The sequence below is a fragment of the Halobacillus yeomjeoni genome (genome assembly GCF_020171525.1).
GTDB classification, from domain to species: domain Bacteria; phylum Bacillota; class Bacilli; order Bacillales; family Halobacillaceae; genus Halobacillus; species Halobacillus yeomjeoni.
In genome coordinates this window covers 1-57671 of sequence record NZ_JAIVAI010000007.1, presented here as the reverse complement: position 1 = coordinate 57671, position 57671 = coordinate 1, and the positions used below count along the sequence as shown (strand labels likewise).

General features: G+C 41.5%; 56 protein-coding genes (1 of these 56 running past the window's edge). 24 read left to right on the top strand and 32 right to left on the bottom strand.

The features are described from left to right. On the top strand, window positions 1-157 hold the end of the coding sequence (gene cysK / locus LCL89_RS14945; protein ID WP_224810757.1) for a cysteine synthase A. Its footprint begins 773 nt before the window's first position; only the last 157 of its 930 coding nucleotides appear in the window; the start codon falls outside the window, past its left edge; it ends in the stop codon at window positions 155-157. A gap of 38 nt (window positions 158-195) precedes the next feature. On the opposite strand, the gene LCL89_RS14940 is transcribed toward cysK, so the two are convergent. Beyond that, window positions 196-807 (bottom strand): trimeric intracellular cation channel family protein, encoded by a 612-nt coding sequence (locus LCL89_RS14940; RefSeq protein ID WP_224810756.1) that lies wholly within the window; start codon window positions 805-807, stop codon window positions 196-198. Between the two features lie 297 nt (window positions 808-1104). Here LCL89_RS14940 and LCL89_RS14935 point away from each other — a divergent pair, with 297 nt between their 5' ends. From LCL89_RS14935 to LCL89_RS14920, 4 genes are all read left to right on the top strand, one after another. Continuing rightward, complete coding sequence (locus LCL89_RS14935; protein WP_197317075.1) at window positions 1105-1632, top strand: helix-turn-helix domain-containing protein; 528 nt, start codon at window positions 1105-1107, stop codon at window positions 1630-1632. Between the two features lie 19 nt (window positions 1633-1651). After that, complete coding sequence (gene sda, locus LCL89_RS14930) at window positions 1652-1837, top strand: sporulation histidine kinase inhibitor Sda (protein WP_224810755.1); 186 nt, start codon at window positions 1652-1654, stop codon at window positions 1835-1837. Window positions 1838-1898: 61 nt separating this feature from the next. Next, window positions 1899-2579, top strand: a complete 681-nt coding sequence (locus tag LCL89_RS14925; RefSeq protein WP_224810754.1) for a YqjF family protein — start codon at window positions 1899-1901, stop codon at window positions 2577-2579. Between the two features lie 80 nt (window positions 2580-2659). Beyond that, on the top strand, window positions 2660-3610 hold the full coding sequence (locus tag LCL89_RS14920) for a ring-cleaving dioxygenase (RefSeq protein ID WP_224810753.1): 951 nt from the start codon (window positions 2660-2662) through the stop codon (window positions 3608-3610). A 39-nt stretch (window positions 3611-3649) separates the two neighbouring features. Here the strand turns inward: LCL89_RS14920 and LCL89_RS14915 are convergent, their stop codons facing one another. After that, window positions 3650-5599 carry an aconitate hydratase gene (locus LCL89_RS14915; RefSeq protein ID WP_224810752.1) on the bottom strand — a complete coding sequence of 650 codons (1950 nt, stop codon included), beginning with the start codon at window positions 5597-5599 and terminating at the stop codon, window positions 3650-3652. A gap of 145 nt (window positions 5600-5744) precedes the next feature. Beyond that, window positions 5745-7331 (bottom strand): M4 family metallopeptidase, encoded by a 1587-nt coding sequence (locus LCL89_RS14910; protein WP_197317071.1) that lies wholly within the window; start codon window positions 7329-7331, stop codon window positions 5745-5747. A gap of 227 nt (window positions 7332-7558) precedes the next feature. On the opposite strand from LCL89_RS14910, the gene LCL89_RS14905 reads away from it, so the two are divergent. Then, complete coding sequence (locus LCL89_RS14905; RefSeq protein ID WP_197317070.1) at window positions 7559-8842, top strand: helix-turn-helix transcriptional regulator; 1284 nt, start codon at window positions 7559-7561, stop codon at window positions 8840-8842. 227 nt (window positions 8843-9069) lie between these two features. Beyond that, window positions 9070-9726: a DUF429 domain-containing protein gene (locus tag LCL89_RS14900; RefSeq protein WP_224810751.1), complete on the top strand. Its 657-nt coding sequence runs from the start codon at window positions 9070-9072 to the stop codon at window positions 9724-9726. 43 nt (window positions 9727-9769) lie between these two features. On the opposite strand, the gene LCL89_RS14895 is transcribed toward LCL89_RS14900, so the two are convergent. The 5 genes from LCL89_RS14895 to treP all read right to left on the bottom strand — a co-directional run bounded on the left by LCL89_RS14895 (window position 9770) and on the right by treP (window position 16095). Next, entirely contained in the window at window positions 9770-11179 is a 1410-nt protein-coding gene (locus LCL89_RS14895) for an MBL fold metallo-hydrolase (RefSeq protein WP_224810750.1), read from the bottom strand. Window positions 11180-11575: 396 nt separating this feature from the next. Then, on the bottom strand, window positions 11576-12082 hold the full coding sequence (locus tag LCL89_RS14890) for a DUF6933 domain-containing protein (RefSeq protein WP_197317067.1): 507 nt from the start codon (window positions 12080-12082) through the stop codon (window positions 11576-11578). A gap of 153 nt (window positions 12083-12235) precedes the next feature. Then, entirely contained in the window at window positions 12236-12952 is a 717-nt protein-coding gene (gene treR, locus LCL89_RS14885; protein ID WP_224810815.1) for a trehalose operon repressor, read from the bottom strand. A 23-nt stretch (window positions 12953-12975) separates the two neighbouring features. Next, window positions 12976-14661: an alpha,alpha-phosphotrehalase gene (treC, locus tag LCL89_RS14880; protein ID WP_318245633.1), complete on the bottom strand. Its 1686-nt coding sequence runs from the start codon at window positions 14659-14661 to the stop codon at window positions 12976-12978. A gap of 24 nt (window positions 14662-14685) precedes the next feature. Beyond that, window positions 14686-16095 (bottom strand): PTS system trehalose-specific EIIBC component, encoded by a 1410-nt coding sequence (gene treP / locus LCL89_RS14875; protein WP_224810749.1) that lies wholly within the window; start codon window positions 16093-16095, stop codon window positions 14686-14688. A 323-nt stretch (window positions 16096-16418) separates the two neighbouring features. Between treP and LCL89_RS14870 the strand changes: the two genes are divergently transcribed. The 3 genes from LCL89_RS14870 (at window position 16419) to trhO (ending at window position 19490) form a co-directional block, all read left to right on the top strand. Next, window positions 16419-16970 (top strand): cysteine hydrolase family protein, encoded by a 552-nt coding sequence (locus LCL89_RS14870; protein ID WP_224810748.1) that lies wholly within the window; start codon window positions 16419-16421, stop codon window positions 16968-16970. A 119-nt stretch (window positions 16971-17089) separates the two neighbouring features. Next, a complete protein-coding gene (locus LCL89_RS14865; protein WP_224810747.1) occupies window positions 17090-18439 on the top strand; it encodes an MFS transporter in 1350 nt (449 codons plus the stop codon). Window positions 18440-18548: 109 nt separating this feature from the next. Continuing rightward, the gene (gene trhO / locus LCL89_RS14860; RefSeq protein ID WP_197317062.1) at window positions 18549-19490 is read left to right on the top strand and encodes an oxygen-dependent tRNA uridine(34) hydroxylase TrhO; all 942 of its coding nucleotides are present in this window, start codon (window positions 18549-18551) and stop codon (window positions 19488-19490) included. 20 nt (window positions 19491-19510) lie between these two features. On the opposite strand, the gene LCL89_RS14855 is transcribed toward trhO, so the two are convergent. Both LCL89_RS14855 and thiD read right to left on the bottom strand, forming a co-directional pair. Next, window positions 19511-19960 carry a regulatory YrvL family protein gene (locus LCL89_RS14855; RefSeq protein WP_224810746.1) on the bottom strand — a complete coding sequence of 150 codons (450 nt, stop codon included), beginning with the start codon at window positions 19958-19960 and terminating at the stop codon, window positions 19511-19513. 53 nt (window positions 19961-20013) lie between these two features. Continuing rightward, the gene (gene thiD, locus LCL89_RS14850; protein ID WP_224810745.1) at window positions 20014-20811 is read right to left on the bottom strand and encodes a bifunctional hydroxymethylpyrimidine kinase/phosphomethylpyrimidine kinase; all 798 of its coding nucleotides are present in this window, start codon (window positions 20809-20811) and stop codon (window positions 20014-20016) included. A 125-nt stretch (window positions 20812-20936) separates the two neighbouring features. Here thiD and LCL89_RS14845 point away from each other — a divergent pair, with 125 nt between their 5' ends. From LCL89_RS14845 to LCL89_RS14830, 4 genes are all read left to right on the top strand, one after another. Further along, the gene (locus LCL89_RS14845) at window positions 20937-21296 is read left to right on the top strand and encodes an MGMT family protein (protein ID WP_224810744.1); all 360 of its coding nucleotides are present in this window, start codon (window positions 20937-20939) and stop codon (window positions 21294-21296) included. Next, window positions 21289-22224 (top strand): PD-(D/E)XK nuclease family protein, encoded by a 936-nt coding sequence (locus LCL89_RS14840; protein WP_224810743.1) that lies wholly within the window; start codon window positions 21289-21291, stop codon window positions 22222-22224. Before LCL89_RS14845 ends, LCL89_RS14840 begins: the two co-directional genes overlap by 8 nt. 85 nt (window positions 22225-22309) lie before the next feature. Next, on the top strand, window positions 22310-22942 hold the full coding sequence (locus tag LCL89_RS14835; RefSeq protein ID WP_197317057.1) for an SDR family oxidoreductase: 633 nt from the start codon (window positions 22310-22312) through the stop codon (window positions 22940-22942). Between the two features lie 151 nt (window positions 22943-23093). After that, window positions 23094-24356, top strand: a complete 1263-nt coding sequence (locus tag LCL89_RS14830; RefSeq protein WP_197317056.1) for a helix-turn-helix domain-containing protein — start codon at window positions 23094-23096, stop codon at window positions 24354-24356. 29 nt (window positions 24357-24385) lie between these two features. Here LCL89_RS14830 and LCL89_RS14825 read toward each other — a convergent pair whose 3' ends face one another. Continuing rightward, window positions 24386-25261 (bottom strand): 5'-3' exonuclease, encoded by an 876-nt coding sequence (locus LCL89_RS14825; RefSeq protein WP_224810742.1) that lies wholly within the window; start codon window positions 25259-25261, stop codon window positions 24386-24388. 209 nt (window positions 25262-25470) lie between these two features. On the opposite strand from LCL89_RS14825, the gene adh reads away from it, so the two are divergent. Together adh and LCL89_RS14815 are read left to right on the top strand one after the other, a co-directional pair. Then, the gene (gene adh / locus LCL89_RS14820) at window positions 25471-27009 is read left to right on the top strand and encodes an aldehyde dehydrogenase (RefSeq protein WP_197317054.1); all 1539 of its coding nucleotides are present in this window, start codon (window positions 25471-25473) and stop codon (window positions 27007-27009) included. A gap of 45 nt (window positions 27010-27054) precedes the next feature. Then, entirely contained in the window at window positions 27055-27423 is a 369-nt protein-coding gene (locus tag LCL89_RS14815; RefSeq protein ID WP_197317053.1) for a DUF779 domain-containing protein, read from the top strand. Between the two features lie 87 nt (window positions 27424-27510). Here LCL89_RS14815 and LCL89_RS14810 read toward each other — a convergent pair whose 3' ends face one another. Together LCL89_RS14810 and LCL89_RS14805 are read right to left on the bottom strand one after the other, a co-directional pair. Continuing rightward, window positions 27511-28218 carry an alpha/beta fold hydrolase gene (locus tag LCL89_RS14810; protein ID WP_224810741.1) on the bottom strand — a complete coding sequence of 236 codons (708 nt, stop codon included), beginning with the start codon at window positions 28216-28218 and terminating at the stop codon, window positions 27511-27513. After that, window positions 28184-28951: a GNAT family N-acetyltransferase gene (locus LCL89_RS14805; RefSeq protein WP_224810740.1), complete on the bottom strand. Its 768-nt coding sequence runs from the start codon at window positions 28949-28951 to the stop codon at window positions 28184-28186. The genes LCL89_RS14810 and LCL89_RS14805 overlap by 35 nt, the downstream gene beginning before the upstream one ends. A gap of 111 nt (window positions 28952-29062) precedes the next feature. Here LCL89_RS14805 and LCL89_RS14800 point away from each other — a divergent pair, with 111 nt between their 5' ends. Both LCL89_RS14800 and LCL89_RS14795 read left to right on the top strand, forming a co-directional pair. Next, the gene (locus LCL89_RS14800) at window positions 29063-30076 is read left to right on the top strand and encodes an NADP-dependent oxidoreductase (RefSeq protein ID WP_404813436.1); all 1014 of its coding nucleotides are present in this window, start codon (window positions 29063-29065) and stop codon (window positions 30074-30076) included. 96 nt (window positions 30077-30172) lie between these two features. Beyond that, complete coding sequence (locus LCL89_RS14795) at window positions 30173-30334, top strand: hypothetical protein (RefSeq protein WP_224810738.1); 162 nt, start codon at window positions 30173-30175, stop codon at window positions 30332-30334. 26 nt (window positions 30335-30360) lie between these two features. Here LCL89_RS14795 and LCL89_RS14790 read toward each other — a convergent pair whose 3' ends face one another. The 3 genes from LCL89_RS14790 to LCL89_RS14780 are packed head-to-tail and all read right to left on the bottom strand — an operon-like array spanning window position 30361 to window position 33091. After that, the gene (locus LCL89_RS14790) at window positions 30361-30732 is read right to left on the bottom strand and encodes a thiol-disulfide oxidoreductase DCC family protein (RefSeq protein ID WP_224810737.1); all 372 of its coding nucleotides are present in this window, start codon (window positions 30730-30732) and stop codon (window positions 30361-30363) included. Between the two features lie 5 nt (window positions 30733-30737). After that, entirely contained in the window at window positions 30738-32489 is a 1752-nt protein-coding gene (gene pabB / locus LCL89_RS14785; protein ID WP_224810736.1) for an aminodeoxychorismate synthase component I, read from the bottom strand. Next, window positions 32486-33091, bottom strand: a complete 606-nt coding sequence (locus tag LCL89_RS14780; protein ID WP_224810735.1) for an anthranilate synthase component II — start codon at window positions 33089-33091, stop codon at window positions 32486-32488. Before LCL89_RS14780 ends, pabB begins: the two co-directional genes overlap by 4 nt. A 271-nt stretch (window positions 33092-33362) precedes the next feature. Here LCL89_RS14780 and LCL89_RS14775 point away from each other — a divergent pair, with 271 nt between their 5' ends. The 3 genes from LCL89_RS14775 to LCL89_RS14765 all read left to right on the top strand — a co-directional run bounded on the left by LCL89_RS14775 (window position 33363) and on the right by LCL89_RS14765 (window position 36119). Then, window positions 33363-34715, top strand: coding sequence for a sensor histidine kinase (locus tag LCL89_RS14775; RefSeq protein ID WP_224810734.1), 1353 nt, complete (start codon window positions 33363-33365; stop codon window positions 34713-34715). Further along, a complete protein-coding gene (locus LCL89_RS14770; protein ID WP_197317044.1) occupies window positions 34696-35316 on the top strand; it encodes a response regulator in 621 nt (206 codons plus the stop codon). Before LCL89_RS14775 ends, LCL89_RS14770 begins: the two co-directional genes overlap by 20 nt. 80 nt (window positions 35317-35396) lie before the next feature. Beyond that, complete coding sequence (locus tag LCL89_RS14765) at window positions 35397-36119, top strand: Bax inhibitor-1/YccA family protein (protein WP_224810733.1); 723 nt, start codon at window positions 35397-35399, stop codon at window positions 36117-36119. Window positions 36120-36360: 241 nt separating this feature from the next. Here the strand turns inward: LCL89_RS14765 and LCL89_RS14760 are convergent, their stop codons facing one another. From LCL89_RS14760 to LCL89_RS14750, 3 genes are all read right to left on the bottom strand, one after another. Continuing rightward, window positions 36361-37476 carry a DUF1648 domain-containing protein gene (locus LCL89_RS14760; protein WP_224810732.1) on the bottom strand — a complete coding sequence of 372 codons (1116 nt, stop codon included), beginning with the start codon at window positions 37474-37476 and terminating at the stop codon, window positions 36361-36363. A gap of 3 nt (window positions 37477-37479) precedes the next feature. Next, window positions 37480-37875, bottom strand: a complete 396-nt coding sequence (locus tag LCL89_RS14755; protein ID WP_224810731.1) for a GntR family transcriptional regulator — start codon at window positions 37873-37875, stop codon at window positions 37480-37482. A gap of 143 nt (window positions 37876-38018) precedes the next feature. Then, on the bottom strand, window positions 38019-39191 hold the full coding sequence (locus LCL89_RS14750) for an MFS transporter (protein ID WP_224810730.1): 1173 nt from the start codon (window positions 39189-39191) through the stop codon (window positions 38019-38021). 219 nt (window positions 39192-39410) lie between these two features. On the opposite strand from LCL89_RS14750, the gene LCL89_RS14745 reads away from it, so the two are divergent. After that, the gene (locus LCL89_RS14745) at window positions 39411-39530 is read left to right on the top strand and encodes a putative holin-like toxin (protein ID WP_318245632.1); all 120 of its coding nucleotides are present in this window, start codon (window positions 39411-39413) and stop codon (window positions 39528-39530) included. A gap of 163 nt (window positions 39531-39693) precedes the next feature. Here LCL89_RS14745 and LCL89_RS14740 read toward each other — a convergent pair whose 3' ends face one another. Then, complete coding sequence (locus LCL89_RS14740) at window positions 39694-40164, bottom strand: NUDIX hydrolase (protein ID WP_263620737.1); 471 nt, start codon at window positions 40162-40164, stop codon at window positions 39694-39696. Window positions 40165-40244: 80 nt separating this feature from the next. Continuing rightward, window positions 40245-41648 (bottom strand): amidase, encoded by a 1404-nt coding sequence (locus tag LCL89_RS14735; protein WP_224810728.1) that lies wholly within the window; start codon window positions 41646-41648, stop codon window positions 40245-40247. A 147-nt stretch (window positions 41649-41795) separates the two neighbouring features. Between LCL89_RS14735 and LCL89_RS14730 the strand changes: the two genes are divergently transcribed. Beyond that, window positions 41796-42428, top strand: a complete 633-nt coding sequence (locus tag LCL89_RS14730; RefSeq protein WP_224810727.1) for a hypothetical protein — start codon at window positions 41796-41798, stop codon at window positions 42426-42428. Window positions 42429-42479: 51 nt separating this feature from the next. On the opposite strand, the gene LCL89_RS14725 is transcribed toward LCL89_RS14730, so the two are convergent. From LCL89_RS14725 to LCL89_RS14715, 3 genes are all read right to left on the bottom strand, one after another. After that, on the bottom strand, window positions 42480-43196 hold the full coding sequence (locus tag LCL89_RS14725) for a CAP domain-containing protein (RefSeq protein ID WP_224810726.1): 717 nt from the start codon (window positions 43194-43196) through the stop codon (window positions 42480-42482). A gap of 80 nt (window positions 43197-43276) precedes the next feature. Beyond that, the gene (locus tag LCL89_RS14720; RefSeq protein ID WP_224810725.1) at window positions 43277-44416 is read right to left on the bottom strand and encodes a DEAD/DEAH box helicase; all 1140 of its coding nucleotides are present in this window, start codon (window positions 44414-44416) and stop codon (window positions 43277-43279) included. A 530-nt stretch (window positions 44417-44946) separates the two neighbouring features. Beyond that, the gene (locus LCL89_RS14715; RefSeq protein WP_224810724.1) at window positions 44947-45393 is read right to left on the bottom strand and encodes an SRPBCC family protein; all 447 of its coding nucleotides are present in this window, start codon (window positions 45391-45393) and stop codon (window positions 44947-44949) included. A 139-nt stretch (window positions 45394-45532) separates the two neighbouring features. Between LCL89_RS14715 and LCL89_RS14710 the strand changes: the two genes are divergently transcribed. Then, the gene (locus LCL89_RS14710; protein WP_224810723.1) at window positions 45533-46936 is read left to right on the top strand and encodes a Na+/H+ antiporter NhaC family protein; all 1404 of its coding nucleotides are present in this window, start codon (window positions 45533-45535) and stop codon (window positions 46934-46936) included. A gap of 218 nt (window positions 46937-47154) precedes the next feature. On the opposite strand, the gene LCL89_RS14705 is transcribed toward LCL89_RS14710, so the two are convergent. The 8 genes from LCL89_RS14705 to argC all read right to left on the bottom strand — a co-directional run bounded on the left by LCL89_RS14705 (window position 47155) and on the right by argC (window position 57308). Next, window positions 47155-47640: a GyrI-like domain-containing protein gene (locus LCL89_RS14705; protein ID WP_224810722.1), complete on the bottom strand. Its 486-nt coding sequence runs from the start codon at window positions 47638-47640 to the stop codon at window positions 47155-47157. Window positions 47641-47931: 291 nt separating this feature from the next. Further along, the gene (gene argF / locus LCL89_RS14700) at window positions 47932-48897 is read right to left on the bottom strand and encodes an ornithine carbamoyltransferase (protein ID WP_224810721.1); all 966 of its coding nucleotides are present in this window, start codon (window positions 48895-48897) and stop codon (window positions 47932-47934) included. Next, on the bottom strand, window positions 48894-51920 hold the full coding sequence (gene carB, locus LCL89_RS14695) for a carbamoyl-phosphate synthase (glutamine-hydrolyzing) large subunit (RefSeq protein WP_224810720.1): 3027 nt from the start codon (window positions 51918-51920) through the stop codon (window positions 48894-48896). Before carB ends, argF begins: the two co-directional genes overlap by 4 nt. Next, a complete protein-coding gene (locus tag LCL89_RS14690; protein ID WP_224810719.1) occupies window positions 51913-52977 on the bottom strand; it encodes a carbamoyl phosphate synthase small subunit in 1065 nt (354 codons plus the stop codon). The genes carB and LCL89_RS14690 overlap by 8 nt, the downstream gene beginning before the upstream one ends. A 108-nt stretch (window positions 52978-53085) precedes the next feature. Continuing rightward, entirely contained in the window at window positions 53086-54249 is a 1164-nt protein-coding gene (locus tag LCL89_RS14685; RefSeq protein WP_224810718.1) for an acetylornithine transaminase, read from the bottom strand. Then, window positions 54246-55061 carry an acetylglutamate kinase gene (argB, locus tag LCL89_RS14680; RefSeq protein ID WP_224810717.1) on the bottom strand — a complete coding sequence of 272 codons (816 nt, stop codon included), beginning with the start codon at window positions 55059-55061 and terminating at the stop codon, window positions 54246-54248. Before argB ends, LCL89_RS14685 begins: the two co-directional genes overlap by 4 nt. Next, entirely contained in the window at window positions 55024-56250 is a 1227-nt protein-coding gene (gene argJ, locus LCL89_RS14675; protein ID WP_224810716.1) for a bifunctional ornithine acetyltransferase/N-acetylglutamate synthase, read from the bottom strand. Before argJ ends, argB begins: the two co-directional genes overlap by 38 nt. Before the next feature lie 20 nt (window positions 56251-56270). Then, a complete protein-coding gene (gene argC, locus LCL89_RS14670) occupies window positions 56271-57308 on the bottom strand; it encodes an N-acetyl-gamma-glutamyl-phosphate reductase (RefSeq protein ID WP_224810715.1) in 1038 nt (345 codons plus the stop codon). Window positions 57309-57671 lie beyond the last annotated feature (363 nt).

Here is a 57671-nt window from a genome sequence, read left to right as displayed (position 1 = left end):
TGCCCGTGAAGAAGGACTATTGCTCGGCACTTCATGCGGAGCAGCTTGTTGGGCAGCTATACAAGTGGCTAAACAGCGAAAGCCAGGAGAAGTGATTGTTTGTATGGCCCCTGATACAGGTGAGCGGTACCTATCTGGTGATTTGTTCAGATTTTAATTACGACAAAGAGTCCGTTATTGAAACGGACTCTTTTTTTATAACCTATATAAATCACGGAACCTTAAGTGCCAGCCTAAGTGATAGGATAGAACACGCAGCGCGATGACAGCGATGAACAATGTATATGTCTGCCAGGCACTTTGAATATCGACGACACCGATTCCGATCAACAGTCCTGCCAGCAACGCCCAAACCGCATATATTTCCTGGTGAAGGACCATCGGCCTCCTTTGAGCGAGTACATCTCTGGTAACCCCTCCCCCGACACCGGTCAAGATAGCTGCAAAGATGACACCCCCAATAGGAAAGTCATTTTTTATCGCAAACGACGCCCCCTGGAGGGCAAAGGCTGACAAACCAATAGCATCCAAATATATATTCCATCGGTCCCAGGACATGACCCAGCTTTTCGGAAAGAAATAAACGATGGCGATCGTACCGAACGCCACATACAACAAATACCCTTGTTCCCATACGTGGACGACAGGCACATCCAGAGCGATGTTACGAATGATTCCTCCAGCAAATGGGGTAGCTATCCCTAAAATGAATGTACCAAAAATATCATACCGCTCATTTAATGCAACGATTGCGCCACTGAAAGCAAACGCTCCTACTGCCAATATATTTAAGATTTCCCATGTCACCACGGCTCACCTCTTTCCCATACAAAAATAACCTTTATGATAAAACAGATTTGACTGAATGATTATAACAGAAAACCAATTATTGTTTGTGGACAAATGCAAAATTTTTGATAGAATCCTTCTATCAGGCCCCCTTAAAAACACTGTAATGACAGTGTTTTTTCGTGCTTTTATCACAAGGAATTACATTTATTTTCATTTAAAGGAAATCATTACAAACGACGTAGCAAAATGCCACAAGGATATAAGAGCAATGTTACGAAAATAAAACAGTGCAGGAAAATAGGAAGTGTAAGTATGAGAGATTGGCTGATTCAACTAAGAAAAAAACTAAAACTCACACAACAACAAGTAGCGGATGGTGCACATATTGACCGCGCCTACTATGCCCAGATTGAAAATGGGACACGCAATCCAAGTATGGCTGTCGCATCTCAAATTGCTACGCATATGAACATCAATCCGATGTTGTTTTTTTCAGAACATTTCAATGGACCTTTTGAACAGGCTTTATTAAACTCCCCCGTGATTGTAGCTCATTGTGATACAAAGCTTAGATATACATGGATGTTCAACCCGCACCCGGACTTTAATATGGAAAATATCATTGGAAAAACGGATGAAGAACTGGATTCAAATGAAGGTACACAAGCACTGATGAAGTTAAAACAGAGAGTCATTGATACAGGCAAAACAGTAAAAGAAACCATTGCTTTTCCTCTTTCCAACGGTATGATTCAATACTTCGTTTTTGCTCAACCTATTTATAACGCTTCAGGTGAAATAATAGGAGCCGCTACCGCTTCAACTGAGATTCAGTCGTAATTAGAAAGGGGGCCTCCTGATGAATTTGAAAAAACTTACTGATTTACAACTGGAATTATCTATAGACACAGCCGAGAGACTACAACTTGATTCAGAGTTCATACATATGTTGAAAAAAGAATTAAAAAAAAGAAAAAGCAGAGCTCCATCCAAAAGCAGTTCTGAAACTAAAACTTTAATTCCCACTCTCCACAGGAATGATTGATTGAATAAAGGGTAAACCATTCATAAGTGAGGTGTAACTTATGAATGGAAACTCATGGATTATGCATCAAGAATGGGAGAACTTATTCTTTATGCATTGGGCCGTCCCTGCGAGTGAATTGAGGCCATATGTCCCAAATGTTTTTGAGATCGATGAATATGACGAAATGGCTTGGATTGCCATCGTGCCATTTACAATGAATAACATCCGTTTTAAAGGACTTCCTTCTCTACCCTTTGGTAACAAGCTGATTGAACTGAATGTCCGGACTTATGTCAAGTACAAAGGAGCCCCAGGAGTATACTTCATTACATTAGATGCCAATCATCGTTTAGGCGTCTTCTTAGCCAGACAGGTTTTCAGCCTCCCTTATGTAAATGCCCGAATGCGTGTCGACCAAAACGAATCCACCCTGCATTATACAAGCAGGAGGATCCATAAAGGATACCCTGAAGCTCAATTTCATGCCATGTTTGAAACATTATCTCCTACTATACCTGCCCGCCCAGGATCGTTAATGTATTGGCTGACAGAACGATATGCGTTGTGGACGACCAAAGGAAAGCATGTATACAAAGGTCCTATTCACCATCGGCATTGGAAATTGCAAAAAGCGAAAGCTGCGATCACCACAAATGATTTACTCGACTTCTTACCTCCCCATTGGTTTACAAAAGAACCCATAACTTATTATTCTGAAACATTGGAAACGAAGATTTTCCCTTTTGAAAAGAAAAGTTGAATTCACTTTTTTGACTTAAGCTCGAAATTATTGTATCATTTATCTCGAATTCGAGATTTATAGTTTTAGGGAGGTATCCTATGAATATCAAAGGCATTCACCATGTATCTGCATTAACAGCTGACGCTAAAAAAAACTATCAGTTCTATACGAATGTGATGGGAATGCGTTTAGTGAAAAAAACAGTAAATCAGGACTCCCCTTCCATGTATCATTTGTTTTATGCAGATGAGTATGGAAATCCCGGGACCGACCTGACGTTTTTTGAAATACCGAACGCCGGCCACACTTACCCGGGAACACACAGCATATCTACCACTTCCCTTCGTGTTCCCAATGACAAGAGTCTGTTGTACTGGAAGGAACGTTTGCTGCGTCATGGGATAACCAGCCAGCCAATTAAAGAAATTGACGGAATAAAGACACTTTCTTTTCAAGACCCGGAAGGGCAGAGGCTGATGTTCGTCTCTGATGAAAACAATCAAGGAGTTGAACCAGGTAAGGCTTGGCGAAAATCTACGGTCCCCGAAGAACATGGGATCATCGGTTTGGGACCTGTTCACTTAACTGTGGCAGAAGCGGACCTTACTGTAGAAGTCCTGGTCGATCTGTTAGGATTTCGTAAGGTTGGCGACTATGGGTCCACCCAAATCTTCGAATCTGGAAAAGGTGGCTTAGGAGCTCAAGTACATGTCGAAGAAAGGCCTGATTTGAACAGGGAAAAACCAGGAAGAGGCAGTGTCCATCACGTAGCTTTCCGAGTCCAGGATGAAGAGGAACTAGAAAAGTGGAGGCAGATGATCCAAAAAGCAGGATTTCTCAACTCAGGAATCGTAGACCGCTATTACTTCAAGTCACTCTATTTCAGAGAGAAAAATCATATTCTGTTTGAACTTGCCACTGACGGTCCAGGCTTTGCTACAGATGAGGAGCCCGAGCACTTAGGAGAAACGCTGGCGTTACCTCCCTTTTTAGAAGATAAACGTTCTGAAATTGAATCAGTTTTAGAACCGTTGGATACGAAAAGATAAAAAAAATGACTGTGTCTCTTATGACACAGTCATTTTTCATTATCCTTCCAGGCGATTCTTCACCCAATTGATCAAACCACCCATCTGCATGATTTCTATCTGCCGTTCAGATAATGCATGTTCCAGTTTCAAGGTTTTATCCTTCCCTTTCACCTCTACTTCTATTTGGTTGGACTGCTTAATTTTATCGCGTAGACCACTGAATACCAGGACGTCTCCCTGTTCCAAATCGTTTAAATCAGATTCATTAACAAAGGTAAGCGGAAGGACGCCGAAGTTTGCAAGATTCTGCCAGTGAATTCTGGCAAAGTCCGTTACGACTGCCACTTTCATCCCTAAGTATTTAGGTGCTAAAGCGGCGTGTTCACGACTTGATCCTTGCCCATAGTTGGCACCGGCTACGATGGCATGACCTCCTTGGTCGCGTATATCCATCGCACGGTCATAATACGTGTCATCAACAATCTCAAAAGTGAATTTGCTGATTTCAGGAAGGTTGCTTCGGTATGGAAGCACTCTTGCTCCACCTGCTAAAATTTCATCCGTGGATATATCGTCCCCCATTTTCAGCAGAATTGGCAGTTCCATATCATTCGGTAATTCGTCCATTTCCGGAATGGAAGCGACGTTCGGCCCCTTCACCAATTCAACTTCCTTCGCTTCTTCGAATGGTAATGGCGCATCCAGCAACCTGGTATCTATGGTAGGCTGATCCAGTTCCTGTACATCCGGATAATCAAAGCCCGCTTTTCTTGGATCAGTGATTTTTCCATTCAAAGCAGATATAGCTGCAGTTTCAGGACTACATAGAAACACACTATCTTCTTTCGTTCCTGATCGACCAGGGAAGTTTCTCGGCGTCGTCCGTAAGCTGTTCCTTCCTGTAGCAGGTGCTTGTCCCATTCCTATACAGCCATTACATCCAGCTTGGTGAAGGCGTGCACCCGCTTGAAGAAAGTTAGCGATATGTCCTTGTTGAGATAAGTCAATCAACATTTGTCTGGAGGTGGGGTTAAGATCCAGAGAAACCCCATCAGCTACTCTTTTTCCTTCGACTATTTTAGAGGCAATAGCAAAGTCCCTGTATCCAGGATTTGCGGAGGATCCAATATATGATTGGTAAATAGGCTCGCCGTCGACCTCTTCAATCGGCACCACATTTCCCGGACTGGAAGGCTTAGCGACCATCGGGGTGATTTCAGACAAGTCGATTTCATCATGTACGTCATACGTCGCTCCATCATCAGCTTTCAACTCGATCCAGTCTTCTTCCCGTCCTTGGAGTTTCAGGAAACGTTTCGTCTCATCATCCGACGGAAAGACAGTACCTGTGGCTCCTAATTCCGCCCCCATATTCGCTATGACATGGCGATCCATGGCTGTAAGGTTTTTCAACCCTGGCCCATAATATTCAAACACATGATTTACTCCGCCTTTGACACCGTGCCTTCTCAACATTTCTAATATGACATCTTTGGCACTTACCCAGTCAGGTAACTCTCCGGTAACTTTGACACCCCAGACTTTAGGCATCTTCACGTAGAACGGTTCACCCGCAATCGCCATGGCAACATCAATTCCTCCAGCCCCCATGGCAAGCATTCCCATACATCCATTGGCGCATGTATGACTGTCCGATCCTAAAAGTGTTTTTCCAGGCTTAGCCAGACGCTGCATATGGACAGGGTGGCTGACACCATTCCCGGGTCTTGAGAAATAAAGGCCGAACCTTTTCGCAGCACTCTCCAGGAACAAATGATCATCGGGGTTTTTACTGTCTTCCTGTATCAAGTTATGATCGACATATTGAGCAGAGGCTTCCGTTTTCGCCCTGTCAATTCCCATAGCTTCCAACTCTAACATAACCATTGTTCCCGTCGCATCCTGTGTCAACGTCTGGTCAATCTTCAACCCTATTTCAGAGCCCGGCTTCATTTCTCCTTCCAGCAAATGTTCTTTGATCAGTTTTTGTGTAACATTGTAACTCACGCACCATTCCTCCTCGCCTTATTTTTTCTCTATTCTAAAAATTCTCTATATCATTTATACCCTTTATTTGATACCCTTACTCCCAAAAAATTGAAAGAAAGAAAAAGAGACAGGACTTTTTGTCCTGTCTCTTGCTTATTTTCTATTAATAGACTCCTACGTCATCCCATGCCTGGGAAACGGCGTTTACTTCAGTTGTTCCATATAGATCTTGAGCAGATTGTTCCAGAGCTGCTCTTGCATCAGAGAAATCACTGTTTGGAGTCAAATATACCGTAAGTGCACGGTAGTAGATATTTTCAGCTTTTGTGATTCCAAGACTATTGATCGTATAATAAGCGGCTTTGTTAGGGATACCACTATTGGTGTGGACGCCTCCCCAATCTCCTTCTTCCGTGTTCGGAAGGTTTTCGTATTCACTCATATGATCCGGCTGGCCATAAGCGTTCGGATCAGATAAGGAACGTAAAGCATCCCCCGGTTGTCCTGGAGTGTATACATCTTCACCCATCAGCCAATCCTCAGAATCTACGAAATAACCGAATACATCAGAAAATGATTCGTTCAAAGCACCCGACTGATTTTCATAAACTAATTGAGCTGTACGATCTGTAACTGCGTGTGTAAGTTCGTGAGCTACGATATCATCAGCTCCGGAAAGATAAGTGAATGTGGAACCATCACCATCCCCGTAAATCATTTGATTCCCTGTCCATGCAGCATTGTTGTAATTGTTTCCGTAATGCACAGTGGATCGGATGGTAGCACCTTGATCATCAAAACTTACCCGGCCGAAAGTATCATAATAATAGTCGAACACTTCACCAGCATAATAGTGAGCATCCACGGCTGCCTTCTGCCACTCCGCATGGAATGTATTACCTGAATCTGTCACGTAATACCCCGGAAGACTGCTGTAACCACCGTTATAGTTATCAAATGTTTCAATAACCCCGCTCATCGGTTTAGTCGTATCGTACAAGTAATAGGTGTTATTTGAGTAATATGTGTTTACTGATTTTGTATCACCTAATACCCCTGTACCTGTTCCAGTCGCATGCTTGACAACGTTCTGAGCCTTAAGGACTTCACCATTTTCAGCATTGATGAACATCTGCCAGTTCGCTGGATATGGCTGTGCGAATTGAAGTTCAACATGATAAGCAAGTGTATAATTTCCATCTTCATGAAAAACAACAAGGTCAGAGTTCTCTGTCAGAGTATTGAAGTCTTCTCCAAGCTCACTCTTTTGAACTTTATCTGCATCTTCCCTGCTCACTTCGATGTGCTCCCACGCAAGGCTCAATGCATCCTTTTTGTTCAATTGTTTTTGCTGTTTGATATTTCTCGGAGCATCTTCATGGAACTCACCATTAATAGACGTTACATTGCCGTTTTTATCGGTATGTACGACCACTTTCGAATTTGCTACCGGTACATTAGAAACAACTCGGTTGAATGTATAGTGAGTCATGCCCAATTCATCTTTTTCTGTTTTTAATAAGGAAAGATCCTGATTTGCATCAAGATTGAACTTATTTTTATTCTTATTGATGAACTGCTTGACCCCTTTTTCTGACATCACTTTACTTACCTTCAACTCTTCTTTCACAAAGTGCGACACATCTCTCTTACCTTCTAAATCCGTTCCAACCTCTGCGTGAGTTACTGCCCCGCCAGACACTAAACTCGTTCCTAATACAAAGGTTGCCATTACAGATTTCCACTTCATCGAATCCCTCCTATGAATTTTGACGCTTTTCTAATATATCATAATATTCTGACTATAAATCTGTGAAAGTTAAGGGTGAAAAAAGCCTCTTAAGCGTCAAAATTAGGCAGACTTGGGAAACCTGTCACTCTAGTTGAAATTTACCAGTCGAACATGTATTCTAAATATAGATTTGAAAGAGACGTTACTCGGACAAGTCGACAGTTGATCAACTAGGTGTGTGGAAAATGGAATATGGTAAAATACTTCGGTTTCATCGCGTCAAGCAAGGTTTAACTCAAAATCAGCTGGCCGATGGGATTATCTCACCGGCGTATCTTTCTAAGATCGAAAATGATCAGACGGTTCCTGCTTTTGAAGTGTTAGAACTTCTTTACGAACGTCTTGGTCTAGATTTTAATGACTCTTCTTTTAGTCACCCTTCTAAAGAAAAACTTAAAGAGTGGTATGAGGCAATTGTACTTAAACGTACGGATGAGGCTGAACTTTTAAAAGAAAAGTTGATGGAACAGAAAGAGACGTTCGAGAATCATCATTTACATATCTTCTATGAATTGTATAGAATTCGAAGCTTTCTTTCGAAAAATGAAGTAGAGAAAGCTTATGAAGTATGGGAAAGTATACGCCAATATAGCGATACCTTTGATGAAGAGATGAAGTTTTACTATCACCTAGTGTATGGGCTTCTTCAATATTATAAGGGGAATTTTGAAGAATCCTTCCAAAAAATAATGGAAGCAAAAAATTATGTTTCTAAACTTCATATTGAAAATTGGGAATACAGTGATTTATATTATCACTTAGCATTAAGTGCTAGCCAAGCCCATCATGTATCAGCTTCGGTATATTATGCTGACAAAGCATTAGAACTTTATAAAAATCATTATGATCTAGCCAAAAGCGCTGATTGTCATATAATACTGGGGATTAGCTACAACAGATTGAAGGACTATGCAAAGTCTCTTGAAAACTATCATTTAGCACGTAAGATAGCTACCCAAACTAAGGATAATCAGCAGTTAAAGTTGGTTTATATTAATATTGCTGTACTAGAATCAAGAATAGGAAATCATCAATCTTCTATTATTAATTATAAGAAAAGTTTAGAGTATTCTCAGGAATCCGAAACTTCATTTGATTTGTATGAGTTGTTAAATATCATTCACGGATTAATCATAGAACATTTTAGAATTAAGGATAATGAAGGATGTAAAGAATGGATTGATAAAGGAAAAGCTAAACTTTCGTCCTTTCCTTCAGAATCGCACGAATATCATTTTGAAGTTTATAGCAAATTGATCGATAACTCTTTGGACACTATCAATTATTTAGAAAAAAAAGTAATCCCTTATTTCAAAGATAAAAACCAGCATGTCTATGTAATAAGATATTCTAAGTTTTTATCTGATTTATTGGAACAGCAGAGGATGTATAAAAAATCTTCTGAATATCTAAGGTTAGCAATTAATTTATTAAATAAACACTCTCATTTAGGAGGTATCATGTTATGAAAAAGTTTATAGCTTTTATAGCAGCTGCTGGAATTTTACTTTCAGTTGCAGCTCCATTAACACATGATGAGGCAGTGGAAACCCATCCACGTCCATCAGCTGTAGAACAAACTTAACCATTTGTTCTACATGTAATTAGCACCTCCCCTAATCCTATACCTATACAAACTTTTGCCTCTACCCCTTGTGTGGTAGAGGTCTTTTTTTATAGAAAAGAGGTGGACAGTATGAAAGTATTAGGAATTGACTTATCAGGACCATCAAACCACAAAGACACAGTCGTTACAGCCTTTGAAGCAGCGGATAATCATTTAAAACTGAAAAAGATCCTTCGTAATGCTTCTGATCATGATATCTTTTCTCTAGTGGGAGAGCTTTCCCCTCGAGGAAAAGTATATATTGGAATAGATGCCCCTCTTTCCTACCAAGATGGAGGTGGAGACCGGCCAGCGGATAAAGATTTGAGAGCTTTTTCAAAAGCTTTAGGGATGAAATCAGGCTCAATCATGCCCCCAACCCTGACCAGAATGGTTTATTTAACCATGCGGGGAATACACATCGCCCACTCTCTTCAAAGTTGCTTCGGAGATCAAGTGGCCATATCCGAAGTTCACCCTGGAGTAGCGTTAGCATCAAGACTTGATACTGATTTAAGATGGCATGCCATGCAGTATAAAAAAGAACTGGACAGCCGCCTATATGTGTTAAAATGGTTGACTGAAAAGGATGTGGATTTATCTTCTGAGATCGATGCTGCCACTTCTCATGAACTTGATGCCTGTTTAGCAGGGCTGGCTGCTTGGCACTGGGCGAGTGACAACCATTCACCCAAGTGGAGTTACCCGGCTTCTCCCCCTCATCATCCCTTCCCGTTTCACTGCTGAACCTAAAAAAAAGCTGCCCGAAATCACGGGCAGCTTTGAACATTTATGAAGTTACAGGTTCATTCTTTTCAGCCCAGGCCATGAAACCACCTTGTAAGTTCAATACGTTTTTATATCCATAAGCCTGTAAGATACTAGCTCCAATAGCAGATCGTGCCCCAGACTTACAGTGAACGATTGGCGTCTTCCCTTCAGGAATATCATCCAAGCTGTCTTTAAGTTTGCCTAACATGATATGGTGGACGCCCGGCATATGCCCTTCATCCCATTCAGACTGGTTACGAACATCAACAACCACATAGTCGTCATGATCGCGATAAGTTTCTTCCAGTTCATCGGCAGTGATGCTGGTGTAGGTTTCAAGGTCCTTCTGATTTTCGATTTCATCAGATTCAACAAAGCCGACAAGTCGGTCAAGACCGATGGATTCAAGAGCTTCTTTGACATGGATCAAATTATCTTCATCTGCAATTACGATGATATCCTGGTCATATTCAATGATCCAGCCAGCCCAGTTAGCAAATGATTTATTAAAAGGAATATTGATTGTTCCTTCCAAGTGTCCATCTGAGAAATCCGACGACGATCTTGTATCGATGATAATCGTTTGCTCATCATTCTCACTCTTGAGCTGCTCCACTGACAAACGCTTTACATCATCATTTGGAAGAAGAGCAGGTCCTTCTTTGTTCAACTTCTTCATCATTGCAAAGTATTTCGGAGGCTCTGGTTGTCCTTCCAGCAGCTCATCAACAAAGTTATTCTCTGCCTCAGTTTTCAATGCCCAGTTATTGATTTTCTCATAACCTACGGTTGAAGAAGGCACTGCTCCCAGTGACTTACCACACGCACTGCCAGCACCATGTCCAGGCCAAACTTGGACATAGTCAGGGAGCTCTTTGAATCGTTGGATCGATTCGTACATCTGCTTTGCACTACTTTCTGATGTCCCTTCAGCACCTGTAGATTTTTCAAGCAAGTCAGGACGCCCGACATCTCCTACGAAGACAAAATCCCCTGTGAAGACGCCCATCGGAACTTCTGAGCCTCCGCCTTCATCAGTCAATAGGAAAGAAACACTTTCCGGCGTATGCCCTGGCGTGTGCATTACATCTAAACGCACATTTCCTACATAAAAACGATCTTTATCTTTCACTAATTCATGATTCACTTCATCTAAATATTGATATTTCCAGTCTTCGTCACCTTCTGCAGACAAGTAAAGTTTAACATCGTCCGCTTGGTGAGCAAGCTCACGGGCACCAGATAAAAAGTCAGCATGAATGTGTGTTTCTGCTGCCTTTGTAATGGTGAAACCTTCTTTTTCAGCTGTCTCAAAATAAGGGGATAAGTCACGCGCAGGATCGATGACTAAAGCCTCTCCTGTTCGCTGACATCCTACCATATAAGACATTTGCGCCAGATTTTCATCAAAAAATGATTTGAAAAACATCGGAAACCCTCCAACATTTTATTTTCTCTAATTATATTATACCCTGTATGGTATATACAAAACATCTACTCAAACAAAATTCGCTTTTATAATGGTAATATCCTTTTTATAAGAAAAGAAACATTACAGGCTTTTTCTTATGCTCTGTTAATGTTTCTTTTCGATTCATTCCTTTCGAGACTGATGAGTGAAGAGTGGCTTTAGGATCAATTATGTATGTTAACCAGGGCAAAAACAGAAAGCTCTGATCTTGCCGGTTCCCCTCCAGGTGCGCAGAGCCTTCCATGACGACCTGCACTGAATTCATCTCTGTCAAACAAGTTCTATAAAACAGAGATTATCAACACCAGCCTTTAACTAGGGCCAAATAGAAAAAAAGAGCAGCTGATTGATCAACTACTCTTTCTCAAAATGCTTTATAAATGTCTTAATTGGTGTAGATTGTTTTAATGGGTTGAAAATATGATTATTATTGAATTCATTTAACTCTACAGCATCGATATCTTCATAAGCTTGGTCTTCTGTCTTAATTTCTATACTGTATTTAATTTCATTTAGCATACCAAGGATTTGTCGACTGCTTGTCTTAGTATACACAATAGGATCCGCTTCACTAAGCATTTGATTGATGATGGCTTCGTCCACTTTCAGCACTTGTAAAAGTTGTTTCAATGATCCTTTTATCACATCATCCAGATTTTCAAATTGTTGTTTTTTCAAACCTAATAACGTTAAGTTAAGACCTGTTTCATCATTCATAAGGATCAAACAATTTCTTTTGTTCACCTTGATCAAGTTGGCGTGCCAACGGTAGAGAGCTGGAATGTGCTCATAGTCGTCAGTCGATTCTATCGTTTTGTCCAGCTTATCCTGCAGCTTTTTCGTTGCTCCAATTACAAACATGACATCCACCTCACTTTTTATTTCTTTATTCTAGTGTACCAATAACTAAAAGCAAAAACATGCTTTTACTTTTTTATCCCTCTTATTCAAATGCCGATCATGACTTTACTCTCAAACAAAAAAGGGAACCATTTTCCAGGTCCCCCTTTTGCATCAAACTTTCGTTCTTCTCGCGAAATCTACAAATTGAAATTTGTCAGGTCTGTGCCTGGACTCTGTGAATTGAAATAAGGTAGCATCTGATAGATACACATAGCTTCGTATCACCACGACTTGCTGATGCCCTTGGAGATCCAGCAATTGCTGATCTTCTTCTGTAACGGTCTCAACAATAATTTCTTTTTTCGCAAAACTGATTTCCAGTTGTAATTGATTTTCAATATAGTCGTAGATGGAATTCTCACAAATGGATTTAGTCAGTCCAGGTACTATGTCCTGCCTGATATAATCTTTATCCAGGATGATCCCTTCTCCTGCAATCACTCTTGTTCGCGTAATTTTCCAAAGGTTGTCGGTCTTCTTACAATTCAATCGTTCCCGAACAGGTGAATCTGCTTGTTGAACGACCAATTCATGAACGTGTGTTTGAAAATCCTTCCCTAACTGATTGGCCAATTCTTTGAAGCTTGTCAATCCTGAAACAGGAAACTCAAATTTACTATGGTCTAAAACGACAGACCCTTTCCCTCTCACTTTTTGAATATATCCATTTTGAGCGAGCAAGTTCAATGATTTGCGTATCGTTTCCCTGGAAGTATCAAATTGTGCGCACAATTCATGTTCAGAAGGCAGAGTGTCTCCTGGTTCATATTTTCCTTCTTCAATCAAAAGAACAAGTTTTGAATAAATCGACGTATATTTATTTTTCACCATACATCACCTGCTTCAGTATATCAGTGAGTTGTCAGATGATAAACCACGGATTCATAAGGTCGCAATCTCATGGATCGATAATCTTCAGAAGGATCGTTGTAATTGCTTATCAATACTTCTGCCGCTCCGTTGAGTTTCTCTGATTCTGGAAGATGGAATTCTGTTTCCCTTCCATAGAAATTATTGATGACTAATAAATATTCCCCGTTCCATTCACGTACATAGGCGAAAATTTGATCATCTTCAGCAAGCAGCAGGCGGTAGTCCCCGTGGGTAATGATGTCATAATCCTTTCGAAGCTGAATCAAATGTTTGTAATAGTGGAAGATGGAATCCTCTTTCTTTTTCACCGTTTCAGCGTTGACTTCCTTAAAGTTGTCCGCAACATCAATCCAAGGGGTTCCAGATGTGAAGCCGGCATGCTCATCTGTATTCCATTGAACAGGTGTACGGGAGTTATCCCGGGATTTTTGTTTAAGAATCTCTAAAATGGCTTCTTCTGAAACTCCTTTTTCAAGCAGCTCCTTGTAAATGTTCAAAGATTCGACATCTCTATATTTCTCAATATCCTCAAACCCAGGGTTCGTCATCCCGAACTCTTCTCCTTGATACACATAGGGAGTCCCCTGCATCATATGAATGGTTGTAGCAAGCATCTTAGCTGATTCATCAGGATAGTTTTCGTCATCACCGAACCTTGAGAGGACTCTCGGTTGGTCATGGTTGCACCAAAATAGAGCATTCCACCCATTACCTTCATTCATCCCACGCTGCCATTTAGAAAGAATCTCCTTCAGTTCGTGAAAATCAAAATCAGCTACAGTCCACTTTTCCCCATTCGGATAATCGACTTTTAGATGATGGAAATTGAACGTCATACTCAGTTCTTCTCTGTTTGGAGCTGTATATTTAATGCAATGCTCGACAGTCGTTGAAGACATTTCGCCTACAGTCATCAAATCATAAGGTGCGAATACTTCACGGTTCATTTCGTTCATAAACTCATGTACCCTCGGACCGTCTGTGTAAAATTTCCGACCATCCCCCGGGGCCTTACTGCCATCATCGTCAGGGAAGTTTTGATCCTTGGAGATCAAATTGATGACGTCCAGTCGGAAACCGTCTACTCCTTTTTCCGCCCAGAATCTCATCATCTTATAAAGCTCTTCTCTTACCTCTTCATTTTCCCAATTCAAATCCGCCTGAGTTACATCAAAAAGGTGCAGGTAGTACTGGTCGGTTAGTTCATCATATTCCCAGGCGTTGCCGCCAAACTTCGACTTCCAGTTTGTTGGAGGTCCTCCGTCTACTGGGTCACGCCAAATATAGTAGTCCCGGTAAGGGTTATCTTTCGACTTTCTTGCCTCCTGAAACCACTGATGGTGAGTGGACGTATGATTGATTACGATATCCATGATCAGTTTCATTCCACGCTGGTGGACTTCTTCGAGCAAACGCTCCAAGTCTTCCATCGTCCCATATTCTTCATGGATATCATAATAATCACTGATATCGTATCCATTATCATTTTGTGGGGACTTGTAAGGAGGGGTCAGCCATAGGACATCGACCCCAAGATCCTTCAAGTAATCCAATTTTTCGATGATACCTTGTAAGTCGCCTACTCCATTTCCGGTCGTGTCATTGAAACTTTTCGGATAAATTTGATAGACGGCCGCTTTTTTCCACCAAGGTTGTTTCATCATTTTAACACCACATTTCTTAAGGTTTTATACGTCTTTTTTCCGTTTCGCATATAGGTATGTCCCTACCAGAGGCAGCACGATGACAATGGCCATACCTACTAAGAAGTGTCCCCAATATTCAGCTACAATAGAGAAAATTCCAGGTACTCCTCCAACACCGATAGAGTTTGCAAGGACTCCTTGGGCTGATATATACAGACCTGCTATGGCTGATGAGCTGATCGCAATGATAAACGGATACTTGAACCTTAAGTTGACTCCGAATAGGGCTGGTTCTGTAATTCCAAGCCATGCAGAGATTCCTGAAGAAAGTCCAAGACCTCTTAGTTTTTCATCTTTTGAAGCTGCCATGATCGCAAACGCCGCTGAACCTTGGGCAATATTAGACAAGGCGAGCATCGGCCATAAGAACGTTGTTCCTGTACTTCCGATCAATTGGATATCGACTGCAAGGAATGTGTGGTGCATTCCTGTGATGACTAATACGCCGTAAATTCCACCGTAAATCAAACCACCAAGAGCTGAGAAACTATCGAAGATTGCTACAAGTCCATCTGTAATCCAGTTACCGATTGCAAATGTGACAGGTCCGATAATAATGAATGTAAGGAAACCTGTAACGAGCAATGCGATCGGCCCTACAAACAGGAGCTGGACACTATCAGGAATTTTATTACGTAAGAACAACTCAATTTTCGTCAGTAAGTATGAAGCGACTAATACAGGTAATACCTGCCCTTGATACCCTATCTTTTCTACTTCAAGGCCAAATAAGTTCCACGTCGGTACAGTGCCTTCTTTGACAGCTTCACCGTAAGCCCACGCATTCAATAATTCCGGGTGGACTAAAATCAATCCGATGACAATACCGAGAATCGGACTACCACCAAATTTCTTAACTGCTGACCAACCAATCAAACCTGGTAAAAATACGAAGGCTGTATTGGCTATAATAATGATCATATTCGCAATGTCCGACCATTGTGGATAAACATCAATGATAGACTTCTCATCCCAGAAGATCCCTGGTGCAGTCAAAATGTTATTTATACCTAATAACAAACCAGCTGTTACAATCGCAGGAAGAATCGGAATGAAGATATCCGCTAACGTCTTGATTGCTCTCTGAATCGGATTCATTTTTTGTTTTGAAGCTTCCTTCACATCTTCTTTGGAAGATTCTCCAATTCCAGCAAGTGCTATGAACTCTTTATAAACTTTGTCTACCGTACCTTGTCCTACGACAACCTGGAACTGTCCGTTCGTAGAAAAAGAACCTTTGACAGCATCAATCTGATTTAATTTTTCCTGATCGACAATCCCTTCATCCACTAAAGCTAACCTTAATCGGGTGACACAATGGGTAGCTGCAGATAGGTTTTCTTTTCCGCCGATGGCTTCTAATATTTGTTCGGCTTGTTGTTTATGGTTCATCCCATAACCTCCTTGTTTTTTTCACTTACCAAAAGCCCGACAATCGTCTCCTTCTGTATATGACAGAAATATCCACCCTTGCTACTCTTCACTTCCCAGTAAACAAGGACTGCTAAACGGTAAGAATGTATCAATTGGAACAATGATTCTATCAATCAAACTGCTTTCACCATTCACTTGTATATACAAGATACCGGATTTATTATAATTTGTATATACAAGTTTTGCAACCGCTAACATTGTCGTTTTCAAATTTAAATTGCCCCCGCTCATGTGGATATTTGATAAAATGAAAGTAATAGATATTTTGAGGAGGTAACCAGTTGAAACGTGCACTGATTACGATCGATTACACGAATGACTTTGTGGCTGAGGATGGTGCCTTGACTTGCGGAGAACCTGCACAAAACTTAGATAAAAAAATAACTGAGTTGAACCAAGCTTTTTTGGATAGCGGAGATTTTGTCGTGTTAGCGGTTGACGTTCATGATGAAGGTGATCCCTTTCACCCTGAAACCAAACTCTTTCCACCTCATAACATAAGAAACACAGAAGGAAGAAATCTGTACGGATCTCTTCAACCGTGGTTTGAAAAGAACCAACGACATGAAAACCTACATTATATGGACAAAACAAGATACAGTGCTTTTGCAGGAACGGATTTGGATGTGAAGTTACGTGAACGAGGGATACATGAAGTTCATCTAACCGGTGTCTGTACCGACATATGCGTCCTCCACACTGCAGTTGACGCATATAACCTCGGTTATCGCATTGTCATCCACAAAGATGCGGTAGCTAGTTTCAACCACCCTGGGCATGAATGGGCTCTAGGTCATTTCGAATCCGTTTTAGGAGCTGACATACAAGAATAGTAAAAAGCCTCAGGTATGGTGCCCTGAGGCTTTTTCGTGTATAGTTTTTTTCTTTTTTCTCTGGTTATGGTATAGTATTTCGGGTATCTAATGAAATTATGGAAAAGGAGGGACAGTTCATGCAAGATTCACCCCGTCCTTCAAACGAGCATTTTAGAACCGTGTTTATACTCAGTGCTTCCATTTTGATCGTTGTCATGAATACGACAATGTTTAATGTCGCACTACCTAATATATTGAAAGACTTTGCATTACAACCATCGGAAGGAGCCTGGATTGTGTCAGGCTATTCAATCATTTTAGCCATTTTCACAATCACTTTCACCCGCCTATCCGATTATCTTCCTATTCGAACATTGTTAACGATCGGTATTATCATCTTCAGCTTATCTTCTGTCCTGGGATTTTTTGCTGATAATTATATTTGGCTTTTGATTTCCCGACTATTACAGGCAGCAGGTGCCGCTTCTATCCCAGGTTTATCAATGGTTTTCGCAGGCCGATATATACCCATGGAACGCCGTGGCAGCGCTTATGCCTTGATTGCTTCAGCTACTTCCCTGGGCTTCGGACTCGGACCTGTAGTAGGTGGCTTGATTACAGAACATCTCGACTGGAATTATTTATTCATCGTTACGGTTATGGTGTTCATCGTCATTCCGTTATTATTCAAATTCATGCCCACCCAATCTGCAGAGCGAGGTAAATTCGATGTCATCGGAGCCCTGTTATCAGGTGGGAGCGCCACTCTGTTTTTATTATATATCTCCACATTCAACAGTCTTTATTTGCTCAGCGGCTTAATATCCGCCGCTCTGTTATGGTGGAGAATTAATAAAACAGACGCCCCCTTCATTCAGCCCGAACTCATTTTGAACAGGCAGTATCGAAGGATCGTCTTTATGAGTTACATCGGGTTTACGCTGCATTTTGCGATTTTATTTTTGATGCCGATCATGCTCGAACAAGTTTATGATCGTGGTGCTGCGGCTATCGGATTCATCATTTTCCCTGGAGCGATGCTGTCAGCAGTGGCAGCGATTTATGTAGGTCGCCTTATTGACGCTTATGGAAATATCAAAGTGTTGTTCCTCGCCCACGGATTATTAATGATTTCAGCATTGGTGTTTTTCTTTTTCGCAGGAATTAACCAATATATGATCATGATCGCTTATATGTTTACAAGCTTTGGGTTTTCAAGCCTCTCCTCCAGCTCGACCAACGAGGTGTCCCGAATATTGTCTAATAAACAAATCGGTGCGGGGATTGGATTGAAACAGCAAACCCATTTTATAGGCAGTGCGACAGGGTCCGTGTTAGCGGGAATTCTACTAGAGTTGAATGAACAGCCTTATGAAGCTTCAGCTTTCGCCTTACCTTTTGGAGTTTTAGTAGCCTTGATGGCCGCTTCTTCGTTTACCTTGATTATTTACACACGGTATATCAAAAAGTTAGAAAATGCTGAATAAATTAACATTTGAATTTTGTCATCAAATTGAATATCATGGATTTTGGAGATTTCTGTTTAATAAATTCTAATTAAAATATAGATAGTTAAAAAATATAGGAGGAATCATCATGAGCTCAAAAGACTATCGAGTTCTGCTGTATTATAAGTATGTGGACCTTCCTGATTACGAAGAATATTGCAAAAACCACCTTGAGTTTTGTAAAAATCTTGGATTGAAAGGACGAATTATTGTATCCCCTGAAGGACTTAACGGTACGGTATCAGGTACAGTTGAGCAAGTTGAAGAATACATGGATTACGTCCGGTCGGATGAACGCTTCGCTGATATTCACTTCAAGATTGATGAACATGAAGGCCATGCTTTCAAAAAAATGCATTGCCGTGTAAAGCCTGAACTTGTTAACTGGAGCATCGAAGAAGATGACATCGATCCTAAAACTTTTGGCGGAAAGCATTTGAAGCCAAAAGAATTCAACGAAATGTTGAAAGATGAAGACACGATTGTCATTGATGGTCGAAACGAATACGAATACCGCATCGGACACTTCCGTAATGCCATTCAACCCGACGTTAACCATTCACGTGAATTCCCTGAGTGGGTTGCAGAAAATGCAGATAAGTGGAAAGGTAAAAAAGTTCTCACTTATTGCACAGGCGGAATTCGTTGTGAAAAACTGACCGGCATTTTGAAAAAACATGGTGTTGAAGATGTATACCAACTAGAAGGCGGTATTACGACATATGGAAAAGACCCGGAAGTCAAAGGGGAACTTTTTGATGGTAAAATGTATGTGTTCGACGAACGTATTTCTGTTCCAATCAATAAGGTAGAAGATAAAGTCATCGCTGAGTGTGAGCATTGTGGAAAAGCGGAAGATCGTATGATCAACTGCAGTAACCCCGTTTGCAACCGCCAGTATGTATGCTGTAAAGAGTGTGAAGAAGAACAGCATGCGGCATGCACTACAGAGTGTAAAGAACACCCTGAAAACCGATGGGACGCAGTACGCAAAAAACAAATCGATAAATACGATCGAATTTCAAATTAATAAAAAACTCGCCTGCTGCATCAGGCGAGTTTTTTTAATTGCGTTTTCTTTTCATCAAACACATAATCGATGATGACCAGCAAAAGAGCGAAAATCCACTCAGACCAAAGAAGCATGTGAACACTCGTTACGAGTTCATCAACGGTATATATGGTAAGCCAGGTCATACTTATATCAAGTACAGTCTTCCATATTTCCAGTAAATAAGGGGCAGGTTTCAACTTTTGGCTCATTGATTTAAGGAACTTCCCACCAAGTTCAAAAAAGAATCCAATAGCAAAGACCAGCAATGCAAAAAGAAAAACGCCGTAATTGGATTTATAGGTAACGCCCATGACTTTGAATAACCCCATCGTCCCCAAGAAGAAACCACTGAAAACTATGGTTAACGTCAATGTCAACAACAAGCTGATAAACAGAATGATTTTTTGTTTTTCTCCCCTGTTTTTTATGGGTGCTTGCCCTGCCACTTCCTCACGCTCCCCTATGCCTTTTCTTCAATTATATCCTTACGTACGTGTTTCTATATCTTCCTGTGAGCAGCATGATAAGTAGACCCGATCCCACGGTCAAAGGAAATGGAGTGGCGGATGGCACTAGTAACGAATGATTTTGATTTTTTAACTGCCTCCTCTACGGTACAGCCTTTGGCAAGCTCGGCCGCAATCGCCGCAGAATAGGTGCATCCCGCTCCACTAGTGTGTATGGTAGAAACTCTTTCAGATTCCAACTCTATGATTCCACTTCCATCATAGAGCATATCAACCGCTGGATACCCTTTTAACCCGCCTCCTTTGATTAGAATATAATCCGGGCCTAAGTGAAACAGATCCCGAGCCATCATTTTCATATCTTCAGGGGTTTCAGGAGGTGGGCATCCCAATATGTGACCAGCTTCGTGCAGATTCGGGGTAATGATCGAAGCCATTGGAATCAAGTGTTTGATCAAGGCATCAATCGCATCATCCTGGAGAAGTTTTGATCCCATCTTTCCGACCATGACCGGATCGACCACGACCTTTTTCACACCTGCATTTCGAATCATTTCTGCTGTCTTTATGATAATGTCTTCAGTAAACAACATCCCCGTTTTCAGCGCATCCACTCCAACGTGTTCCAATGAGGCGTGGATTTGTGCTTCTATAGACTCGAGAGTTTGAGTGAACATTCCTTGTTCTGTCGTACTGTTATTGGCAACGATTGCTGTAATGGCACTCATTCCATATACATCTAACTCTTGAAAAGTCTTCAAGTCTGCTTGAATACCTGCACTTCCTTGTGAAGCAGAACCTGCTATGGTCAATACCCTTGGCAATGTCATTCTCATTCTCCTTTCTTTACTTGTATAGGTTTTTATTTAATTAGTCTTTCAAAATAAGAGATCAATTAAAAGATATGCTGATCTGATCTTTTTACGTTAGAATAACAGAGATAAGGAGGTTTAACATGAAACCTTTCACACAAAAAACGATTCAAGTCATACAATCCATCCCAGAGGGAAAAGTCATGACCTATGGACAGATCGCTCGTGAAGCAGGGAGTCCCCGCGCTGCCCGTCAGGTTGTGAGAATACTTCATACAATGAGTCAAAAATACAATCTTCCCTGGCACAGGGTAGTGAACGCTCAAGGAGAAATTGCGATTAAAGACGAAGCCATAGCCGACATCCAGCGCATGGAACTACTCAATGAAGATGTTTTTGTATATGACTACAAAATAAACTTACAAGACTATCAATTCACTGATCAAGGCCTGGAAACGCAAGGGCCGAGTGATAGAGAAATCAAGGGAGGAAGCCATGTTTGAAGTCAAGCCTTACCCCGAATTATCATGGTCGCTTTCCCGACACAAGACCATGCTGACCTGTTTAAGAAAATACGCCTATGATTATTATGTTTCACATAATGGCTGGTTGAAAAACGCTGATTCGTTAGCAAGACAAACGTATAGATTGAAGAAAATGACCAACCTGGAAATGCATTTCGGCAGTGTCGTACACGATTTAATTTATCAAATCATTCAAAGAGTCATCCGTAATCAAAAGGTGCCCAGTCAAGAAGAAGTCATTGATGAAATCAGGCACCATTTAAATAGAGGCTTCGTAGAATCTATAAAAAAAGAACACTTATGGAACAATCGTCCTAAACATTATACGATGCTCCATGAGATCTACTACAGCCAAAGCAATCAACTCCCTGAGTCAAAAGTGGAGAAGATCAATGTACGCTTGAATGCTGCCGTAGAAAATTTCTTTAAAAGTAAGACGTATATTGAAGTATCGAAACAAGATGAAATGGAATTCATTGACTCGGAAAGTTTCCGGCATATGAAAGCCGATGATGTTAAGATTTTTGTAGTCATGGACTTGGTTTATAAAGATTTACAAAAGAACCGATGGGTGATCGTCGATTGGAAAACAGGTAAAAAGTCTGAAGAAGACAGGCATCAATTAGCTTTATATGCTCTCTATCTGAAACAAAAATATAACATTCAATCTATTGAAGACATCATCATCCGTAATGAATATTTAGTCGAAGGTACCCATGTGGAATATCAATTGACTGAACAAGATTTAATTAACGTCCAGCACTTGTACCAAATCAGTATGGAAGAAATGAAAAAGTACTTAGCTGATGAAAAGAAAAACGAACCTCTTCCCATTCATGAATTTCCGGTGCAGGAAAAGCCTCACATATGTGCCCGGTGCAATTATCAAGAACTGTGTTTTTCATGAATGACGAACCCATCCCAATGTTTGAAGCCCTTTATGAAAGGATAAATAAAGAATGGATCAAACAAATACTGGAAGGAGTTTTTTCATGAAAGTACTAGTAGCTGGTGCAAACGGTAGTACAGGACGTTTATTGATTCAATATTTAAATGAAGCCGGTCATGAACCTTATGGTTTAATCAGAAAAGAAGACCAGAAAGCTAAAATCGAACAGCTAGGAGGAACACCTGTCCTGGCTGATTTAACGAAGGATGTCGGGCACGCAGTGAAAGGGATGGATGCCGTCATATTTGCAGCAGGTTCCGGTTCAAGCACTGGGTCTGATATGACAGAAGCCGTCGATCGGGACGGAGCCATCAATTTGATAAAAGCTACAGAGAACCTCGGCATCAAAAAATTCATCATGCTCAGCAGTATGGCGGCAGATAATCCTGAACGCGGACCTGAAGAGCTTCAACACTATTTGAAGATGAAAGGTGAAGCGGATGAATACTTGAAGTCAACAGAGCTTGATTACACCATCGTCCGCCCTGGTGGTCTTACCGATGAAGAAAGCAAGAGCAAGATTGTAGTTGGAGAAACAGTGGAACAAGGGACAATTCCTCGAGCAGATGTTGCAAAAGCAATGATTGCAGCTCTTCAAGAACCAAATGCTTATCATAAGACATTCGAAATGATTTCAGGAGATACACAAATCGAAGATGCCTTGAAATCATTATAACAACAGTGAAAACCACCTGAGATATTGGGTGGTTTTCTTATTTCCAGTTTAACCATCCATTCTCCTTCAGAAATAAAAGAATAATACCCTTGAACCTATTTAGCGTTTGATATAATGTAGGCAATTGGGCGCATTAAAGGAGTTGTTTCGGTTGAAAGGTTCGTTAATAAAGCAGCATCGTAAATTTAAGAATATGACGTTAGAGGAGCTTGCTACAGGCATCTGTTCCGTCTCCTATTTAAGTAAAATCGAACACAATTCAATCAATGCGAGTGATGAAATTTACAGATTGATAGGAGAACGGTTGAACATAAAGCTTACAGATATCAACCAGGAATTCGATGAAAGAATTTACCAGAAATTATTAGACTGGCATGAAGCTATCCAGCTTAAGGACAACGAGTTAATTGAAGAGTTAAGTAAGGAATGTGAACAGGATCTTCAAGAAAACCACAATATAGAACTATCAAACCTATATACAGTGATTCAGGTCCGTCAAAAAATGACTACTACATATAAACCTATCTCAAAAAATGACCTGAATAAGCTGGAAAACATCTTACACGGCTCTTCTTCTGTATACCAATTCTTATACTTTAAAACTCTGGGTATTCATTACTTATTGACAGCCCAACCCAAAGATGCCCTGCATCAATTTTTAAAAGCAAAAAAAGTGATGGATAAAATTCCTTTTCAAGACTATGAAGTGTTTTTCCATTTAGCCCTTGCTTACTCGAAAACCCGCTCTTTTGTAGAATCTACCTACTACGCTCAAGAAGCATTAGAGGGGTATCAAAAATCATTTAATTATTCCAAAATGATTGATAATTACTTAATCATTGCTATTAATTACAACTCATTAAATGCTTATCACATAGCAGAAGAATATTTGCTGAAAATATTAAAGTTGGCTAAATACCATATTCCTGAGACAGAAAAACGGAGAATATATCATAATCTCGGGATCAACTATATTAACCAGGAAAAGTTTGAGAAAGCTTATCACTACCTATTTTTAGCGTATGAAATAGATACTAAAGAATCTTCATTCATGTCTAGTACGATCTACCTTCTGGCGTTGACCAGCTTTTACAGTGGGGATAGAACTAAATGTATGAAGTATATTGAAGAGGGAGAAAAAGAAGCAAAAAAACACGGATTTACAAAATATAAACACAAATTTTATATTTTGAGAAATATGCTGCAAGAGTCCACTCATACCGAAGAGTTTATTAACAAACTGGAAAATGAAATCATTCCAACCTTCCGTGAACTTAATGAATATAAAGATTACAAATACTTTGTAGAAATGCTGGCTTCCATTTTTTACGAGAAGCGATTGTATAAAAAATCAGCCATGTACTTTAAAGAGGCTAATAACTATCAACAAGTTCAAAAAAAAGATCTGTTATAAAAATAGGAGAGAGCATCGGCTCTCTCTTTTTACATTCCAACAATATTCTTCTTCCAGTTCCTGAATTCAAGTTCATCGAACTTTGCCCCCATCTTTTCATCATCAATATAGAAAAGAGCATCATCCAAGGAACAGTCCAAATCTGCCTCACAATGAATCCGCGCCAGCTTTCTAGACAGATGAAGCATATCTAAATCCTGCTCTATTTTTGAACGCTGGCCTTTAGTCAATTGATCAAGGTTTTCTAAGATTCCTTCTATATTCTCATACTTCAAAAGAAGTTTGAGAGCAGTTTTTTCTCCAATCCCCTTCACTCCGGGGTAATTGTCACTGCTGTCCCCCATCAAAGCTTTCAAATCCACCATTTGTTCAGGGGTGATCCCTTTTTCTTCTACAAAGGTACTTTCTCCATACTCTGCATAATTTCCATGCCCCTTCTTTAACAGGACGACATTGACGTTGGGCTGCAGAAGCTGAAGCATATCCTGATCACCAGTCAGGATGAAGACTTGGGAATGTTCACTATACGTTCGGCTTAACGTTCCAATACAGTCATCTGCCTCATATCCAGCCTGGCCGACATTAGGAATATTTAAAGATTCCACCACTTCTTTCGCCAAATCAAATTGAGGAATCAATTCTTCAGGCGGCGCTCCACGGTTGGCCTTATAATCCGGAAACAGATCATTCCGGAAAGTCTTACTGCCCATATCCCAGCAGCAAATCACGTGAGTAGGTTGATAGGTGTCAATTGCAGTAAAAAGGTGTTTCATCATTCCATATACACCATTGGTAGGCATTCCTTTACTGTTTATCATGAAATAATTGCTCATAGCAGTAGCATAAAATGCCCGGAACAACAGCGCCATTCCATCTACGAGCATAATTCTGTTTGTTGTTGTCATTTCCCGCTCCCCTTTTCAAATTAAATATAATCTTATTATAACAAACGGGTAAAACAGACATCATAACCCTATAAATGGTATATTATTCAAACAATTGACAATATTCAGTAGAGATGGTAGCTTTGATGTAAGCGCTTAACAGATACATAGAAACTTTTGTAAACGCTTACTATTAAAGGGGTAACACTTATTTAGGAGGAATTCAATTCATGACGAACGCAGTAATGACGACGTACGCTTTTCCGAACACAGAAGGATCTATAGTACAGTTTAAAGAACGTTATGACAACTACATCGGCGGGGAATGGACTAAGCCGGTGAACGGTGAATACTTTGATAACATTACACCGGTAACAGGTGAAGTATTCTGCCAGGTCGCACGTTCAACGGAAGAGGATATCGAACTTGCTATCGATGCCGCTCATAATGCAAAAGATGCCTGGGGTAAGACTTCTGTGGCTGAACGAGCACTTGTTCTAAACAAAATTGCAGACCGCATGGAAGAGAATTTAGAGAAGCTTGCTGTAGCGGAAACCTGGGAAAATGGTAAAGCGGTTCGTGAAACATTGAATGCTGACCTTCCTTTAGCTGTGGATCACTTCCGTTACTTCGCATCTGCGATTCGTTCTCAAGAAGGATCAGTAGGAGAAATTGATAACGATACGGTCGCTTATCACTTCCATGAGCCCATCGGAGTTGTAGGGCAGATCATTCCTTGGAATTTCCCATTGTTGATGGCAACATGGAAAATCGCTCCTGCTCTTGCAGCTGGAAATACAATTGTTCTTAAGCCGGCAGAACAAACACCAGCTTCTATTCTATTCTTACTTGAAATGATTGAAGATTTACTTCCTGCGGGTGTTTTGAATATCGTTAACGGCTACGGTGTAGAAGCTGGAAAGCCACTTGCGCAGAGTGAGCGTATCAGCAAAGTAGCCTTCACTGGTGAAACGACGACTGGTCGTATGATTATGCAATATGCATCTCAAAACCTGATTCCAGTCACTCTTGAACTGGGTGGTAAATCACCGAACATCTTCTTTAAAGATGTAATGGAGAAAGATGATGAATTCTTTGATAAAGCAATTGAAGGTTTTGTGATGTTCGCTCTTAACCAGGGTGAAGTTTGTACATGTCCTTCCCGCGCATTGATTCATGAGGATATCTATGATGAGTTTATGGAACGCGCTTTAGAGCGTGTGAAAGCAATCAAAACGGGCAATCCCCTGGACCCTGAAGTGATGATGGGAGCTCAAGCTTCTTCTGAACAGCTTGATAAGATCCTTTCCTATATCGATATCGGTAAAGACGAAGGTGCAGAATGTCTTGTCGGTGGAGAGCGGAATGAACTTGAAGAAGAATTCAAAGATGGTTATTATGTGAAGCCGACTGTCTTCAAAGGGAATAACAAAATGCGCATTTTCCAAGAAGAAATCTTCGGTCCTGTCCTTTCAGTGACGACGTTCAAAGATGAAGAAGAAGCTTTGGAAATTGCCAATGATACGTTGTATGGACTAGGGGCTGGTGTATGGACACGTGACATGAATACTGCTTACCGCTTCGGCCGTGGAATTGAAGCTGGACGTGTGTGGACAAATTGCTACCACGCTTACCCTGCTCATGCTGCTTTCGGCGGTTACAAGATGTCTGGTATCGGTCGTGAAAACCACAAGATGATGCTGAATCACTACCAGCAGACGAAAAATATGCTTGTCAGCTACAGCCCAGAAAAACTAGGATTCTTCTAAAATATAAGAATCGCATATTCTTCATTCGTTAGGAGTGACGATTACATGGTGGAACGTGTCACAGCTACTGATGATGCTTTAGAGTTGATTGAAACGTTGAAAGAGAAACACGGTCCTTTGATGTTTCACCAATCGGGTGGTTGTTGTGACGGAAGCTCCCCGATGTGTTATCAAGAGGGTGATCTGCTCGTCGGAAATCAGGATGTCCTATTAGGTGAAATTGGTGGGACACCGTTCTATATCAATAAGAAACAATATGAGTACTGGAAGCACACCCAGCTGATCATCGATGTGGTCGACGGTCGTGGTGGTATGTTTTCACTCGAAGGTGTAGAAGGAAAAAGATTCCTAAGCAGATCACGTGCTTTCTCACAAGACGAATATAAAGAATTACAAGCCTCTGGAAATCTATAAAAAACAAACCCTTGCTTCTTCAGCAAGGGTTTGTTTTTTTACTCCATTTAATCGTAAAGGGATACCGATAATCGCTTCATCTTTCTTTTATAACCGACTCAGAAATTTTTCAACTACCGTCGTATACAATTCAGGCTGATCATGATGTACTAAATGACCTGCAAAAGGAAGAATCGAAACATGGACATTTTCTCCCTGCGCGTATTTTGCTGCTCCCTCAACCTCGGCCACATTCCCTTCCCCGGCTATATACAGAACCGGTACCGACTTTATGGCGTCAAAGTTTTCTGTATGTATAAATGGATACCAACCAACGTCTCTTGCCAGGTAGATGAGCTCCCTCCAGTTGGAATCATGCAACTGATTAAAGTATTGGGTCATTTTTTCATCTCTCAGCATTTCCCTTTGTGCTGCTACCTCTTGGTGATGCAGTTCCTGCCAATTGTGAGGCTTTTCAGCTAAGATTCCTGAAACGGTCAAGCTCTTCACATACTCAGGGTAAGTCTTTGAAAATAAGATCCCGATCAACGCTCCAATTGATGCCCCTGCGATATGAACAGAAGTATATCCGAAATGGTCCAATGTTTCTTTAAGATCCTTTGCACATTCCTCAAAGTAATTGGTGAAATCACTACAATAAGATTTTCCATGTCCTCTCAAGTCAGGTCTGACAACCTTATACATATCTTTTAAATATTCAGCCTGATCAGTGAAGTCCTCATCCCCTGTTTGAAGACCGCTATGGAGAAAAATTATGATTTCACCTTCCCCCTTCGTATTCGTGTGAAGAATCATTCCGATCTCTCCTTAAATGTTTTTTATACACTTTTACTTTTTTGGTCAACGTACATTTATTCTTATCGAACACACGTATCATCGGTTTATTATGTACACTAGTCGCTCCTACACTATAGGAGGCTCCAAAGTCATTTTTCAAAAGTTGCAGCCCTTGATTATATAATCCGACACTTACTCCCTTTCCCCTCGCTTCCGGAACCAGCCCAAAATAAAAGAATCGTCCTTCTTCCTTCGTTCCAGGCTCGATGTGGGGCATCACTACACCAATCGCTTCGCCATCCTTAAATGTCGCGATACAGGTGTTTTTATACATTTCACCTAACTCTTTCTTCACACTTTCCATCTGATCCTCAATATTTAAAGAACCTGGAGCATTTAAAGAACCGTTTGCCGAACTTTTCCAAATCTGCTTAAACTCCTCTTCAGATAATTTATGGAGGGATTTAAGCTCAAAACTTCCTCCCTTATTCTGAACTTGGTTCAAGTCACAATGGTAAAAAACCGTTTCATCATGCTTTTCGAATTGATTGTCCGATAAAAAATCTTCTACTTCGCTAGGAAATTCCGGTCCTAACAAAATTGTTAAATGCTCTATATTAAGCGGTACCTCTTTTAGCAAAGATTTGATGAATATATAAAATTCTTCTGTTGATAAGCTCTCCGTATCTTCAATCGTTATGAATTTTTCTCCTTCGACCTTTTTCACTTTTTGATAGAGGTTTTCTTTCATCTCTTCCCCTCCTTTTCCTTATCGTAACGCATAACACAAAATTTGGGTAAGCAATATCTTTTCGTTTAACGGCTATTTCAAGCTACAATGACATTAGAAACAGAAAGGAGTATGATTTTTATGAATCGTGAAATCCATTTAAACGAACGACCGACAGGAACACCGACCCATGAACATTTTAAGACAGTAGAAAATGAACAACCTGTTCCACAGGAAGGTGAAGTCTTAGTCAAAACGTTGTACGTTTCTGTAGACCCTTACATGCGCGGCAGAATGAACAACGTAAAATCTTACATTGAGCCTTTCCAATTGAATGAACCGATAGAGGGTGGAGCTGTTGCAGAAGTTGTAGAGTCAAAATCCTCAGATTTAGAAGAAGGAGATATCATTACGGGTATGCTTCCTTGGAAGGAATTCGCTGCGGTTCAGGCGGATCGTGTCAGAAAAGTCGACCCCAGCCTAGGACCTGTGACCACTTCCTTAGGTATTCTCGGCATGCCAGGATTGACCGCTTACTTCGGTTTGACGGATATCGGCAACCCTAAAGAAGGAGAAACGATTGTAGTTTCAGGCGCTGCAGGAGCTGTAGGATCTACAGTCGTCCAAATCGGTAAAATCCTTGGATGCCGTGTTGTAGGAATTGCAGGATCTGATGAAAAAACAACCTACTTAAAAGAAACACTCGGCGTTGATGAAGCAATCAATTATAAGACCGAAAATGTATATCAAGCTCTTGAAGACGCTTGTCCAAACGGTATCGATGTATACTTTGACAATGTGGGCGGTGAAATTTCAGACGCCGTTTATCCACAGCTGAATAAGTTTGCTAGAATTGTTCAATGTGGAGCCATTTCTTCTTATAACGTACCTAACGATAAAGGTCCACGTATGCAGACGCACCTAATCAAATCCAGCGCGCTGATGAAAGGATTCACTATTGGTGACTACCAGGATCGCTTCCAGGAAGGATTCATGCAGCTGGCGAAATGGCTGAAAGAAGGAAAACTTACGTATGAAGAGACCGTTACAGAAGGATTTGAAAATATTCCAGATGCATTCTTCGGATTATTTGAAGGTGCCAATATGGGTAAACAAATCGTTAAAGTTTCTGAACCGTCTCACTAATATAAATCCCCCTCATAGAGGGGGATTTATTTCATAGCAGAACTATGCGAAAATACAGGTGAAGCTTATCAGATTGTCAGAAAGGAAAGGCCATATATGAATAAGATATCATTGATATTATTTCTACTCTTTTGTTTACTCTTCATAGCAAATGGATTGTTCCAAGGGATCCGTCATGACAGTTGGACTTCGCTCATCATTGCCATTGTCGTGATCATCCTGGGTGCATTTAGTATGCTTCGAAAAAAGAATAAATAAAAAAGATCTCCCTTGGAAGATCTTTTTCAGGCATATCTCGGCAAATCGTAACGGCCGAACCATTGGTGACGATGACTTGAAAACCACCGATAAAGCGGGGAGCCTAATTTTTCTACTCCAGGCAGATATAAAAGAATGCCGAAAGCGGCGAATACCGGTAAAGAAATCAACAATGTCCGGATCGTGTAAAATCCATGTTTGATTTCCCCTTGTTTGGTAAGCATATGGATTTCATCAAGGGTTTCACGCCCCTCCAAGTACGGGTACTTTCCAGACCGCTCCACCTCTTGGACAGATACCCACTTGATTTGGTCAAACCAGTCAAACTTACGGAATACTTTTTTTACATAAAAGCAGAAAGGACACTGGGCATCATAAAAAACGACATGTCTTTTCATAGTGTTTAATCCCCCTTTAATGGATTGCCTTCCAATACGACTTTCAACCAACCTCTTAAACCGTTGATGAACCAGATTTCATCAAACTGTTTCAATTCATGTTTATATAATACTTTTTCTACTATTACTCCATCTTCAAGCAGCTTCTCCCGGTAGGAGCCTGCGAGCAATCCTGAAGAAACAGGAGGAGTATAATACTTTCCGTTTTGCTTCACCACCAGATTTCCAATTGTAAACTCCGTCAATTCACCTTTCGTATTCCAAAGTAATGTGGAAAAGAAGCCTTTTTTTCTATGTTTGTTATAGACTTCCCGATGCGTGGTTTTATGATATAGGAATGGGTTTTGTTCGTTTACTGGTGAAGCAGCTAAAGTGCAGACCACCTCTCTGGAGATCTCCCCTAAAGGAGAAACCTCGATGGTCGTGTCATTGTTCCTGGCTATTAGAAGACGCATTTTGAACGTTCCTTCAGAATAGGTTAATGCGGTTTTCATCACTTCAGCCCGAACTTTTTCAATTTGTATTTTATAGTCGAAGTAAATAGCTGATTGCTCGACCCGCTTCATGTGGCGGTCTAATGATTGGACTTCTCCATTTATCAATTTCATTGTCTCCAGAAGCTGAAATTGAGGCCTTTTTTCAGTAAGCAGCCTTGCCTTCGTATGAATTTCTTCATACTCTCCTTCTGAAGTGGAATCCCAGGTGATTCCGCCGCCTGTGCCATACACGGCTTTTCCACTTGGAGAATGAACCATCACCGTTCGGATCGGTACATTGAAAACCGCTTCATGTTCCGGGGTCATGTACCCGATTGCTCCACAGTACACTTCCCTCGGCGATGGCTCAAGACGACTGATATACTCCATCGTTCGAACTTTGGGAGCACCTGTAATGGATCCACACGGAAACAAAGCCCGAAAAACTTCCAACATTGTTGTTCCTTCCGGGAGTTTCCCTTGTACGGTCGATGTCATCTGGTGGACCGTCGGGTAAGTTTCGACTTCAAAGAGACGAGGAACACGCACCGTCCCTGGAATTGAAATTTTCCCTAAGTCGTTTCTCAACAAATCTACAATCATCAGGTTTTCTGAACGCTCTTTATCTGAAGCCAGCAGTTTATCTTTCTGCTCTTTATCTTCATTTAAATAACGCCCGCGCCTGGCTGTACCTTTCATGGGTTTAGTAGTAATCGTATCTTGGTCGATACGGAAAAACAATTCAGGAGAAGCAGATAACAGCCGATGTTCTCCCATATTGAGATAGGCACTATAGGATGATTGCTGATTCTCTGCCAGCTGCCGATAAAAAGAATAATCGTCACCGGAAAAATCCGCCTGCAGCCTCGTAGTATAATTAACTTGATACGTATCCCCTTTTTCAATCGCTTCTTTAATGGTATAAATCCCCTGCTGATATTGATTATAATCTCCATCAGCTTTCCAACCCGAAACCTTATACGCTTTCTTCGGCTGGTCTTCTCGTTTTATTGATATCGGGGAATTGAATACCCCGAACCATACGAGCGGCCATTCTGCCCCAGGTGTAACGTGAAATGCCGAGTCAAACGCAGGGGCTGCCTCATAGGAGACATAACCTGCGACATAGTTTCCTTCCTTCAAAGCCTGTTCTGCTCGCTGAAAAACTTTCTCTACTTCATCCAATGTATGAGCAGTCAGAACTTCTAATGGACTTTCAAACATCTTAGGTTGTTTGTTTCCATCCTTGTCGCTGAACTCGAATAATAGAAAAGGGTTCATACCAACACCTCATGATGTTGTATGGCCTTATAAGTTAAGGCATTTTCATACGCATTCTTCAACATTTCAAAACCATAATCAGTCATGATGGATTCCGGATGATATTGAATTCCTTCTATCGGTAAATCTACATGACGGACAGCCATCACTACCCCGTCTTCTGTTCGGGCGCTTACCTCTAAGTCCTCAGGTAGAGTTTTCCAGGGTGTTTGAAGGGAATGGTACCGGGTCACACCCACCTTTTCGGGAAGCCCTTTAAAAATCGTCTTTCCATCATGGAGGATCGGGGTGACCTTGCCGTGCATCGGCCTCTCGCCTTTAGTCACCTCACCCCCGAAAAAATCGACGATCAATTGGTGGCCGAGGCATATCCCAAGAATGGGTATTGTCCCTTTGAAATGATTAATGACTTCGCGGCTGATGCCTGTTTCCTGTGGGTTCCCGGGCCCTGGAGAGAGTACGATCAGGTCAGGGCGATTGGTTTCTATTTCCTGGATAGTCGTCCTGTCGTTTTGACATACGACTACATCATCTTCAATTTGCTTAAAGTATTGAACTAAGTTATAAGTAAAAGAATCATAGTTGTCGATGATCCATATCATAATCCAGCACCTTCATCTAAAAAATATTTAACATATACATTATACAATCTACAGAGTGGAATTTCACATTTCTATAAGGTGGAAAGACCTGTCCTTTAGGAAAAGCAGAGCCAATTTTTCAACTTCATTGAATAGAAACTATCCTCTTTATCATTCAGAGCTTTGTAATAGTATCCATAATTATCAGAGTCTTTAAGAAAAAGCATCGAAAAAAACACTTTACTATATTAGAATGTAAGAAAGATTGATCGTCATAAGGGTGGAATTGTTTATGGGGAGTAACCTCCTGCGTTCTAGGAGCATATGGATCAAAGTTTCTCTAATAATAGTCGGAGCCACTATGCCGTTATGGCTCACTACTGAAATGGTAGGACTGACTTCATTAATGGAAGATTTGAAAGAAGAACCAACGGGAAGCACTTTGATGCTGGCTGCTTTCGCTTTAGTGATGTTGAACACAGTACGGGCGCTTCCTCATTATATCGGAGCACTACTATTAGGTGATGAAATCGGTATAAACACCGATAAAGCATGGCTTAAAATCGTAATTCCATTCGTTTTGATTCCTCTCGTATACCTCATCATAAACGGATATAATTCTATGGATTATCATTTCGGAGGGCCTGCTTTACTATTGCTGCTGTCCATTGCAATATTACACTTGTTAGGTAAAGGCCAGCTTCGTCCACTATTCAAGTCATTTATTCTTATACAACTGCTGTTCGGCTTCCAGTGGCTGGACACCGTTCTGTTTTTAAGTGCTTTCGGCTTCGGTGGTGGTCCGATTTCCACCGAAGTGAAAGAAACAGCGGCTCAACTTGGATTCGGAGGTACATTATCCTTTTATAGTCTCGTGTTTTGTGGCGTTTTCATAATCAATGCGCTCGTCCTCGCAACCTATTTGACTGTTTCAGAGCAGAAGAGACAAATGAGACAGGATCTGGCAATTGCCCGCCTCGATATGGTCGAGTCAAGATCAGGGAGAGAAGCTTTACACCTTGTCCATGATTTGAAGACCCCCCTGTCACTTATGGAAGGATTGAATTCCCTCATCCAAATGAAGACGCAAGATAAGGACATCCTTCAATATACAGAAAAAATCTCTTCTTCCATCCAATCTACCAGTGATATGGTTTCAGAGATCCTTTACCATGAAAAGAAAAATTGGTGTACACTTAAAACGTTTATCGAATACGTAAGAGCCAATAAATTATCAGATTCAGAGACTATCTATGAATTTGATTTGAAAGCAGACGATCGGATTGAAATCAATATCAATAAGATCCGAATGACCCGCGCTTTAGTAAACCTGATTGATAATGCCAGTGACGCCGTTGAAGGGAAAACAAACGCAAAAGTAACAATTTGTACAAAACTTGATCATGATGGGGTCCTCATCGGAGTCAAGGACAACGGACACGGTATCAGTGAAGAAAACATCGAAAAAATATGGAATGCAGGATACAGCACGAAGTCCCACCCTGGAGTGGGATTGACCTTCGTGAAAAATGTAGTCAAAGAGCATGACGCTCAACTATCGATTGACAGTGAGCCCGAAAAAGGGACAACGTTCTGGATTCACCTGCCAAAGGAGAGAGTTCGCGATGAAAATATTGATTATTGATAATGATGAGTCATTGAGGTTTATGCTGACTGAATTTTGCAAACATGCTCAATGGGAATCCGATACGGCTGAAAACGGACGTGAAGGGGTTGAAAAATTCCTGTCGGAAAACTATGATGTCGTATTAATTGATTATCACATGCCTGAGATGGACGGTTTGCAGACAGTCAGAGAAATCCGAAAACACAATCAACATATCCCCCTTCTTATCTTGACCGTTGATGAACGTCAGGAAATTGCAGACCGGTTTTTGGAGGAAGGTGCCACGGATTTTGCCCTGAAACCAGTAAAAGCACCGGATTTGATTTCCCGCATAAAATTACATGCACAAATCGCCAACATGAAGAACGTACAAGAAGAAGACGAAGATGTTTTCACCGCTAAAGGGATCAGTAAAGGAACACTTCAATCCGTGGCCCAATTTTTGAAAGGGTATCGAGAACCGACGTCCGTAGATGTGATTTCAAAAAAGGTGGGGCTTGCCTACCCGACTGTATATCGATATATCATGCATTTGCTTGAAGAAGGTAAAGTGAAGCAGGTGGTCAGTCACCAGAAAATCGGACGACCGAAGAAACTGTACAAGTGGTACACACATTAAGTCTCCTCCTCTTTTTATTTGTTTTAGCAAGTCCATATGTGGAATAAGATGAAAGAGAAAGATGAACAGGAGGGGATAAGATGAGAACGGGAAACCCCGTCTTGAAAGATAGTACATTCCAGGCCGCCCATAAAGGGGACACCATGACCCTGAGCGGAACAGTAGCCAAAATCGCTTTGCTGTTCGTTTTCTTGTTAGGGACTGCAATTTACACCTGGTATCAGTACTCCCAAGGTGTAAATGTAACCATGATGATTTTAATCGGTGCTGTTGGTGGACTTATTTTTGCTTTGATTACTGCATTTATTCCGAAGGCTGCTCCGATTACTGCTCCGATTTACGCAGCATTAGAAGGCTTTTTCATCGGAGGAATCTCTGCATTCGGTGAAATGAATTATCCAGGTGTAGTCATCCAGGCTGCTTCCTTGACGATGGCTGTCATGGGCGTCCTGCTTGTTTTGTATGCTACAAGGATTATAAAGGTAACAAAAAACTTCCGACTGATGGTTATTTCAGCTACATTCGGTATTTTGCTCGTTTATGTTATTAACCTTGTACTAAACTTGTTCTTCGGTATGCAGGTCCCCTACCTTCACTCCAGCGGCCCTGTTGGGATCGGTATCAGCTTATTCATTGTCGGGATCGCCGCATTGAATTTGGTGCTGGATTTTGATTTCATAGAAAGTGGTGTGAAACGAGGGGCGCCGAAGTACATGGAATGGTACGGGGCATTCGGTTTAATGGTGACTCTCGTATGGCTGTATATCGAAATTCTCCGTTTACTGCAAAAAATCAGAAGATGACCCCAAAAACTGCACATAAAGAAACAAACCCTCAGATCGTGTTATCTGAGGGTTTGTTATTAGATATTATTATTGGCAGCGGACTTTCTTATAGATAGCTCTGTAAAAGTCTGTTGTTGGTATATCAAACAAGAGTTTACAAGTCCACTCGTCTGGAATTTCAGTATCGGTCCGTTCTTCAATTAGAGTTTGGGTGGAAGGAAAATAGTCCTCATTGTATGAAAAAAATCATTCCTAATCTTTAAAATCCACCTAGAAGCCAAGGAATACCTACGGCTGCAAGCAGGATGCCGATGAGAATCAACCATGCGGCAGGTCTGGCAAAATTGAAAGTCCAGCCGATTCCGAACCTTTTTTCAATGACCAGTGTAGGATCGTTTTTATTAAAATAAAATTGACCAAGCTTCCAATACGTATCATCCTTCCGGTTCATAACCTCACCTTCCGTGCCTATCCCTGTCTTTACCCTGCTTCCCCCCTGTCCGGTATTGACGGAGAGAGCGATTGCGCCAAAGGTAACCGCAGCTGAAAAGATGAGTGGAACGGTTACTAACACCTGTGAAGATATTTCAACTAAGAAAGATATCTGAATGAATCCGAACAACAGCGTCAGACCTATCCCAGTAACAAGAAGAAACGCTGACCACCTTCTTCTGAACACCATATTTTTATAAACCGATGTTTCCGGATGATTATCGCTCACCTGCTGTTTCGCTTTTGAGATCATGATATTTATAAATAAAAACAGAAAAGTCATATACAATTGCATGATAGGCATAAGCAGAACTGTCCGGTATGACTTTTCAGCGTAGCGAGTCACTTCTCCTTCAAAGTTGTACTGCATAGGCATCTGCTCGGGAAATTTCTCATAAACGTACAAGGAGCAAATGATGGTCAAAAACGAAATCGTAAAAGGAACGATGTACCATAGATTCGAATAAGTCAGTTTTCCGTTTCTGAAATTCGTATCAATAATCACACGGGCCGTGGATTGTTCCTCCCACCTTTCTTCTCTTTTCATCTGCTTCATTTTTCTATGAAAGATGAGATAGACCCAAAACCAGAGCAGAAAAAACAATAGAACAATGCCACTGAACAAGATGCTGAAAACCTCTTCGCTTTCTCGAGAGATTAAGATTAGGGCTATAAATAAAGCTGTGATCCCTAAACTTAATATACTCATCCATTTTGTGTAGGTAAGCCTCATTTTCTTCACATCTGATCGATCATAAATTTGTTCCGGAACTGAAATTCCAAAACTCTCCGTTTTTCTTGTCCAGGATGGCATCATGATTGCGGACAAGAATACAGGACATAGAACTACCAAAAACATCAAAACCATGAATGTAGAACCCATTTTTTATTCTCCGCCCTCTCTATTCGCAAATTCACGGAACAATTCTCTTGATAGATTCACAAATTCTTCTTCACTCATACTCCTGCACACGCTGTCCGCTATCAGAGGATGCAGCTGCTTTTTTAAAAGGTTTTTGTATTCTTCATCTGCCGGAGCGACTCCTTCTGGATGAATGAACACTCCTTTTTGCCGCTGTATCAATATGAAACCTTCCTGCTCCAACTGCCGATAAGCTTTATTGACTGTATGCAGGTTTATACCCAAGTCTGCGCCCAAGGCTCTCACGGAAGGAAGTGATTCGCCAGGAGTCAAATCCCCACGGGCTATGCCGGCAACGATTTGATTTTTTAATTGAGCATATAAAGGGTCCTTTGATTCCAGGTCAATTTCTATAAACATAACCCACCCACTTCCACTTTTCTGTTATATATATAATATAACAGCTATAACTATATGACACGTTTTTTCTTTAGACCGGAAGAATTCATTAAAACTGATCATAAAAAACCCCACCTGGAAGACCAGGTGGGGTTTAAAATCATTTACGCTTCTGCCTGTTTTGATTTGTTTGAATTCATGAAGAACGAAGTAATCAGCATCAACAATAGAAACAGAATGACGATACTGAATCCTCCGGCTTGACCAAAGATTTCTGATGCCAGCCCTACAATGTAACCTGCAATACCTCCGCCGATTCCTGCGGCAATATAAATAAGGCCGAGAGCCGATCCACTATTTTTGGAAATTTGAGTTCCGAATGCTGTTGCCGTAGGGAATAAGGTTGAGAAGAACAGCCCCGCCCCTGAAAATAAGTAAGGAAATTCATTAGCGAACAGAAAGCTGATTCCGACCATTAAAAAAGATCCTGCTGAAAAAGCAATCAATATGATTCTTTCGTTGATCCAATTGGTCAGATAAGCAATCCCTAACCGTCCTGCCATGAAAAAGATGGAGAAGACAGAGAGGATTGTCGCTACCATATCCTCTTTTTCAGCTGTTGAAAGCCCGCCTAAATCCAACGATTTCAAGTAGGTTGGGAAAAAGTTTGTAAAGGAAACCTCTGCTGATACTTCAAAAACCAAGAATGCCATCAAGAACACGAATTGAGCATCTTTCAACATCGGAATGAAAGATTTCAGGTCAATTTTCTCCGCTTTACCTGATGGAAAAGCAACAGCAGTAATATAAATGATCACTACGATTAAACTAGCTGCGATTCCTATATAAAAATATCGCCAGGAGGCAAATTGGAACATATAGTTAAGGAACTGTGGAAAGAGGACCATTCCTAAGCCATAAACACCCATTGCCAGGTTGAACATTTGATTCTGCCTTTCTGGATATGCGGCAGGTACGATCGCATTGGATGCTACGCCTAACGAACCAAGACCGAACCCTACAATCATGTAAAATCCTAAGAAGAACGTGATATTCGGAGCTATCCCTGTTCCGAAAAATCCTATTCCCATAATAAGTGCGCCTATGATGGTCATGATCCGTAACCCTTTTTTATCGGTATAATATCCAATAACTACGCTTGCGAGAGTAAACCCTAACTGAAATATGAGTACGACAAGACCGAACTGACTCATATCAAGTCCTAAATCTTTTTCTACTTGATCGAGCACAATTCCTTTTGTATTCGTAACTCCGCCAGAGATGAATTGTGTAAACATGAGTATGACGAGAGCATGAATGCTTTTTCCTTTTGACATGATGATACCTCCTGGATGATAGTTAAAATCTATTGCATTTTCAGGAGATACCCTGCAGTCTTTTGAGTAAAACGAAGATTTATTATGTAAACGTTTTTTTATATCAAAAAAAATATTCATTGGAACATTTTTACTTTTATCTACATGTGAACTTTGATTCCTGTGATACAATATCAAATAGATAGCGGTTTCTTAGGAGGTCGGCTGCCCCCTTCATAAATGAGAAAGGGGGTGATGCCTATAATGAGCGTGTATGAGGTTTTTTCGATTCTTTTTTCATTCGGAACATTCCTGATCGCTCTACTTGCATTGGTTCTGAAAATGACCAATAAAAAATAGACCTCCTGTCTGCCAACGGGAGAGGTCTATTCTGTAGTGAGTAGCTGATCCCAGGAAGGACCGCTATCGAATGGCCGCAGTGAGTGCTGCGGCCTTTTTTAAGTTTATGAAACGTTTTCCAAATCTATTTATATTGTATCACAATTTTTGAAATAAAACAGAATTATCCGATTACAGGCGGTTGTTTATGAATCAGATCATCAATGAACCACTGATGTTTTTCGAATATATTTTTTGGAAGGTCATTCAGAGGGAAGAACTGCGCATCCAAGGTTTCCTCATCCTTATAAAGAAGATTCCCCGAGAAGTCGCGGCATGTAAATAGGATTTGCACAAGTGCGACTTGATCTCCATTAGGGAACGTCTTATGTAATCGGGGCCCTGAATAGATACCGAACAGGCTCATATTTCCCAATTCAATCCCTGTTTCTTCTTTTGTTTCTCTTCTAGCAGCTTCTTCTACTTTCTCATCCATTTCCATGAATCCACCGGGCAGTCCCCACGTGTTCGTATCCGAGCGAAGTTGAAGAAGTAAACGGTCTTTCTCTTCTAAGACGAATGCTCCACAAACCGTCATGATGACTTTTTCTTTACCCACCATTGACCGCAGATAATGAATATAATCCACTTTCATAACCTCCTTTTTCCTCTCTCTATCATGTAATTTCCAGCAGATTAAAAACCCACTCATCATTTAGAATCCTTGAGGAATGTTTACTGTATTTCTTTATAACGATGCCACCATGGTCGTGCTTCCTCAAGCTGAGCGGCTAATTTCAACAATGTAGATTCGTCCCCGAATTTTCCCATGAAGTGAGATCCAATCGGCAGGTTTTCTTTGTTCCAATACAGAGGTACACTCATTGCTGGCTGTCCTGTCACATTGGCGACTGGAGATAAATGAGCGTATTGCTCAGATACTGCCAAAATCTCATCGATTGTCTTTTCTTCACCGTTGTAACAGCCCAGTGGCAAGGAAGGCTTGGAAGTAACCGGGGTTAACAACACATCGTATTTTTCGAAAAATCGGTGTACTTTCACACTTTCTTCTCCTAAGAAAACTCTGGCTTTTTCATATTCCATCGCTGTATAAGCAGTCCCTTTTTGTACAAGTGTATACAGCATTTTTTCCAAGTTTTCAGAAGAAGGTTCTTTTCCATTCATCCGTGAAGCTTCTTTGACAGCTAACGCTCCACCTACCACCCATACGGTTACGAACGCCTCCATAAATCGATGTAGATCAAAATCAGGATAGGCGATTTCAACATGGTGTCCCAGCGATTCACAAAGCTCTGCCGTTGACTGAACGGCTTTTTGAACATCTTCATCTATCTCCATCAATTCTCCGAAGTCAGCCAAATAAGCAATTTTCAAAGGTTGCAGAGAATAGTGGTCAATGCCTGTATATGGCGTATCGCTTACAGGTGTGGCAAATAAATCCCCCACCTGTGGTCCTTGAAGTACGTCCAATAATACTGCACTGTCCCTCACAGACCTTGTTACTGCATGGCTCACAGCTAAACTGTTCAACTTGATGGAAAAAGGCGTCCGCCCCCGTGTCGGCTTCAATCCAAAAAGCCCGCAGCATGATGCTGGAATACGAATTGATCCTCCACCATCACTGGCGTGAGCAAAGGGAGCCATCCCTGCCGCTACAGCTGCAGCGGCACCTCCGCTGGAACCTCCCGGGGAGTAGTCTTTGTTCCATGGATTCTTGGTATAACCGAGGTACATGGATTCCGTTGCAGGGGTAAACCCAAACTCAGGAGTATTCGTCTTTCCTAAAATCGTCAAACCGGCACGTTTATAACGCTGCACGATGACATCATCAAAACCTGCTTTAAAACCTTCCATCACTTTAGAACCGAGACTCATCGGCTGATCTTTCATTGAATTCAGGTCCTTAACCAGAAAAGGCAGCCCTTTTAATGGACCCGTTCTTTCGTTCAAGTGATTCACTTCTTCGTATGTCTTATGTACAACCGCATTGAGTTCGGGGTTTTTCCTATCAATGACGGCTTGATAATGCTTCATCACTTCTTCTTCTTTTAATTCATTGCGATATAACATTTGTCTGACAGCTGTACCATCGTACTGGTGTAGTTCCTTGATTTCCATAATGCTGCCTCCCTTTTCACTACTTTATAAGTACTATAACAAATCAAGTTTTAAGCTGTAATAAAAATACAATTCTATATAATATAAAAGTGTTTATTTCCAGCTCCAACGGGAAAGTTAAAGCAAAGGTTTAAGGAGCTGATCTCAGTGCCCATTAAATTCACCCGATCTACAGCAAAAATAGTGTTCTCTTCCCTGCTGGCCATCGTTGCATTCATATTACTCCATTCCAACCTCCACCATCATTTCATTGACATTATACGATTATTTACCGCTTTCATCTTAGCTCCCCTATGGGTGTTATACGCCAACCAATCTCAACTCTGGTTCCATAAACGTTACCGATGGGCGGTCGGAAAAAACGCCCCTTTGACAATCCACACTCTTTCTTTCCTGTTTGGAGGTTTAATCAGCTATGATTTAGCACTTATGATTTCAAGAGACTTTGCCTATTTCATCCACTTCCCTTTACTTTTAATTTCATCATTCATCTATTGGATTCCTCTGCTGATCAAATGTCGTTTTTACAAAAACAGGCCTTATTTCCACCGCTTTATATACATTCTGATTACATGCATACTATTTTTTCTATATCATGAAGGTACCTCTTATTATTATCAGGTAAAACCCACCTTCGGTTTTATGACCATGGGTCTTACTGTTCTGCTCATTTCGTTGTATGTACTGATTAAACATTGGTCTCATGACGAATCTCACATTGATACAAGAACGGTCAAAGGGATGGTCGAACCCCTTTCAAAACAAAAGAGCTCCTATTAAGAGCCCCTGACCCAAAGTCTAAAAAACCTCTCAACTATAAGTTGAGAGGTTTTATCGTGGTGTCATGAACAATTGGGTCCAGTAAGTTCCATATGATCCTGAATCTTCAATATATCCGACACCAATATGAGTGAAGTTTTTATTTAATATATTCTCGCGATGACCTTCGCTGTTCATCCAGCCTTCCACGACTTCTTCAGGCGTACGTTGACCTGCTGCTATATTTTCACCTGCTGCGCGATATTCAAAATCATATTGATTCATCATTTCAAAAGGAGAGCCATAGTTAGGTGAGGTGTGGCTGAAGTAACCGTGCTCAGCCATATCTCTGGATTTCAACCTCGCTAATCCACTCAATCTCTCATGAGCTTCCAGTGGAGCCAATCCTTCTTGAGAACGCTCTTCGTTCACCAAAGACACAACCTCTTGCTCATAATCAGATAGTGAATCTTCTTCAATTGACATTTCCTTATCATTTTTACCCACTTTATCATTGGAGCCGGTCGATTTTGAGTCAGCAGGAACTTCCACGCCTCCCTTTTCCAGTTCTATTAAAGGGATTTCTCCTGTATTAAAATACTGCTTCAACCTCTCCAAAAGTGGACTCGTGTGATCGATATCGTTTTTGTCCATCCATGTTTGTATTTGCTGAGTGAATTGCTGGAACTGATCTGCGGGACTTTTCATCCACTTTTTGGCATCTGTTCCATTCCATAAATAAATTGCCGCGCCTATGGTTATGATGAGAATGATGAATTTCTTAATCATAGCAGCCACTCCTTACTCTAAGGTGTCTATCATCCATCTTTCCACACGAACCATCTCTTTAAGCATGCTCAGGAAAAGATTTAAGCGTCCTGGAGCTGCCCCTTATACATTTTCTTCTCTAATAAATTCAAGTCTAATTCACGAGCATATTTTTTCAAGCGTTTCTCCTCAACAGGATTCACTAAAGAAACAACCGTTCCTTCAGTAGCTCCCAACCTTCCAGTACGCCCTGCCCGGTGGATGTAAGCACTGATGCTCTTCGGCATATCCAAGTTGACAATATAGTTAATATCTTTCATATCTATTCCTCTTGCAGCTACATCGGTTGCCATCAACAATGGAAATTCTCCTTTTCGGAACTCTCGAATTGCCTTCGCCCGCTGCTGCTTATCTGCATCACTATGCAAAAGACCGATATCTAAATTTTGATACGCCAACTTTTCAGCAAATACATTCAATTTCGTAATATCTCCCATGAATGCCAGCCCTTTGAATCCTTCCATCCGCGCCAGTTTTCTTAACGTTTCTAATTTATCTCTATCTTCGCTGACAATATACGTATGGTCTACATCCGGCTTTTCGACTTCTTTCTCGATCCGGATCACTTCTGCCTCTTCATCCATGAAATCATGAGCAAGGTCTAAAACCTCTTCCGGCAAAGTCGCAGAGAACATAAGCTTTTGACACTCTTTCAACGTACTGCTTAAAATTCCGCGGACAACATCCAAATGTTCAGGGATGAGAAGCTGATCGGCTTCATCCATAACGACTGTCCGTAACTCATGGGCTTTGACTTTTTTCTTTTTCATCAGTTCATAAACGCGACCAGGAGTTCCGACGATGACTTGAGGTTTTTTCTTCAACTTTTCCATTTGGCGTTTGATATTCGCTCCGCCAATCAAAGCTGTACTCTTAATACCGCTTCCCTGAGTCCAGTCCAGGATTTCCTGATGCAGCTGCATGACTAACTCATGAGAGGATGCCAGAATCAGCACCTGTGTCCGCTTCGAATCAGGATCTACTTCTTTAAGCAGCGGAAGTAAATAAGCCAGCGTCTTCCCACTGCCCGTCGGTGCTTCAGCAAGTACATCCGCTCCTCGCGTGATGTGAGGGATCGCTTCATCTTGTACTGTGGTCAATGACGTGAATTCTGCATTCTTCCAAGCCTCACTTAGAAAAGAAGGTAAGTCTTCCAGCCATTGTTGTGTATCTTCATTCATTCGTTTCATTCCCTTTCCTTATACCCTTATATAAGCTTTTTTGCCTGTTACTGCGGATATTTATAATATAGGATCTGTTAAAATCTGTTGTTGATATTCTCTGTTTTATAAAATTTGTTTGACAGAAATAAATTCAGTGCAGGGTCGTCGGGGAAGGGTCCGCTTTCCTGCGGGGGAACCGGCAAGCTTCCTCGGGCTAAAGCCCTGTGGGATCTCGCCTGTCTCCTTCTCCCGCGGGAGTCTCCCCCTTCCCCGACGCCCCTTTCAATGATTGTCTCTTGAAATTTCCTTTTTCGTTAAAAGAGTGAAGGTCAAAAAATACGACATCCTATTTAAGAGTTTCTAATTTGTAAATTAAACTTTTTAAATGGAAGTAAAGTATGGTTATAGTATCTATTCACTCACAAAAGGAGCAAAACGAATAAATCAACACTAAACTTTAACAGAGCCATAATATAAAAAACAGGTTCTCTCCCATTTAGATGGGTGTGAGAACCTTTCAATAGTATCCATAGCTTACCCTTATTATATCATTCTGATGGAACGGTTTCGATATGCTTTTTCAGGTGATCCAGATGATTCTCATCTTCTTTTTTAATAATCATTTGAATCAACGGTTTCGTCAGTGTATTTCTCAACCCTTTTGTGATCAATTCCCCTTCAAAGTCCACACGTGTCCCTTCAGTTGTCTCTGTAAAAGAATAATGGTAGCGGAGATCGATCCCGTTCTGCTCACTTCTTGCCGTATAGCTTTTATTATGTTTGTAATCGGTTATTTCAATAACCGCCGAGGCTTTCCGCCCTCTTATTTCTCTTGTCTCTTTAAACTGAAAACCTTCTCGGACCGGTCCTTCAGTCAAAATTTCTACATCAATGACGTTATCCATGACTTCAGGACCATTTTTAAAGTTTGTCGCCTCATCAAACACATCTTCTATAGGCTTTCTGATGATTACGGTCTTATTTATAAAAGACATCGGACCCCTCCTCTATTCTTGTTTCAATCTTTTACACATATTCGTTTTCTTTCCTGCAATTCCTGCCGGGACCATAGCATATCTTTATTTATTTCCACACATGCTACTAAGAGTCTTGAATGAAAGAGAGGTACAACCAATGGAATGGACTCCTGTGATCCCTTTCGTTATCGTCATTCTAGCAGCAATTTGGACGAAGCAAGTAATTCCCAGCTTACTATTTGCAGTCATCGTTTCCGGATATTTAGTCGATTCTCACTGGCTTAGAGGGATGCTGGAAGCTTTATCGTTCATTGTCCAGGGGCTTTCTGATGAAAACAATTTAAAGATCATCATTTTTTTATATGCCTTCTCTGCATTGATTGGAGTAGTAAAAATGTCCGGTGGAATCAAAGGGTTCGTACAAGAAGCCACCGAAAGAATCGAAAAGAAGCGCGGTGCATTTATTTTAACGTGGCTCTCATCCATCGGGACATTTGCTGCGCCTAGTTTTCGAATCGTAACGATAGCACCTGTGATGAAGTCTCTTCGAAAAACCATCCCGATGAGTAAGCAGGAGCTTGGTTTCGTGATCGAAACTACTGCCAGTCCTCTCGTTGTAATCATCCCTGTCGCTACCGCTTTTGTAGGGTATATGACCTCAGTCATTGAGCTTTCCTTACAACAATCGGGGGCACAAGGAGATGCCTATTCACTTTATATACAGAGCATCCCCTTCAATTTCTTTGCATTCTCCATGTTGGTGCTGGGTTTTTATTTAAGTTTCTTCCACCATAGTAAAAAGCCGGCGACAGATGCGGAAACTGGAGATGTCCAACAGAAAGACGATCAATGGGAGGACTGTCATCCTGCAGTAACGAAAGAGCTTCCTTCAAAACCTTGGAATTTGATTGTTCCCTTGGCAGGCGTCATTTTACTGACTTTCTTCTTTATGTATCAATTAGGTAGAGAAGAGGGTGAAACTGGCTTTCGTGCCTTCATTAATGCCAGTGTTTTAGATGCAATGGTGTTCGGAGTCGTCCTTACTCTGATCGCATTCGTCGTTTATTTGAAGTTCAGAGATGAGCCTCTCCGGAAAATGATGAACCACTTGATTGATGGTGGTAATGAAATGATGGGCGTAATCTTACTGCTGGCTACCGTTTGGGGACTGAGTAAAGGTTCGGAGGCTCTGAATTTTTCAGAAACCGTTTCTTCTTATTTTCAATGGATACCTCCTGATTTTGTCGCTGTCATCCTATTTATTGCAGGATGCGGACTCTCTTACTTTATCGGTTCGTCTTGGGGGACGTGGGGAATACTCATGCCTGTCGGCGTTTCATTAGCAGTAACAGCTGGGAGCCCGCTGCCAATTGTTATTGGGGCGGTGTTTGCCAGCGGTACCTTCGGTGCATTTGCATCCCCCCTTAGTGATGACACGAACACTACAGCAGGAATTCTCGGTTTGAATGCAATACGTTATGCAAAATTCAAGTTGAAACCGGCTTTAATAGCTGCCGGAGCAGCCTCCTTACTGTATTTCTGTTTTTCTTTTTTACAATAATTCATTTAATGTGTGATCCGGTTCATGCATGGTATTAATCTTTCGCGCGCGGGCTTGTATCAGCTCTTTCCGTTAAAGAGTTCGATGGAAGTCAGCCCGGAGAAGGAAAGAGAAAACAGATAGATTCCTGCAGAAAAAAAGACTTGGGCGGGACCTCAGAGCTTATATAAACGGAGACCAAATAAAAAAAGGGTGGTTTATTCAACCACCCTTGATACTTATTCGACCGGAAGATGTAATGTGAATTTCGTTTCTGACCCAGTATACGGGTGATAAACCTCAAACCCGAAACCTTCGACTAATTCATAGCCTTCTTCTTTGATCCATTTGAATAGATAAGGATAAGGGTTGAAGTCGTGCATAGAAGGATCATACTCCAGAACAGCATATGTGTGAGCAGGTATCGTTTTTGTGATCATGTCTTGAGGAACTTTTTCATAGCGATCGACTTCGACAGCAGCAATCCAATAAAACGCCTCTGTATCTTCGTTCCAATTCGGAGGGTCGACAAACATTCCGATTGAACACGGGGAATTGATTCGATTTCTCACTTTATGAAGTTTGGATGTATGAAAATGTTCCATCAGCCTCGGGATTTTTACTTCCCGTTCATCCATCATCGTCTGGCAATAGCTCCCGACCACTTTGAAGCTGGATTTCTTTACGACTTTCGGTTCGACTGCCGTCGAGACTTGCTCACTCATTATTGGGCCACTCCTTTTTTATTTGATCACTCTCCATTTACTACTTCAACACGAATCGATATTTCCCTTGTAAAAATTCCCCATTCGATGATATTCGTAGCTTTTCGATAAAAATTTCGCCTTTAAAAGAGTAAAATGATTCACTAAAAATATAGCTATTCCCATCATTATATTTCTTCCCTTTACCCTGCATGCATTTTTATTACACTTCATACATTAAGAAAAATTCAAATGGGGGAAGCGACCTTATTAACCGGTTATCTTCGGTGATATACGTTAAGTTAAGGTGACTTATAGGGTATCTTTAGATGCTAACAAAGCATGAAGGATCGCTTTTTGTGCATGAAGACGGTTCTCTGCCTGCTGAAACACTGCAGACTGAGGCCCATCAATAACACCAGTCGTGACCTCTTCCTCTCGATGAGCAGGTAAACAATGCAGGAAATGTGCATCAGGTTCAGCTTTACTCATCAAACGTTCGTTGACCTGGAACCCTTCAAACGCCTGCAATCGTTTTTCCGCCTCTTCTTCCTGCCCCATGCTTGTCCATACGTCTGTATAAATGATATCCGCATTTTGCACAGCTTCTTCAGGATCATGAGTGATCTGAACAGCCCCCGCCGCATCTTTGGAAAGCTGCATCGATTTCTCTACCAGCTCAGGATCAGGCTCATACCCTTTTGGTGTTGCAACTTTGACGTTGACACCCATCATAGAAGCTAAAATCATGAAGGAGTGAGCTACATTGTTTCCATCACCGATAAACGCTGCGTTCATACCTTTAAGACTTCCTTTTAATTCCACGATCGTAAATAGATCCGCCAATGCCTGACAAGGGTGATATAGATCACAAAGTCCATTGATGACGGGTACAGTGGCGTGTTCAGATAACTCTTTTAATTTTTCATGAGAGGTCGTCCGATACATAATGCCATCCACGTAGCCCGAGAGCACTTTTGCCGTGTCATGGATCGATTCCCCCCGTCCGAGTTGAATGTCATTGGAATTCAAATAAAGAGCATGCCCGCCCATCTGTGTCATTCCGACCTCAAAAGATACTCGTGTTCTTGTAGAGGATTTCTCAAAAAGAAGAGCCAATACTTTTCCACTAAGCGCTTTGGAGTATGGATTCTCTTTCAAGTACTGGGTCATACTTAACAGCTTCGAAACGTCCGATTGAGAGAAATCCGTCCAACTCAAAAGGTGTCTGCCTTGTATAGATAGGGACGTATCCATGGTTGTTTTCATCAAATTCATGGGGTAAGCACTCCTTTTGTTTTTCCTCCGGGAAGAGGGATTGGTTCGATATTTTCACTATTCAAAGACTCTAACAAAGCTTGAAAAGTTGTTGATTCACTAAATACGGAAAGTCCATTTTTTAATGCTTGTATTCTTCTTGCTTTGGCTTCTTTTGTATCTTGATCATTGAAGTAAACAGCTGCCTTGTCCGACTTCACCCATGTATCAAAAGAATCAGAACTATTGGGGATTCCTGACTCAACTCCATCGATGAAATAAGCTTCGAAATTCTCATAAGGACTCGGTAAATGGGAAAATACTTTGCCAAGAGCTTCTTCACGAGTACTGCCGATACACATGCCCTCGCCCGTAGACTTCATATTCGCCCCCAGCTTATGGTCAAGCTCCGGTAAAGCATGATATGAAAACAATGGGTACTTCACCGCTACATGCGACAGGGTTGGTGGAGTGAGATGACTTAATATACTTTGTTCTTCATGTGTCATGACTTGAACAGCCAAATCAATCAAGGAAGTACCGGAAACTTTACTGATCACTGGCACTGTACGACTTGATCGCGGATTCACTTCCAAAACATAGAGTTGTTCCTCAGTCCATAAAAACTGAATGTTCATAGGTCCGACATAACGGAAGAATTCAACAATTTTCTTAGCGTATTGATGAACCAGTCCAGTCACTTCTTCAGAGACTTCAGAAGGAAAAACTGCCATACTATCTCCTGAATGAACCCCTGCCGGTTCTATATGTTCCATGATCCCAGGGATAAAGACATGGGCTCCATCTGCCACCAAGTCGACTTCTATTTCCTTCCCTGTGACAAATTGATCGATGATGATTGGATAGTGACGGTTTTCGGTTTGGTTCAGCGCCTCATTAAGAGAACTTTCACTTTCGACCTTCACCATCCCCTGTCCACCTATCACGTAGGAGGGTCTGCATAGGAGCGGGAATGACAGGTCATCGGAAATTTTCCACGCTTCGTTTTTTGAATAACAGGTCCCTCCCTTAATTCTAGGGACTTGCATAGAATCAAGGGCTGCATAAAAACGGTCACGATCTTCAAGATCACTGATCGTATCCATACTTACACCAGCAAGAGGAAGATTCGTATCTTTCAGTTCATTCCCTACATTAAGAGCGGTTTGACCACCGAAGGACGTAAATATCAAATCCACATCTTCATGTTCGGCAATGGCTTGGACAGATTCTTTATGAATCGGTTCGAAATAGAGTCGGTCAGCTGTTTCATAATCTGTGCTCACTGTTTCAGGATTATTGTTGACCATTATGGTCGTCCACCCTGATTTCCGTAAACTTTGAATGGCCTGGACAGCACTGTAATCAAACTCGACACCCTGCCCGATCCTTATTGGACCTGCCCCTATAATCAATGCTTTCTTATCCGCTTCCAAAGGTTTTATTTCATTTTCACCTGCGAAGGTACTGTAGACATAATTAGTAGATGCCTCAAATTCTGCAGCACATGTGTCTACCATTTTGTAGTTTCTTTGTAGTTTATAGGTGTTCCTCAACTGTTTCACTTTTTCTTCAGTTGACTCCATCAACTCGGCAATCGATGCATCAGTAAACCCATATCTTTTCGCTTTTCTAAGTAAGGGTTCAGAGAGATTTTCTAAGGTTGAACGTTTTATTTCTTTTTGTACATCGACTATATTTAGCATGGCATCCAAGAAAAACGGATCCACTTTTGTATGGAGGTGAATTTCTTGTACGGACACTCCTTGACGAAGCAAGTCGAGAATTGCGAAATATCGAAGGTCGGTAGCTTTGACTAAATGGGCCCAAGGCTCTTCAATAGAAGGGACACTAATATCCAAAGACTGGACCGCCTTTTGAAAAGCAGCCTCTAATGTCCGGTCGATCGCCATCGCTTCGCCGGTAGCCCTCATCGTTGTACCTAGATTCCGGTCCGCCTCTGTAAACTTATCGAATGGCCAGCGTGGAAATTTCACCACTACATAATCCAGAGCCGGTTCAAAGCTTGCATATGTGTGACCGGTCAATGGATTGAGAAGCTCATCCAGCGTACAACCTACAGCAAGTTTTGCAGATAATTTCGCTATGGGGTAGCCAGTAGCCTTTGAAGCCAAGGCGGATGAACGACTGACACGTGGGTTGACTTCAATGACATAATATTGGTCGCTACTTGGATCCAAAGCCAATTGAACATTGCACCCACCTACGACATCCAGTGCAGAAACGACGTTGAATGACGCTGACCTCAACATCTGATATTCTTGATCGGTCAAGGTTTGAGAAGGAGCGACAACGATGGAATCACCTGTATGAACGCCTACAGGGTCGAAATTCTCCATGTTACAAACGGATATACAAGTCCCCTTATGGTCTCTCATAATTTCATACTCAATTTCTTTGAAACCGGCAATGCTTTTTTCAAGGATCACTTGACCAATCGGACTTGCTTTCAATCCATTTTGTATTTTTTCTTTCAATTCACCTTCGTCGTGGACAAATCCTCCCCCACGACCACCTAAAGTATACGCAGGTCTGCTGATAACCGGGTACCCCACACGGTTCACAAAATTCAGCCCTTCAGATAAGGAGGTGATCACTTCACTCTGAGGAACCGGCTCCCCGAGATCCCTCATCAATTCACGGAATAGTTCACGATCCTCCCCTTTTTGAATGGAAGATACACTAGTCCCCAACAATTGAACACCGTACTTATCCAAAACGCCTTTTTCTTCTAATTGTACGGCTAAATTCAACGCTGTCTGTCCACCTAAACCTGCTAATAGTGAAGAAGGTTTCTCTTTTTGTATAACAGCTGTAATACTCTCCACAGTAAGGGGTTCACAATAAACGATATCTGCTACCGTGTAGTCGGTCATGATGGATGCCGGGTTATCATTGACGAGAACCACTTCATACCCCATCTCCCGGAGGGCAAGACACCCTTGTGTGCCGGAGTAATCGAATTCAGCAGCTTGACCGATGATGATAGGCCCTGAACCTATTACAAGTACTTTTTCACCCATAAACTGTCTCTCCTTTCTTCATGACCAACTCTTCAAAAAAGGTATCGAAAAGCCACTCTGCGTCTTCGGGGCCAGGATGCGCTTCTGGATGAAACTGAGCAGACATGATCGGTTTGTCTGCATGGACCAGCCCTTCCACTGATCCGTCATTCACATTCGTAAACCTCACCTTTAATGGTGTGGAAGACAAGCTTCTTTCATCGACAACATAGCTGTGGTTTTGAGATGAGAGAAAGACTTTCCCTGTCCATTCATCTTTGACGGGATGGTTGGCTCCACGGTGACCAAATGGAAGTTTCATAGTATCTGCACCATAAGCAAGGGCAATGATCTGATGTCCCATACAAATCCCGAACGAAGGATATTGTTCCAGTACTTTCTTAATTCCAGGCAATTCTCCCATTAAGTCTTTAGGATCTCCGGGGCCATTGGATAATACCACTGCGTTTAATTGAAGGTTCCATATATGGTCGATGTTCGTAAATGGAATGATAGTGACTCGGACATTCCTGCTTATTAAGGATGATAATATCGACTTTTTCCATCCGAAATCGATTAATCCGATATGAATCATGCCATCTCCATGACTCTCAATCTCACTTTGAATGGCCTGATAAGCCTGACCTCTTCCAGTAGGGACAAAGGATGGGGCCGTATGATTGGATAAACACGCTTGACGGGTCCCTCCTGTTCTTATGGTTTTCGCAATCTCCCTCGTATCTATTTCCGTTAAGTAAGGGATGTTATGGTCATTCAAGTAGTCTTTAAGGGAGGTGGTAGCTTTATAATGAGAGGTTGAATCTGAACAGCTGGCCATTACGACTCCCTTCACTTGAATCTCCCCACTCTCTGCATCATCTTCATTTATGCCGTAATTACCAATCAAAGGATAGGTGAAGACGACAATTTGACCTTTGTATGAAGGGTCGGTGAGAACTTCCTGGTACCCTGTCATACCTGTAAAAAATACAATTTCCCCTTGTATATCGGACTCCCACTGATTCGAAGCTGCCCCTTCAAAAGTGAGGCCATCCGTAAAACATAAGTAACCCTTCATTATTTACCACCTCGAAAATGCATAATTATTATACTTGTTGGATTTTTATACATTTGGTTTTTATATAAAAGCGAGTTTCCCTCCGTAAGAGATCCTCGCTTTTTTCATTTAACCAAACTGTTTCAATTCTTTATACTCACTTTGAAGCACATCACCCAAAATGCGGGCCGCCTGCTTTAATTCTTCTTCTTTCACATTTAAAGGAGGGAGCAGACGAATGACTGAAGGGCCGGCTACTACAGCAAGAAACCCCTTTTCTCTCAAGCGGTGGACGATATCCAAAGCTTTGTCGTCTACTTCTATACCAATCATCATTCCAATTCCTCGAACACTTTTGACTCCACTCACATCAGATGTGCACTCCTTAAGGAGCTCTTTGAAGAAATGACCCTTCTCCTGTACTTCCGTAAGAAATGAAGGTTTAAAGATGGTGTTTAGGGTCGCTTTTACGGCAGTTGCTGCTAAAGGATTCCCTCCAAATGTCGATCCATGAGAACCAGCGGAAAAACTTGTTGATAGCTCTTCCTTCCCGAGCATCGCCCCCACAGGAAAACCGCTGCCAAGCCCCTTCGCTACAGTGATAATATCTGGATCGAGGCCATACCTTTGATAAGCAAATGGAGTGCCGGTCCGCCCGATGCCGGTTTGAACCTCATCTATGATCAGTAATGCACCTATGGCTTTGCATTTGTTTTGAACAGACGTTAGAAATTCCTGAGTTGCAGGGACAACCCCGCCTTCCCCCTGAATCACTTCCACCATGATTGCTGCAACTTCTTCTCCCTCTAAATCGGTGATTGCATCCACATCATTAAAGGGTAAATATTCAAATGTCGGCAGCAATGAACCAAAACCTTGATGGATTTTTTCCTGTCCCGTCGCACTCATCGTTGCAAACGTTCGACCGTGAAACGATTTTTCAAATGTGACAATCTTTTCTTTCCCCGTATGTTTACGTGCTAATTTGATTGCAGCTTCGTTAGCTTCAGCGCCACTGTTACAAAAGAAAACACGATCCAAATCCGTATGCTCCGTAAGAAGATCCGCCGCTTCTTCCTGGACAGGGATGTGATATAGATTTGATACATGCCAAAGTCGACTCAATTGTTCCTCAATTGCTTGATGGACTTCTGGAGGCCTGTGGCCTAAATTACAAACAGCGATGCCCGATACGAAATCCAAGTACGTCTTCCCTTGATCATCCGTCACCGTCGTCCCTTCCCCGGAAACAAGGGTTAATGGAAAACGGTTATAGGTTGGAAATAAACTCATTCTACCCCTTCTTTCGACTTGTGTTGAATTGTCGTTCCGTTCATTATTTGATTTGAAATTAATGCATGTTCTCCACTAACAATCATGACTTCTTTCAATTGATCAGACAAAGCTTCCATCGCTGATTGAACTTTTGGAATCATCCCCCCATAAATCCAACCTTCATCAATGGATGTGTTGATTTCTTCAGGAGTGATCCGCTCAATTACCTCTTCTCCACGTAAAATCCCTGGAACATCAGTGACATAAATCAACTTCTCAGCGTTGACAGCTTTTGCTACCGCAGCTGCTGACAAATCAGCGTTTATATTGACGGTTTGTCCTGTTATTGTTTTTCCAAGCGGGGCCAGAACTGGGAGGTACCCGGCTTGTAATAATCGATAAAGGATATCTGCATTGACCTCTTCTACTTCACCGACAAACCCTAAATTCTCCTGATCTATGAAGCGAGCCGTCAATATGGAAGCATCCGATCCTTTCATACCCAGCGCATTGATCTTTTCAGCTGCTAAGCGTGAAGTGATTTCTCCATTGACCTTTCCACATAACGCCATTTCTACAATTTCCAAGGTTTCTTCATTCGTTTTTCGTAAGCCTTGATGAAACTCTCCCGACACACCGAGTTTATCCATCATTCGCGTAATAGCAGGTCCTCCACCATGAACGATGATCACGTGATAATGGAGCATCAATTCTGAAAAACTCTCGTAAAATTTTTCGCTTAAACGGGAGATCATGCTTCCACCCAGTTTCACAACCACCACCGGCTTCGTTTTATGTTCTGTAGCTTGCGTTGATTTTGACGTAATCATAGGTCAGGTCGCACCCCCAAGCAGTTCCGTGTCCATCCGCTTCATAGAGTTGAATATCAATGGTCACTTCATCATTGCTCATATCTTCACTTGCCTGCTCTTCTGAAAATTGACAAGGCGTCCCATTACTGAAGACCAGTTGATCTTCAATATAAATATCACACGCCTCAGGATTCACTTGAGCATCACTGTGACCAATGGCTCCAACGATCCGCCCCCAATTTGCGTCCAGCCCATAGATGGCTGTTTTCACCAAGCTTGATCCAACCACTTTCTTTGCGATGATCTGCGCTTCCTGATTCGTCTTTGCGCCCGCTACATTAACTTCAATAAGCTTAGTCGCTCCTTCTCCATCTTTAGCGATTTGCTTAGCCAGATCTTCACAAACCTTCTGTAAAGCCGCCTGGAATCCTTCCCAATCCGGGTGGTTTTGATCAAGGGGTTGATGCTGCACCATCCCATTTGCCAGCGCCAGCACCATGTCATTGGTAGACGTCTCTCCATCTACTGTAATTTGATTGAATGTCTGATCGATCGAACTGCTTAAAGCTCTTTGAAGAACGTCTTGTTCAACAGAGGCATCCGTTGTAATAAAACCGAGCATAGTGGCCATATTCGGATGAATCATCCCAGATCCTTTAGCCGCTCCCCCGATTGTGACGGTTTCTCCATCTATCTGTACTTGATAACAAGCGGATTTTTCACAAGTATCCGTCGTCAAAATAGCTTTTTGAAAATCCACGGCTCCTTGTTTACTGACCTCTACACTGGTACAGCCTTTTGTAATTTCGTCCATTTTAAGCTGTTCACCGATGACCCCGGTAGATGCAACAGCCACATACTCTTCCGGAAGAGAAAAGCGGTCGGCTACCATCTTTCGCATTTGATACGCATTTTCCAACCCCTGCTTACCTGTACAGGCGTTCGCGATCGCACTATTAATGGCCACGGCTTGCAGTTTCCCTTTATCATTAATACTTTCCTGAGTAACTTTTAAAGGGGGCGCTTGAAAGTGGCTTTGCGTGTAAACGGCAGCTGCAGCTGCCGGTGTTTCGCTGACCAGCATTCCAAAGTCTTTCTTTTTATATCGTAGTCCGCAGTGCATGCCGCCTGCTTGATAGCCTTTAGGAGACAAAATCGTTCCGTTTTCCACTTTTTCGACGGAATATGTTTTCGCCGTATGTACCAAATCATCTCTTCCTTTCTTTATTAAGGGTATACAGGTAACCGTAGTAAACCAGCTTCCTCATCGAAGTGAAATACTAGATTCATATTTTGTACAGCCTGACTGGCCGCACCTTTCATCAAATTATCAATCACCGATACGATCGTCACCCGGTTTGTCCTCGGATCCAAAGTCAGCCCGATATCACAGTAATTCGATCCATACACCTCTTTCGTGCATGGGAAATTGCCTTCTTGCCGTACTCTGACGAATGGTCGGCTATCATAATAACTGGAAAATCTTTCATGTAATTCTCTTTCCGATAGAGGCTCTTTCATTTTTAAATAAATCGTAGACATGATCCCCCGTACCATAGGGGCTAAATGAGTAGAGAATGTAATGGGTTCGATTGCTTCATCCCATCCATGAAGTGCCTGTTCAATTTCAGGGATATGCTGATGTTGATTTACTTTATAGATTTGAAAATTTTCCTGTGTATGAGCAAAGTGTGTCGTTGGATTAGGATTCTTCCCTGCTCCAGATACGCCTGATTTAGCATCTACAACAATCGAGTGAGGCTCTACAAGGCGATCTTTGATTAATGGAGCCAGTCCTAGTAACGTCGCAGTCGGGTAACAGCCCGGATTAGCAATGACCTTTGCATTTACAATCTCTTCTTCATTCCATTCAGGAAGTCCATAAACCGCCTGTTTCAAAATGTGGTCAGAAGCTGACTCCTTCTTGTACCATTCCTCGTATGACTCAGGGTCTTTCAACCGTAAATCTCCGGACAAATCTATGATGACTGCAGATCCACCCAGAAGATCAGGAGTCAGATTTCGGGAAACTCCTGCCGGCGTGGCTAAAAATACGACATCCAGCTCATATTTCATCACTTCCGGCTGGAGTTCTTCCAAAACAATCGTTTCTTGACTGTTCAAGTGTTTATAAATATTTGTAAAATCTTCTCCTGCCTGTGAAGAAGAATATAAATGAATGGCTTCTATTTCAGGGTGCTCACGGAGTAAGCGAAATAACTCAATACCCCCATACCCGGTAGCTCCTACAATTCCTGCTTTCACTACAAAACCACCTTCATGTATAAATATAATATCTACTGTATATTTAAAGTATTATTCCTTCTTTCCATTGAAATGTCAACCTGTTTTTTGAATACTTTATTCAATTTTAATATTTAATTTTTTGGCTCTGTTAAAGTTGATTGTTGATATTTAGTCTTCAAAATAAGGACATAATAGCTAAAGAGTTTATATCGATATGTGCGGATGGGCTGCGGGGAATCACTCGCTTTCCGCGGGAGCGCGGTGAGCCTCCTGATATGAACGAAACTGTCAAATTCCTCTACTTCCCGTAGGTATTGGGTTGATTTTAGCCGATTTTAAGAAGAGGAGCGTTTTTCGGCCTCCTTACCAGTCTTGATATAG

Bases quoted from the DNA above. Each gene is read 5' to 3' on its own strand.
- LCL89_RS14935 (WP_197317075.1), top strand. From the start codon at position 1,105: ATGAGAGATTGGCTGATTCAACTAAGAAAAAAACTAAAACTCACACAA.
- sda (WP_224810755.1), top strand. From the start codon at position 1,652: ATGAATTTGAAAAAACTTACTGATTTACAACTGGAATTATCTATAGAC.
- LCL89_RS14925 (WP_224810754.1), top strand. From the start codon at position 1,899: ATGCATCAAGAATGGGAGAACTTATTCTTTATGCATTGGGCCGTCCCT.
- LCL89_RS14920 (WP_224810753.1), top strand. From the start codon at position 2,660: ATGAATATCAAAGGCATTCACCATGTATCTGCATTAACAGCTGACGCT.
- LCL89_RS14910 (WP_197317071.1), bottom strand. From the start codon at position 7,331: ATGAAGTGGAAATCTGTAATGGCAACCTTTGTATTAGGAACGAGTTTA.
- LCL89_RS14905 (WP_197317070.1), top strand. From the start codon at position 7,559: ATGGAATATGGTAAAATACTTCGGTTTCATCGCGTCAAGCAAGGTTTA.
- LCL89_RS14900 (WP_224810751.1), top strand. From the start codon at position 9,070: ATGAAAGTATTAGGAATTGACTTATCAGGACCATCAAACCACAAAGAC.
- LCL89_RS14895 (WP_224810750.1), bottom strand. From the start codon at position 11,179: ATGTTTTTCAAATCATTTTTTGATGAAAATCTGGCGCAAATGTCTTAT.
- LCL89_RS14890 (WP_197317067.1), bottom strand. From the start codon at position 12,082: ATGTTTGTAATTGGAGCAACGAAAAAGCTGCAGGATAAGCTGGACAAA.
- treC (WP_318245633.1), bottom strand. From the start codon at position 14,661: ATGATGAAACAACCTTGGTGGAAAAAAGCGGCCGTCTATCAAATTTAT.
- treP (WP_224810749.1), bottom strand. From the start codon at position 16,095: ATGAACCATAAACAACAAGCCGAACAAATATTAGAAGCCATCGGCGGA.
- LCL89_RS14865 (WP_224810747.1), top strand. From the start codon at position 17,090: ATGCAAGATTCACCCCGTCCTTCAAACGAGCATTTTAGAACCGTGTTT.
- trhO (WP_197317062.1), top strand. From the start codon at position 18,549: ATGAGCTCAAAAGACTATCGAGTTCTGCTGTATTATAAGTATGTGGAC.
- thiD (WP_224810745.1), bottom strand. From the start codon at position 20,811: ATGACATTGCCAAGGGTATTGACCATAGCAGGTTCTGCTTCACAAGGA.
- LCL89_RS14845 (WP_224810744.1), top strand. From the start codon at position 20,937: ATGAAACCTTTCACACAAAAAACGATTCAAGTCATACAATCCATCCCA.
- LCL89_RS14840 (WP_224810743.1), top strand. From the start codon at position 21,289: ATGTTTGAAGTCAAGCCTTACCCCGAATTATCATGGTCGCTTTCCCGA.
- LCL89_RS14835 (WP_197317057.1), top strand. From the start codon at position 22,310: ATGAAAGTACTAGTAGCTGGTGCAAACGGTAGTACAGGACGTTTATTG.
- LCL89_RS14825 (WP_224810742.1), bottom strand. From the start codon at position 25,261: ATGACAACAACAAACAGAATTATGCTCGTAGATGGAATGGCGCTGTTG.
- adh (WP_197317054.1), top strand. From the start codon at position 25,471: ATGACGAACGCAGTAATGACGACGTACGCTTTTCCGAACACAGAAGGA.
- LCL89_RS14815 (WP_197317053.1), top strand. From the start codon at position 27,055: ATGGTGGAACGTGTCACAGCTACTGATGATGCTTTAGAGTTGATTGAA.
- LCL89_RS14810 (WP_224810741.1), bottom strand. From the start codon at position 28,218: ATGATTCTTCACACGAATACGAAGGGGGAAGGTGAAATCATAATTTTT.
- LCL89_RS14805 (WP_224810740.1), bottom strand. From the start codon at position 28,951: ATGAAAGAAAACCTCTATCAAAAAGTGAAAAAGGTCGAAGGAGAAAAA.
- LCL89_RS14800 (WP_404813436.1), top strand. From the start codon at position 29,063: ATGATTTTTATGAATCGTGAAATCCATTTAAACGAACGACCGACAGGA.
- LCL89_RS14795 (WP_224810738.1), top strand. From the start codon at position 30,173: ATGAATAAGATATCATTGATATTATTTCTACTCTTTTGTTTACTCTTC.
- LCL89_RS14790 (WP_224810737.1), bottom strand. From the start codon at position 30,732: ATGAAAAGACATGTCGTTTTTTATGATGCCCAGTGTCCTTTCTGCTTT.
- pabB (WP_224810736.1), bottom strand. From the start codon at position 32,489: ATGAACCCTTTTCTATTATTCGAGTTCAGCGACAAGGATGGAAACAAA.
- LCL89_RS14780 (WP_224810735.1), bottom strand. From the start codon at position 33,091: ATGATATGGATCATCGACAACTATGATTCTTTTACTTATAACTTAGTT.
- LCL89_RS14775 (WP_224810734.1), top strand. From the start codon at position 33,363: ATGGGGAGTAACCTCCTGCGTTCTAGGAGCATATGGATCAAAGTTTCT.
- LCL89_RS14770 (WP_197317044.1), top strand. From the start codon at position 34,696: ATGAAAATATTGATTATTGATAATGATGAGTCATTGAGGTTTATGCTG.
- LCL89_RS14765 (WP_224810733.1), top strand. From the start codon at position 35,397: ATGAGAACGGGAAACCCCGTCTTGAAAGATAGTACATTCCAGGCCGCC.
- LCL89_RS14760 (WP_224810732.1), bottom strand. From the start codon at position 37,476: ATGGGTTCTACATTCATGGTTTTGATGTTTTTGGTAGTTCTATGTCCT.
- LCL89_RS14755 (WP_224810731.1), bottom strand. From the start codon at position 37,875: ATGTTTATAGAAATTGACCTGGAATCAAAGGACCCTTTATATGCTCAA.
- LCL89_RS14750 (WP_224810730.1), bottom strand. From the start codon at position 39,191: ATGTCAAAAGGAAAAAGCATTCATGCTCTCGTCATACTCATGTTTACA.
- LCL89_RS14745 (WP_318245632.1), top strand. From the start codon at position 39,411: ATGAGAAAGGGGGTGATGCCTATAATGAGCGTGTATGAGGTTTTTTCG.
- LCL89_RS14740 (WP_263620737.1), bottom strand. From the start codon at position 40,164: ATGAAAGTGGATTATATTCATTATCTGCGGTCAATGGTGGGTAAAGAA.
- LCL89_RS14735 (WP_224810728.1), bottom strand. From the start codon at position 41,648: ATGGAAATCAAGGAACTACACCAGTACGATGGTACAGCTGTCAGACAA.
- LCL89_RS14725 (WP_224810726.1), bottom strand. From the start codon at position 43,196: ATGATTAAGAAATTCATCATTCTCATCATAACCATAGGCGCGGCAATT.
- LCL89_RS14720 (WP_224810725.1), bottom strand. From the start codon at position 44,416: ATGAATGAAGATACACAACAATGGCTGGAAGACTTACCTTCTTTTCTA.
- LCL89_RS14715 (WP_224810724.1), bottom strand. From the start codon at position 45,393: ATGTCTTTTATAAATAAGACCGTAATCATCAGAAAGCCTATAGAAGAT.
- LCL89_RS14710 (WP_224810723.1), top strand. From the start codon at position 45,533: ATGGAATGGACTCCTGTGATCCCTTTCGTTATCGTCATTCTAGCAGCA.
- LCL89_RS14705 (WP_224810722.1), bottom strand. From the start codon at position 47,640: ATGAGTGAGCAAGTCTCGACGGCAGTCGAACCGAAAGTCGTAAAGAAA.
- argF (WP_224810721.1), bottom strand. From the start codon at position 48,897: ATGAATTTGATGAAAACAACCATGGATACGTCCCTATCTATACAAGGC.
- carB (WP_224810720.1), bottom strand. From the start codon at position 51,920: ATGGGTGAAAAAGTACTTGTAATAGGTTCAGGGCCTATCATCATCGGT.
- LCL89_RS14690 (WP_224810719.1), bottom strand. From the start codon at position 52,977: ATGAAGGGTTACTTATGTTTTACGGATGGCCTCACTTTTGAAGGGGCA.
- LCL89_RS14685 (WP_224810718.1), bottom strand. From the start codon at position 54,249: ATGAGTTTATTTCCAACCTATAACCGTTTTCCATTAACCCTTGTTTCC.
- argB (WP_224810717.1), bottom strand. From the start codon at position 55,061: ATGATTACGTCAAAATCAACGCAAGCTACAGAACATAAAACGAAGCCG.